At 43.1% G+C, this 57,671-nt stretch carries 55 protein-coding genes, 3 tRNA genes and 1 pseudogene (1 of these 59 running past the window's edge); 11 read left to right on the top strand and 48 right to left on the bottom strand.

Translation table 11 applies throughout. The annotated features are described in order from the left end of the window. On the bottom strand, positions 1-1,026 hold the 5' portion of the coding sequence (locus AB4513_RS23655; protein ID WP_102258004.1) for a glycosyltransferase. 207 nt of this gene lie to the left of the window's left edge; 1,026 of the gene's 1,233 nt are visible here — the first part of the coding sequence; the start codon lies at positions 1,024-1,026; its stop codon lies off the left edge, out of view. Between the two features lie 120 nt (positions 1,027-1,146). Next, entirely contained in the window at positions 1,147-2,244 is a 1,098-nt protein-coding gene (locus AB4513_RS23650) for a ketoacyl-ACP synthase III (protein WP_102258003.1), read from the bottom strand. A gap of 122 nt (positions 2,245-2,366) precedes the next feature. Between AB4513_RS23650 and trxC the strand changes: the two genes are divergently transcribed. Next, the gene (trxC, locus tag AB4513_RS23645; RefSeq protein WP_004731082.1) at positions 2,367-2,801 is read left to right on the top strand and encodes a thioredoxin TrxC; all 435 of its coding nucleotides are present in this window, start codon (positions 2,367-2,369) and stop codon (positions 2,799-2,801) included. A 145-nt stretch (positions 2,802-2,946) separates the two neighbouring features. On the opposite strand, the gene AB4513_RS23640 is transcribed toward trxC, so the two are convergent. Continuing rightward, positions 2,947-4,596: a GMC family oxidoreductase gene (locus tag AB4513_RS23640; protein WP_102258002.1), complete on the bottom strand. Its 1,650-nt coding sequence runs from the start codon at positions 4,594-4,596 to the stop codon at positions 2,947-2,949. A 240-nt stretch (positions 4,597-4,836) separates the two neighbouring features. Continuing rightward, positions 4,837-5,045, bottom strand: a pseudogene (locus AB4513_RS23635) (hypothetical protein). Here AB4513_RS23635 and AB4513_RS23630 point away from each other — a divergent pair. Beyond that, complete coding sequence (locus tag AB4513_RS23630) at positions 5,045-6,196, top strand: MFS transporter (RefSeq protein WP_017097622.1); 1,152 nt, start codon at positions 5,045-5,047, stop codon at positions 6,194-6,196. The pseudogene AB4513_RS23635 and the gene AB4513_RS23630 sit on opposite strands and share 1 nt — an antisense overlap. Before the next feature lie 153 nt (positions 6,197-6,349). Here the strand turns inward: AB4513_RS23630 and AB4513_RS23625 are convergent, their stop codons facing one another. From AB4513_RS23625 to AB4513_RS23615, 3 genes are all read right to left on the bottom strand, one after another. Next, entirely contained in the window at positions 6,350-6,685 is a 336-nt protein-coding gene (locus AB4513_RS23625) for a winged helix-turn-helix domain-containing protein (protein WP_102258000.1), read from the bottom strand. Between the two features lie 171 nt (positions 6,686-6,856). Then, positions 6,857-7,207 carry a winged helix-turn-helix domain-containing protein gene (locus AB4513_RS23620; RefSeq protein ID WP_102257999.1) on the bottom strand — a complete coding sequence of 117 codons (351 nt, stop codon included), beginning with the start codon at positions 7,205-7,207 and terminating at the stop codon, positions 6,857-6,859. Between the two features lie 144 nt (positions 7,208-7,351). Beyond that, positions 7,352-8,245 (bottom strand): helix-turn-helix domain-containing protein, encoded by an 894-nt coding sequence (locus AB4513_RS23615; RefSeq protein WP_017097624.1) that lies wholly within the window; start codon positions 8,243-8,245, stop codon positions 7,352-7,354. A gap of 50 nt (positions 8,246-8,295) precedes the next feature. Here AB4513_RS23615 and AB4513_RS23610 point away from each other — a divergent pair, with 50 nt between their 5' ends. Beyond that, positions 8,296-9,693, top strand: coding sequence for an MATE family efflux transporter (locus AB4513_RS23610; protein WP_102257998.1), 1,398 nt, complete (start codon positions 8,296-8,298; stop codon positions 9,691-9,693). 120 nt (positions 9,694-9,813) lie between these two features. Here the strand turns inward: AB4513_RS23610 and AB4513_RS23605 are convergent, their stop codons facing one another. Next, positions 9,814-10,209 carry a nitrous oxide-stimulated promoter family protein gene (locus AB4513_RS23605; protein ID WP_102257997.1) on the bottom strand — a complete coding sequence of 132 codons (396 nt, stop codon included), beginning with the start codon at positions 10,207-10,209 and terminating at the stop codon, positions 9,814-9,816. A 93-nt stretch (positions 10,210-10,302) separates the two neighbouring features. Between AB4513_RS23605 and AB4513_RS23600 the strand changes: the two genes are divergently transcribed. After that, positions 10,303-10,533, top strand: coding sequence for a DUF2986 domain-containing protein (locus AB4513_RS23600; protein WP_017101886.1), 231 nt, complete (start codon positions 10,303-10,305; stop codon positions 10,531-10,533). A gap of 129 nt (positions 10,534-10,662) precedes the next feature. Here the strand turns inward: AB4513_RS23600 and AB4513_RS23595 are convergent, their stop codons facing one another. The 9 genes from AB4513_RS23595 to AB4513_RS23555 form a co-directional block, all read right to left on the bottom strand. Beyond that, positions 10,663-11,586, bottom strand: a complete 924-nt coding sequence (locus AB4513_RS23595; protein WP_102257996.1) for an ABC transporter substrate-binding protein — start codon at positions 11,584-11,586, stop codon at positions 10,663-10,665. A gap of 2 nt (positions 11,587-11,588) precedes the next feature. Beyond that, the gene (locus AB4513_RS23590) at positions 11,589-12,464 is read right to left on the bottom strand and encodes a metal ABC transporter permease (RefSeq protein ID WP_009845395.1); all 876 of its coding nucleotides are present in this window, start codon (positions 12,462-12,464) and stop codon (positions 11,589-11,591) included. Beyond that, positions 12,464-13,198 (bottom strand): metal ABC transporter ATP-binding protein, encoded by a 735-nt coding sequence (locus tag AB4513_RS23585; protein ID WP_102257995.1) that lies wholly within the window; start codon positions 13,196-13,198, stop codon positions 12,464-12,466. Before AB4513_RS23585 ends, AB4513_RS23590 begins: the two co-directional genes overlap by 1 nt. Then, complete coding sequence (locus AB4513_RS23580) at positions 13,198-14,133, bottom strand: metal ABC transporter solute-binding protein, Zn/Mn family (protein WP_102257994.1); 936 nt, start codon at positions 14,131-14,133, stop codon at positions 13,198-13,200. The genes AB4513_RS23585 and AB4513_RS23580 overlap by 1 nt, the downstream gene beginning before the upstream one ends. 46 nt (positions 14,134-14,179) lie before the next feature. Next, the gene (locus tag AB4513_RS23575; protein WP_102257993.1) at positions 14,180-14,776 is read right to left on the bottom strand and encodes a DUF6162 family protein; all 597 of its coding nucleotides are present in this window, start codon (positions 14,774-14,776) and stop codon (positions 14,180-14,182) included. After that, positions 14,773-15,108: a hypothetical protein gene (locus AB4513_RS23570; protein ID WP_012600589.1), complete on the bottom strand. Its 336-nt coding sequence runs from the start codon at positions 15,106-15,108 to the stop codon at positions 14,773-14,775. The genes AB4513_RS23575 and AB4513_RS23570 overlap by 4 nt, the downstream gene beginning before the upstream one ends. Before the next feature lie 115 nt (positions 15,109-15,223). Next, complete coding sequence (locus AB4513_RS23565; protein WP_017102108.1) at positions 15,224-16,060, bottom strand: DUF4198 domain-containing protein; 837 nt, start codon at positions 16,058-16,060, stop codon at positions 15,224-15,226. A gap of 85 nt (positions 16,061-16,145) precedes the next feature. Next, positions 16,146-16,664, bottom strand: coding sequence for a DUF2271 domain-containing protein (locus AB4513_RS23560; protein ID WP_102257992.1), 519 nt, complete (start codon positions 16,662-16,664; stop codon positions 16,146-16,148). 70 nt (positions 16,665-16,734) lie between these two features. Next, positions 16,735-17,364: a PepSY-associated TM helix domain-containing protein gene (locus AB4513_RS23555; RefSeq protein WP_032555053.1), complete on the bottom strand. Its 630-nt coding sequence runs from the start codon at positions 17,362-17,364 to the stop codon at positions 16,735-16,737. A 178-nt stretch (positions 17,365-17,542) separates the two neighbouring features. Here AB4513_RS23555 and AB4513_RS23550 point away from each other — a divergent pair, with 178 nt between their 5' ends. Then, positions 17,543-18,637 (top strand): hypothetical protein, encoded by a 1,095-nt coding sequence (locus AB4513_RS23550; RefSeq protein ID WP_102257991.1) that lies wholly within the window; start codon positions 17,543-17,545, stop codon positions 18,635-18,637. 165 nt (positions 18,638-18,802) lie between these two features. After that, positions 18,803-19,123, top strand: a complete 321-nt coding sequence (locus AB4513_RS23545) for a hypothetical protein (RefSeq protein WP_102257990.1) — start codon at positions 18,803-18,805, stop codon at positions 19,121-19,123. A gap of 166 nt (positions 19,124-19,289) precedes the next feature. On the opposite strand, the gene AB4513_RS23540 is transcribed toward AB4513_RS23545, so the two are convergent. The 7 genes from AB4513_RS23540 to AB4513_RS23510 all read right to left on the bottom strand — a co-directional run bounded on the left by AB4513_RS23540 (position 19,290) and on the right by AB4513_RS23510 (position 26,517). Next, entirely contained in the window at positions 19,290-20,468 is a 1,179-nt protein-coding gene (locus AB4513_RS23540; protein ID WP_102257989.1) for a hypothetical protein, read from the bottom strand. Beyond that, entirely contained in the window at positions 20,465-21,085 is a 621-nt protein-coding gene (locus AB4513_RS23535) for an energy transducer TonB (protein WP_009845405.1), read from the bottom strand. The genes AB4513_RS23540 and AB4513_RS23535 overlap by 4 nt, the downstream gene beginning before the upstream one ends. Positions 21,086-21,104: 19 nt before the next feature. After that, positions 21,105-21,509 (bottom strand): biopolymer transporter ExbD, encoded by a 405-nt coding sequence (locus tag AB4513_RS23530; RefSeq protein ID WP_004731145.1) that lies wholly within the window; start codon positions 21,507-21,509, stop codon positions 21,105-21,107. Further along, on the bottom strand, positions 21,506-22,066 hold the full coding sequence (locus AB4513_RS23525) for a MotA/TolQ/ExbB proton channel family protein (RefSeq protein WP_009845407.1): 561 nt from the start codon (positions 22,064-22,066) through the stop codon (positions 21,506-21,508). Before AB4513_RS23525 ends, AB4513_RS23530 begins: the two co-directional genes overlap by 4 nt. Continuing rightward, positions 22,066-23,442 (bottom strand): MotA/TolQ/ExbB proton channel family protein, encoded by a 1,377-nt coding sequence (locus AB4513_RS23520; protein WP_102257988.1) that lies wholly within the window; start codon positions 23,440-23,442, stop codon positions 22,066-22,068. The genes AB4513_RS23525 and AB4513_RS23520 overlap by 1 nt, the downstream gene beginning before the upstream one ends. Then, positions 23,442-24,209 carry a DUF3450 domain-containing protein gene (locus AB4513_RS23515; protein WP_102257987.1) on the bottom strand — a complete coding sequence of 256 codons (768 nt, stop codon included), beginning with the start codon at positions 24,207-24,209 and terminating at the stop codon, positions 23,442-23,444. Before AB4513_RS23515 ends, AB4513_RS23520 begins: the two co-directional genes overlap by 1 nt. Positions 24,210-24,387: 178 nt before the next feature. Continuing rightward, entirely contained in the window at positions 24,388-26,517 is a 2,130-nt protein-coding gene (locus AB4513_RS23510; RefSeq protein ID WP_017102101.1) for a TonB-dependent siderophore receptor, read from the bottom strand. A gap of 559 nt (positions 26,518-27,076) precedes the next feature. Between AB4513_RS23510 and AB4513_RS23505 the strand changes: the two genes are divergently transcribed. Then, entirely contained in the window at positions 27,077-28,381 is a 1,305-nt protein-coding gene (locus AB4513_RS23505; protein WP_102249619.1) for a dicarboxylate/amino acid:cation symporter, read from the top strand. 200 nt (positions 28,382-28,581) lie between these two features. Here AB4513_RS23505 and AB4513_RS23500 read toward each other — a convergent pair whose 3' ends face one another. The 3 genes from AB4513_RS23500 to AB4513_RS23490 form a co-directional block, all read right to left on the bottom strand. Continuing rightward, the gene (locus AB4513_RS23500) at positions 28,582-29,967 is read right to left on the bottom strand and encodes a sensor histidine kinase (RefSeq protein ID WP_009845412.1); all 1,386 of its coding nucleotides are present in this window, start codon (positions 29,965-29,967) and stop codon (positions 28,582-28,584) included. Then, positions 29,964-30,629, bottom strand: coding sequence for a response regulator transcription factor (locus AB4513_RS23495; RefSeq protein WP_102257986.1), 666 nt, complete (start codon positions 30,627-30,629; stop codon positions 29,964-29,966). The genes AB4513_RS23500 and AB4513_RS23495 overlap by 4 nt, the downstream gene beginning before the upstream one ends. Positions 30,630-30,709: 80 nt before the next feature. Continuing rightward, positions 30,710-31,183 (bottom strand): NYN domain-containing protein, encoded by a 474-nt coding sequence (locus AB4513_RS23490; RefSeq protein WP_009845414.1) that lies wholly within the window; start codon positions 31,181-31,183, stop codon positions 30,710-30,712. Between the two features lie 190 nt (positions 31,184-31,373). Here AB4513_RS23490 and AB4513_RS23485 point away from each other — a divergent pair, with 190 nt between their 5' ends. After that, positions 31,374-31,970, top strand: a complete 597-nt coding sequence (locus AB4513_RS23485) for a DUF4174 domain-containing protein (RefSeq protein WP_102257985.1) — start codon at positions 31,374-31,376, stop codon at positions 31,968-31,970. Between the two features lie 32 nt (positions 31,971-32,002). Here AB4513_RS23485 and cobA read toward each other — a convergent pair whose 3' ends face one another. From cobA to nirB, 4 genes are all read right to left on the bottom strand, one after another. Then, positions 32,003-32,779: a uroporphyrinogen-III C-methyltransferase gene (gene cobA / locus AB4513_RS23480; RefSeq protein ID WP_017102098.1), complete on the bottom strand. Its 777-nt coding sequence runs from the start codon at positions 32,777-32,779 to the stop codon at positions 32,003-32,005. A gap of 316 nt (positions 32,780-33,095) precedes the next feature. Continuing rightward, complete coding sequence (locus tag AB4513_RS23475; RefSeq protein ID WP_102257984.1) at positions 33,096-33,911, bottom strand: formate/nitrite transporter family protein; 816 nt, start codon at positions 33,909-33,911, stop codon at positions 33,096-33,098. 123 nt (positions 33,912-34,034) lie between these two features. Beyond that, on the bottom strand, positions 34,035-34,358 hold the full coding sequence (nirD, locus tag AB4513_RS23470; protein WP_102257983.1) for a nitrite reductase small subunit NirD: 324 nt from the start codon (positions 34,356-34,358) through the stop codon (positions 34,035-34,037). A gap of 15 nt (positions 34,359-34,373) precedes the next feature. Beyond that, positions 34,374-36,932, bottom strand: coding sequence for a nitrite reductase large subunit NirB (gene nirB / locus AB4513_RS23465; protein WP_102257982.1), 2,559 nt, complete (start codon positions 36,930-36,932; stop codon positions 34,374-34,376). A 566-nt stretch (positions 36,933-37,498) separates the two neighbouring features. On the opposite strand from nirB, the gene AB4513_RS23460 reads away from it, so the two are divergent. Continuing rightward, the gene (locus AB4513_RS23460; protein WP_102257981.1) at positions 37,499-37,954 is read left to right on the top strand and encodes a plastocyanin/azurin family copper-binding protein; all 456 of its coding nucleotides are present in this window, start codon (positions 37,499-37,501) and stop codon (positions 37,952-37,954) included. Positions 37,955-38,144: 190 nt separating this feature from the next. Here AB4513_RS23460 and AB4513_RS23455 read toward each other — a convergent pair whose 3' ends face one another. Genes AB4513_RS23455 through AB4513_RS23435 form a run of 5 tightly spaced genes read right to left on the bottom strand, consistent with a single transcriptional unit; the run spans position 38,145 to position 44,150 of the window. Further along, complete coding sequence (locus AB4513_RS23455; protein WP_102257980.1) at positions 38,145-38,588, bottom strand: CopD family protein; 444 nt, start codon at positions 38,586-38,588, stop codon at positions 38,145-38,147. A gap of 9 nt (positions 38,589-38,597) precedes the next feature. Then, entirely contained in the window at positions 38,598-41,342 is a 2,745-nt protein-coding gene (locus AB4513_RS23450; protein ID WP_170962719.1) for an arsenate reductase (azurin) large subunit, read from the bottom strand. Continuing rightward, positions 41,343-41,927: an arsenate reductase (azurin) small subunit gene (locus tag AB4513_RS23445; RefSeq protein WP_065680018.1), complete on the bottom strand. Its 585-nt coding sequence runs from the start codon at positions 41,925-41,927 to the stop codon at positions 41,343-41,345. Continuing rightward, on the bottom strand, positions 41,924-43,090 hold the full coding sequence (locus AB4513_RS23440) for a cytochrome-c peroxidase (protein WP_102257979.1): 1,167 nt from the start codon (positions 43,088-43,090) through the stop codon (positions 41,924-41,926). The genes AB4513_RS23445 and AB4513_RS23440 overlap by 4 nt, the downstream gene beginning before the upstream one ends. Next, a complete protein-coding gene (locus AB4513_RS23435; RefSeq protein ID WP_102257978.1) occupies positions 43,077-44,150 on the bottom strand; it encodes a cytochrome-c peroxidase in 1,074 nt (357 codons plus the stop codon). The genes AB4513_RS23440 and AB4513_RS23435 overlap by 14 nt, the downstream gene beginning before the upstream one ends. Before the next feature lie 134 nt (positions 44,151-44,284). On the opposite strand from AB4513_RS23435, the gene AB4513_RS23430 reads away from it, so the two are divergent. After that, positions 44,285-46,309, top strand: coding sequence for a hypothetical protein (locus AB4513_RS23430; RefSeq protein WP_240798319.1), 2,025 nt, complete (start codon positions 44,285-44,287; stop codon positions 46,307-46,309). Between the two features lie 206 nt (positions 46,310-46,515). Beyond that, complete coding sequence (locus AB4513_RS23425) at positions 46,516-47,706, top strand: hypothetical protein (protein WP_102257977.1); 1,191 nt, start codon at positions 46,516-46,518, stop codon at positions 47,704-47,706. Between the two features lie 197 nt (positions 47,707-47,903). Here the strand turns inward: AB4513_RS23425 and AB4513_RS23420 are convergent, their stop codons facing one another. The 12 genes from AB4513_RS23420 to AB4513_RS23365 all read right to left on the bottom strand — a co-directional run bounded on the left by AB4513_RS23420 (position 47,904) and on the right by AB4513_RS23365 (position 57,662). Beyond that, complete coding sequence (locus tag AB4513_RS23420) at positions 47,904-48,542, bottom strand: DapH/DapD/GlmU-related protein (RefSeq protein ID WP_017098601.1); 639 nt, start codon at positions 48,540-48,542, stop codon at positions 47,904-47,906. Then, a complete protein-coding gene (locus AB4513_RS23415; protein ID WP_102257976.1) occupies positions 48,535-50,679 on the bottom strand; it encodes a peptidase domain-containing ABC transporter in 2,145 nt (714 codons plus the stop codon). The genes AB4513_RS23420 and AB4513_RS23415 overlap by 8 nt, the downstream gene beginning before the upstream one ends. A 2-nt stretch (positions 50,680-50,681) precedes the next feature. After that, entirely contained in the window at positions 50,682-51,968 is a 1,287-nt protein-coding gene (locus tag AB4513_RS23410) for an HlyD family secretion protein (RefSeq protein WP_017098603.1), read from the bottom strand. Positions 51,969-51,996: 28 nt separating this feature from the next. Further along, complete coding sequence (locus AB4513_RS23405; RefSeq protein WP_102257975.1) at positions 51,997-52,959, bottom strand: radical SAM protein; 963 nt, start codon at positions 52,957-52,959, stop codon at positions 51,997-51,999. A gap of 16 nt (positions 52,960-52,975) precedes the next feature. Continuing rightward, a complete protein-coding gene (locus AB4513_RS23400; RefSeq protein ID WP_017098605.1) occupies positions 52,976-53,314 on the bottom strand; it encodes a hypothetical protein in 339 nt (112 codons plus the stop codon). A gap of 51 nt (positions 53,315-53,365) precedes the next feature. Then, positions 53,366-53,623: a hypothetical protein gene (locus tag AB4513_RS23395; protein ID WP_102257974.1), complete on the bottom strand. Its 258-nt coding sequence runs from the start codon at positions 53,621-53,623 to the stop codon at positions 53,366-53,368. A 51-nt stretch (positions 53,624-53,674) separates the two neighbouring features. Further along, positions 53,675-54,850, bottom strand: a complete 1,176-nt coding sequence (locus tag AB4513_RS23390; RefSeq protein WP_102257973.1) for a glycosyltransferase family 2 protein — start codon at positions 54,848-54,850, stop codon at positions 53,675-53,677. A gap of 11 nt (positions 54,851-54,861) precedes the next feature. Further along, positions 54,862-56,226: a protein adenylyltransferase SelO family protein gene (locus tag AB4513_RS23385; RefSeq protein ID WP_102257972.1), complete on the bottom strand. Its 1,365-nt coding sequence runs from the start codon at positions 56,224-56,226 to the stop codon at positions 54,862-54,864. Further along, positions 56,216-56,716 (bottom strand): toxin-activating lysine-acyltransferase, encoded by a 501-nt coding sequence (locus tag AB4513_RS23380; protein WP_017098612.1) that lies wholly within the window; start codon positions 56,714-56,716, stop codon positions 56,216-56,218. Before AB4513_RS23380 ends, AB4513_RS23385 begins: the two co-directional genes overlap by 11 nt. 565 nt (positions 56,717-57,281) lie before the next feature. Next, positions 57,282-57,355, bottom strand: a tRNA-Cys gene (locus AB4513_RS23375). 64 nt (positions 57,356-57,419) lie between these two features. Continuing rightward, a tRNA-Leu gene (locus AB4513_RS23370) sits at positions 57,420-57,506 on the bottom strand. An 80-nt stretch (positions 57,507-57,586) separates the two neighbouring features. Then, positions 57,587-57,662 (bottom strand) — tRNA-Gly (locus AB4513_RS23365). Between the last annotated feature and the right edge of the window lie 9 nt (positions 57,663-57,671).

Raw genomic sequence — 57,671 nt, 5'->3', positions numbered from 1 at the left:
TTTAAGCCACTTCTCTTCATCTTTGTATAAACCGACAGCTTGTTCAACAAACTCGTCGATATCATCAGCCACTGCGCCCGGCCATTGCAATTCTCCTTGTGGTAACATGCCTTCGCTGCCGATTTCACTCGTCACGTTCGGAGTTTGTAACTTCATCGCATCAAGCAACTTGCCTTTAATGCCCGCGCCAAATCGGAGTGGTGCAACACACACACGAGCTTGCTCCATCACTTCTTGAGCGTCTTTCGCCCAACCTTTGATATGGAAACCGGTTTTAGGGTTGTGCAAAGCCGTTGCTTTCGGCGGCGGATAAGATCCATAAATATGAAGTTCGGATTCAGGTAACTGCTTGCGAATCTTCGGCCAAATCTTCTGTAACTGAAGCACAGCATCCCAGTTCGGTGCGTGTCTAAAGTTACCTATCGTCATGAAATGCTTACGTTCTTCAAAGCTTTTCGTGCTTTCAGGAAGTGTATTAAGATCAACCATGAACGGCAAATGATGAAGCAGTTTTGGATCGATATTGAACTCAGATTGAAGCAGATCCATCTCGTAGCTTGAAATGATCAACGAAAGATCACAGCGTAAGATTGCGGCAATTTCACGTTTCGCTAAGTCACTGTACAAATGCGCTTTGGTCAGTTCAGCCTCTTTCTTAACCGCTTCATGGCGCGCGTTACGTAGGAACTGTAAGTCTTCGGTATCCAGTAATTTAAAGGCATTCGGACATACTTTCTCGACACGCCAACCAAACTGCTCTTCCATCATGAAACGGTCAAACATCACGACATCGGGTTGCAGCTCTTCGATGTACAGGTCAAAGCTATCGCAATTTAACTGTATAGATTGGCTCGTGATGCCCTCTTCAGAGAGATCGATCATGTGCTCGGTTTCTTGAGCTGGCGTTGCAAATTCAACGGACCAACCTTGTCTCTTGAACAGGCGTAAAAGAGACATCATATGGCTGCCAGCCGCCGATGAATTCGGTTCTGGCCAAACGTAGCCAATTGCTAAAACTTTCTTCAAAACACTTCCTAAGAAATAACAAAAGGGACGAGATCAGTCCCTAATTAAACGAGCACTATGGTGGTCGATTTATATCATGGGGCGAATCCGACTTAAAAGGCGAACTCGTACCATACTCCGCTACTCACTTTCTGAGTTAGGACGCGTTTTACAGTGTAAAATGGCTCTTTCTAGAAGCTCCAAAGCAGATTTATCCGCTTCTGGAAGCTTCGCATCCGATTGACCTAACGGTTCAACACGACTGCCCCACTTAATATGGCCAGCACCCCAAGTTAAACCTGCACCAAATGCCGCAAGCAAGATGTTAGAGTTAGGTTTAACGAAGCCTTGCTCTAATGATTCACACAGTGCAATTGGCACAGTAGCTGCCGACGTGTTGCCGTAGTTTTGGATGTTAACAAACGCTTTCTCGCGCTCAATACCCGCCATATCACACAAAGTTTGGATGATTCGGATGTTAGCTTGGTGCGGAATCACAACATCGATATTGTCGGTTGAGATGCCAGTACGGCTTAATACTGTGTGTGCAGCAGCGCCCATGCCTTTCACTGCACGCTTGAAGATTTCTTTACCTACGAAATCAAAGTCCCAGTAACCGTTATCTGCAGCAAAGCGGTCCATAGAAGTACCGAATTTGGGTACCGCTAGAATGTCACGGCCTTCTGCGTCACAACCGATTTGCGCTTCTTGTAAGCCAACCTGCTCTTCAGTGCGAGATAGAACCACAGCACCTGCGCCGTCACCAAATAGAACCGCAGTATCACGCTTGGTCCAGTCGATGAAGAATGACAAGCGTTCTGCACCCACTACGATAGCATTACGGTAGTTGCCTGCTTGAATCAGTCGAGTCGCCGTTTCAACGCCGTAGATGAACCCTGTACACGCTGCGTTAAGGTCGAAAGCCGCTGCGCTCTTGATGCCTAGGTTCTGTTGAACTTTAGACGCAGTATTTGGAATAAGGGAGTCTGGGCTGCACGTCGCGATGATCACGAGGTCGATATCTTCGGCAGTAAGACCAGCACACGCCATTGCGTGTTGAGCAGCAACAGTCGCTAACTCAGAGGTATTTACATGACTGATACGACGGTTTTCGATACCAGTTCGAGTTCTAATCCACTCGTCAGACGTATCAATGAAAGTGCTTAGATCATCATTGGACAACACGGCTGGTGGCAGACACTTTCCCCAGCCCGTAATCTCGGCGTAAAATTTTGTCATCATTTACCTATTTATTGTTTGTTTTTATTTAAGTATCGTATTCTAGTTTTAAACAGTATAAGCGCTCCGTGCGTGATTCGTAAATCGCGTTAGACACGGAGTTACAATAAAAAGAGAAAGTTATGTCTACATTCAACACACGTTGCCCTTCTTGTAATGGCGTAAACCGAGTTCCTTCAGAAAGAATTTCAGAAAGCCCAACCTGCGGTAAATGCAAAACAGCATTGCTCGATGGCGCTCCTATCGAGGGAACGTCACTTAATTTCCAATCTATTTTGAATAGTTCACAGCCAGTGGTTGTCGATTTCTGGGCAACATGGTGTAACCCATGTGTTGGCTTTGCGCCAGTGTTCAGTGACGTTGCTAAAGAGCGTTCGGGAGATGTTCGATTCGTTAAGATTGATACTGAAGCTCAGCAACAGCTTGCCGCGATGTACCAAATCAGAAGTATTCCCACGGTGATGGTGTTTAAAGATGGCAAACGTGTCGATACGATTAACGGTGCGTTACCAAAAGGCCAATTTGATCAGTGGCTTAATCAAGCTCTAACTAAATAACACCATTGTTTAAGCTATTGGTTAAGCGATTAAATTAACTTTTGCTTTATTCTAAGTAAGCACACAAAAATAGGTTAGAGAGTCTTATCAAATCAAGACTATCTAACCTACTGTTTTATTTGTGGTTATCACTTAACTTCTTGAATTAAACCACAGCTTCGCCTTTCGCTCGAATACTAGATTCTTGCTTATCTAGCCCGTATTCCTCTTTGATTTGATCTGCGACTTTTTCAGCAATCATAATGGTTGGCGCGTTGGTGTTTGCCCCAATCAATGTCGGCATCACAGAAGCATCAATGACTCTCAAGTTATTCAACCCATAGACTTTAAGATCGTTATCCACCACGGCTAATGAATCACTGTTAGGGCCCATTTTACAGGTCCCAACTGGGTGATACTGAGTGTCTGCACGGTTGCGAATATCTTGCTCGATAGCCTCGTCATCACTGGCGTCCACTGGGTAGAAAGCATTACCACGGATGTCGTCAAACGCCGAACTCTCTAACATTTGATACTGCTTCTTCCAGCCCTTAATCATTATCTCCATATCTTCAGGATGACTGAAAAACGCAGGATCGATCTTAGGCGGATCATAAGGATCATTACTATTGAGCGTTACGCTGCCGTTGCTTTTCGGACGCAACAAGGTGACATGAGACGTAAAACCATGACTGGTATGGATTTTTCTTGCATGGTCATCGACAACAGCGACCACAAATACAAACTCTAAATCCGGCACCGCGATATGATCTTCGGAACAAAGAAAACCTATCCCCTCTGCAAAATTACTGCTCATCTTGCCACGGCGTTCTTTGTGCCATAGCGGCAGAGCTTTGGTCATTTCAGAGGCCATTTGTAGCGAGATACCAAAAGTTTCACGCTTTTCACTGCACTTGTACGAATGCACCAAGTCGATATGGTCTTGGAGGTTCTTGCCCACTCCAGGCAACTCATGAACCTGCTCGATGTCATGCGCCTCCAAATCGTCTTTAGCACCGACACCAGACAGTAATAACAACTGGGGAGAACCAAATGCACCAGCAGATAGAATCACCTCTTTGTTACATTGGATCTGATAACGCTTGCCATTCGAGCCGTATTCAACACCTACCGCTTTCTTCTCCTCAAACAAGACCTTATGCGTGGTTGCCTTGGTCACGACCGTAAGATTTGGTCTCGAAAGGTTTGGCGTTAAGTAAGCCTTGGCAGCACTGCACCGTTCGCCATTCAACTGGGTTACCTGCGTCGGCATCGCCCCAAACTGAGCAGCACCGTTGATGTCTTCATTACGGGGAACCCCTATCGACTCACACGCCGTTAAGTAACGTTCCAACATCGGACTTGGCGATCGAAGGTTAGTGACGTTCAGAGGGCCACCTTGGCCGTGATACTCATCTTGGTGAACTTCGTTATTTTCGGCTTTCTTAAAGTAAGGCAGACACGATTCATAACTCCAACCTGCATTACCCAAACTTTCCCAAGTGTCGTAGTCGTAACGGTGCCCACGAGCGTACATCATCGCATTGATAGAACTGGACCCACCAAGTGTCTTACCTCTTGGTTGATAACCTTTACGACCATTCAAACCCGGCTGTTCAACGGTCTCAAAGGCCCAGTTGTTTAGCTTAGTTGGCATCATCGCGGCTATACCTACGGGTGTATGAATTAATGGGCTTGTGTCTTTACCACCTGCTTCCAATAGGCAAACCGTGACATTGGGATCTTCAGACAGCCTTGCAGCCATTACACATCCTGCCGAGCCCCCGCCAACAACAATAAAATCATAACTATCCATTTGCCTATCTCCATTGGGTGTAACTCTCGTTTACGCTATTGCCGTCATTGATAACACCATACGAATGAACATTTTACGCGGGTATTTGTAACATCAAGTTGAACACAACACCATTCCTCTCTGGCCTGTTCAATGACGTTGTGTATGTTCATAAAGCACCAATGAGCTTAACTTTCTTCGCTTGAATTATCGTGATGTTCAACAACCATCACGGATGACCTACGCGGATGATTGTATCGCTTACAAAACCATAATGAACATAATCCTAGTGGCTTTTTGACCGCATAAAATCTCGAAAAATCGTAAATTCCGCTATGGTATTTTAGCTCAAGATCTCGATAAATTTCTTTTATCTTAACGACTATTTTTATTCGTTTTACCCAATTCAGTTTCTCCCCCATAGTCGCGGAAAATTCATCGTTTCTTCCACTATTTAGAGGCTCCTGCATTGGACAACATCCAACAAACAACTCGCATAACTGTTCCGGTTATTGCATTGTCTTTTTACGCGATCGCTTCAGGCTATTTAATGAGTTCATTACCATTAATGTTGTCTGAGTATGGCTTAGACAAAAATCTATCGAGTTGGTTGGCGAGTGCATTCTATGCAGGGCTTTTAGCCGGTACGTTATTGATTGAACGTGCGATCGCACGTGTTGGTCACAGAGATGCGTTTGTTATCGCTCTGGCTATTTTTATCGCAACGATCCTTGTGTTACCACTCATCCCACATCAAGCGGTATGGTTATTAGCCCGCTTTGTCGCTGGTGTAGCGGTTGCAGGTATCTTCGTGATTGTAGAGTCTTGGTTAATGAGCGGTGACGAATCTCAGCGCGCGAAACGCTTAGGCGTTTACATGTGTTCGCTATACGGCGGCTCTGCCGTTGGCCAACTCGGCATCGGTTACCTTGGTATTACAGGTGGCGTACCTTTCATCGCAATGTTCACCTTGTTGTTTGGTGCAATCATTGTGTTGATGTACGGACAAGCGACAGCACCACAAATTCACGATGCGCAGTCTTTATCATTAAAGCAAATCAGCAAACTTAGCCACAGCGCTTTGATTGGCTGTATTGTATCTGGATTAACACTTGGATCTATTTACGGACTGATGCCTGTTGAGCTCGCTCAACGCAACATCGCACATCAAGATATTGGCGGTTTGATGGCGTTAGTGATTATGGGTGGTATGGCTGTTCAGCCGATGGTGACATGGTTATCTCACCACATAGGACAAGTGTTATTAATGGCTCTGTTCTGCCTACTAGGGGTTGCAAGCATTGGTGTACTAACGATTAACCATGATTTTTATGTTCTTGGTATGAGCTTGTTTGTGTTAGGTATGGCGACTTTTGCACTTTACCCAATCGCGATTAACTTGGGTTGTCGTAACTTAGACCCAAGCTATCTAGTGTCAGTGACTCAGGTTATGCTGTTGTGTTACAGCATCGGTTCTGTCGCTGGCCCATTGGTTGCAGATAGCTTTATGGATTCACAAGCGGGATTATTCACTTACCTGTTCGCGTCTCTACTCGCTACAACGATCTACATGTTGATTGCTAGCTTAAAACGCTCTCCTCTACAGATTGCAGGCGAGTAAGTTCGAATGGCAACTATCCTCCTCAGGTAGGATAGTTACCTCTAGAGCTCTTAGTTATGACTTTCCGTCTAACGAAGAGCTCTTTTTGTTTGATGACTTCTGAGCAAAAGTCGACAAAAAGCATCAATATTAGAAATAGAGGTGTTCTTCAGGTTAAGGCTGAAATATGTAGCCTTCGCCAGTAATGGTAATGATTAGGCCATCCCCGAATAGTGATCTGATCTCAGATATCGCAACAATCACTGACGAGTTAGTGACTGACCCATTCTCCCAGCCAATCTTCTTCAATTGCCCGACACTGAACAACTTCCCTCGATGTCGATTCATAAACAGAATGATCTTACGATACGCTAAAGGCATGGTAGCCAGGACATAGCCGTTTTCAACATTGCGAATAAGTTTGGTGTCGAGTTCAACTATTTTTCCGTTGAGTTCAAGTATTACGTTGTGTTCAGAGTGGTGAGTATCTATTACAGGATAGGCGTCCATTTTTATACAATTCCCTTACGATATAGCCAGCAACAAAGTTAAATTCAGTCATTTTTGTATAACGTCGCTTATAAGTGGACGTTTAAAATCGAAGATAATGAAAGCAGCGTATACGGTAAAGAGATTAAATTTTTATTATTAATATATGAACAGGATATCAATAAAGGGAAATTAATCCTCCAGTACATAACCTTCGTTAGAAACCGTTTTTATACAACGACAGTCTAAGATCCTTCTTATCTCGTAGATAGCAACCAATACTGAAGCAGATGTCACGGCTTTACCCGACCAACCTACACGCTTCAAAACTCGCTTACTGATTACATGTCCTTTATTTTGATACAAGTAAAAAAGAACCTTACGATGAGGCTCTGAAAGCGTCCCTATTATCGAGCCACACTCCTGCTTTCGGACGATCCTCGTATCAGATTGAAACTCTTTTTTATTTAGAACCCACTTAGACGGAAGTTTAAAATCGTCTACGTGATCCGCTATTTTTTGTATGGATTCCTCACGTTTCATAAGCAGTTGTCTTTTAAGATATTTCCAATATTATCGAATGGTACAAAAATACTAAATTGATAGATCACTTAATACCGTACATTTACTGCAAAATTGATCTTGTGGAATTGTTCTAAGAAACGAATTTTTAGTGGACAACCAGTATTACCCGGTAAGTCGATGGCTTTTACGGTATTGGCTTGGAGATAAACCAAAATGCTTTTTAAAGCGATGTGAGAAGTTATAAGGATCTTTGTAACCCAAGCGGTTGGCAATCATCGACACCGACCAATCTTGGTATTTTAACAAACTGGTCGCTTTATCCATTCTTAGTTGAATCAACTTGCTGCGTGGTGATAGGTCGAAGAGCGTCTTGGTAACTCGATTAAGCTGCTCTTCGCTGATAAACACCCTTTGAGCCATACCAGCTACTGTCCATGGTTGATGCAGACTACTTTCAATTTCATTATAGAGCGCTTGAACACGAGCGGTGGTGCTTGTTGATTTAGGTTCAAAACCCGTCAACGTTCGGACTATTTCACTCAAGAGTAACTTACGGTAACTGGCTCGGCCCCCTATCTCAAAGTAAACCAAGTTCATTAATGACCAGATCTGCTCACACTCTCCAAAAGGCACAATCCCCTGACCTAAACTTGCTATGTGTTGCCACTGCTTAGTATCGGGGGTCAACATCCACGCCATTTTCCAATAGTTATATTGCGGATCGAGTTCAAAACGAAATGGGGTTCCGGCAGGAAGAACCACCAGCGTATACGGTGTAATCGCTTGTACTGATGTCGTGGTTGTTAGAATGCCGCCACCTTCCATAGTGAAAATCAACGTATGAACATTAACGGATTCTCGCTCAACCCAATAACCATCGTATAGTTTTGCCATACCGCCCATATAGACACCAAAGCTTTTCATCTCTGGGATATCTTCAACGGTCAAAAAACGTTCTTTGCAATGTTCCGCGAGAAAAACATCATCTTGCCACGTTGATTTAGGCTCCATGGTGTCAATGACGGATTCGCACAGGTTTTGTTGTTTTTTAAACATGTTGTTACTTCGCTCAAATCACTATAGTTCTGCCATAAATCGGAGAGCTTATGACAACTAACATCAACCCTAACTCATCTATGAATAACAAGCCAGAGAGCATATTACCTCGTATCGTTAAACTTGGTTTACCTGTAGCTTTGCAAAGTGCGCTGGTTGCTATTCTTGCCCTTGCTGACGTCTTGATGGTCAGTGATTTTGGTATGGAAGCAGCAGCCGCTGTGGGAATCGCATCAAAATGGCACTTCGTTGCGATTATGATTATGGCAGGGTTGGCCTCAGCAAACGGTACATTAGTTGCTCAATACTGGGGAAAGAATGACCGAAAAAGTGCACGTACCGTGTCATCTATCGCGATGGTGTTTGGTTTAAAAGTTCTGCTGCCTGTTACAGCAATCATCACTCTTGGTTCTCAGTTTTTAATGATGTTGCAAACTAGCGATCAAACCGTGATTGAGCTTGGAGCGACTTACCTTTGGTATGGGTTCCCTGTTCTACTTCTAACTCACATTGTAGTAGTGGTAGAAGCAAGCATGCGCTCATCAGGTGACACCGTAACTCCACTATTGTTAGGTGGTATTACTATTGCACTCAACATTGCGCTTAACTTCGTTCTAATTAAAGGGGCTTTCGGCATTCCAGCAATGGGCGTTGCAGGTGCTGCATTGGCGACAACCTTAGCGCGATTGATTCAAGTGGGCTTAATGTATAGCTACATGCGTGTGCGTAAACACTGGCTGCTAACCACCCCAAGCTCACCACACCGTCCATCACTGTGGCTTTCTTACCGTCGTATTGCGTTGCCGCTAACGATGAATGCCGTGTTGTGGGCAATGGGCACAATGGCATATCAAATGATCTTTGGTCACATGGGCACGACTGAACTTGCGGTGTTCTCGATGCTCGCACCGTTCGAATCGCTGTGTTACTCAATATTCTTTGGTATTTCGGTGGCGTGTTCAGTATTGCTTGGCCATTCGCTGGGCCGTGATGAATTTGATGATGCTATGAGCATGGGTCTAACATTCATTAAAGCCGTCGTTGGCTTTGGCGCTGTCGTTGGCATGCTACTGTTTATGGGTAAAGAGCATGTTCTATCATGGTTAAACCTTTCTACAGATGCATTGTACCCGCTTGCTTCGCCAGCAATGATGATCATGTGTTTTGCAGTGGTGATTCGTATGCTCAACATGGTGATCATTAACGGTATTATTCGTGCTGGTGGTGATAACGCTTTTTGCCTTCGCATGGATTTCATCGCGATGTGGATGGTGGGCATTCCAGTGTGTGTTTATGGCGCGTTTGTCGCTGGATGGGATTTCAAATACATCTATGGCCTGATGTTGGTAGAAGAAGTGGTGAAACTGGCAATATGCTCGCACCGCTACTTGAGCCGACGCTGGATCAACAATCTCACAGTGACCTACGACGAGCCTCAAGCGGTGTAGCTTTATACATAAAGTATTCTTTCTACAAGACTGCCTTCTGATAATGCAGTTAGCAGAAACACAAAAGGTCTGAGCAATCAGACCTTTTTCGTTTCTTCTGCGACCACTTTAAAGCACTAGTTACTTCTTGTTCATTCGGATATGGCGATTAGACACATTCGGCAGTGGCTTCTCTGGCACTTTATGTTTCTCATGAATCAAATGCCTGATCGCTAAAATCGGATGCTTAAGTAGCATTCTTGGCCCTGCATAGCGCATCACTAAACGCATCTGCTCTTTAGGATCAGGCTTATAACAATGAATCGGACACTTGTTACAGGTCGGCTTTGCTTCGCCATAAGGGCATCTATCAAGTCGTGTCTCTGCATAACGCAACAGTTGCTCACACTCTTCACATAACGCGTTATTCTGACGAACCGCACCGTGGTGATCTTTACAGTAGATGTGCACCATCGCAATAACGGTTTTGTACTCCGTTGCGAGTTCGCCTTGTAGAATGTTGTTATGTTGGAACATGATTAATTACCTAATGAGAGACCGTACAGGTTGAGTTCTAGATCTAAAATGATTATCCTCCACCGCATAAACTAAATACAAGGCTATGCAGCAATGAACCGTAAGAAAAAAATCAATCAAATTCTAAAGAAAAGACAGAAACAGGCGAATTCTAAACTGCATGGTAGCAACAAGCCTCGCTATATTTCTAAAGCTGATCGCGCAAAAATGGAAGCTGAAGAACAAGCGAAAGCCGCTCTAGAGCAAGCTGAGGGTTCAGTAGAGACAGCGGTTGAAGCAGAAGAAGCTGGTATTGAAACTAAAGAAAAAAAAGCTGCAGAGTAAACTTTTGACTCACGAGATACTCTTGCTCAGCGCTCAGATCAGAGCCTGTAGACAAGAACATAAAAAGCAGCCTCTATTTGGGCTGCTTTTTTGATCCTACCGTATTAACCTAGCGACTTAGCTATTCAATTAACCTTTGAATGGTTTAACTTCCCAACGTGCGAACGGCACTTTTGCATTAATCCCTGCTCTTCCCCAGCGGTCTACCGAGTCAACTACAAGAATTCGCTCATTAGGCACCAGCGACTTAATCAAAGTCGTCGGCTTTTTCGCTGTCACTAACCATAGCGCGTCATCTTCAGAAAACATCGCTTTGAGTTTGGCCTTGTCTTGTTCTGTCCATTCCAGTTCAGCTTTGAACATACGTGCTTCAACAAACAGTTGGCTACCAGAAGCAAAATCTTCCAAGCTTTCTGAAAGTAACAATACTGAATCTACGTCGTTATCCAATAATACCGCTTGTTGCTTGTTAATCAGTTCACGCACATCCAACATCACACGTTGTAGGTTGCTATCAATCGTCTCTGCTTGCGCTGGCCACAACAACTTAAAGTCGTCAGCCACGATAGCAGCCATGCGCGTTAGGTTGGTTGGATTTAACCAAGCATACTTAGACACTTCACCACTTGATAGCGTCAACGCGGCAACACCTTGTGCTCGCGGTGTAATAGCTTGAGCGGCATCCACCTCAACCAAGCGGATATTGCCTTGCCTTGCGTATACAAATGTAGGATCCGCTTGCCAAATAGATGACAGCGTTAACGCAACGGTCGCCTTCTCTCCTGACTTAAGCACCTTGCTTTCACCCTTAGTGCCAAACCAGTTAAGTAAGCGATCAATGCCGTAACGTTTTGGTGGTAGGTATTCAGTGGTAATGTCAGTGCCTTTGGTTAGCTCTGTTGCCAATGCATAAGTCACAGGTGTGCTCGTTAAGATATCTTCTGCATTAGCGTTCAGTGACACCACAGATCCAGCCATTAACACACTACCAAGTACACCCACTTGAGCCGCTGTTTTTACTGAGCTTGAAATACGATTCATCAAAGGAGTCATGGTTATGCCTTTCTTATAATTCGGTATAGCGTTGCCGCTAGGAAAAACGTTGCAGAAACGATGATTATTGAAGCGCCTGACGGCACAGGCAGTTTAAGTTCCATCGGTAATACCGTTCCGACTAAACATGCAATAGTTGCCAGCAACGCAGAAAGCAAAACAAAGCTCCCCATGCGTTTAGTCAACAATCGCGCCGTAGCACCCGGAATCAATAATAACGCACCAACCAAAACAGCACCCACGATCTTCACCGCAGCAATCGTCACCAAAGTAATCATCATCACAAACAGGTAGTCATAGAAGCTGGTGTTATAGCCGCGCACCTTGGCAATATCCGGGCTAATACAAGTGAGAAGAATACGGTTGAACGTCGGTATCAAGAGCAAAATGATGAGCGCGCAGCTGCCTGCGAGAATTGCTAAATCTTGGTCTGTTACCGTCAGAATCGAACCAAATAACACGTTCTCAAGCATGTGGATATTGATCTTACGCGCCACGTACATCAGCAATGCCGCACCTACTGCCAATGCTAGCGCTAGAAACACACCAACTAAGGTGTCGTATGGCACGTTGGTTCTGTTTCTTACAAAGTGAAGAAGCAAAGCAAAGATCATACAGAAGCTAAACAGACCAATAATTGGGTTTTCTGGTGGCTCGCCAAGCAAAACACCAATGGCAATACCGGTTAATGCAGCATGACCTACCGCTTCAGAGAAGAATGCCAAGCGTTTAGCAATCACCAAAGTACCAAGGCCACCTAATAACGGGCCAAGTAACAATGCGGCAACCAGTGCATTTACCATAAACGCATACATGAAGCTGTCTGATAACCAACCCGCTTCAACGCCACTAGTGGCAAGTTGTCGTAACCACTCCATTACGCAACCTCCTTCGATTTGGTGATGGCAGATCCACTGCTATAGTGCTGGAACAGACTCTCGATTTTAGTCGGGTGTAGTACTTGTTCATGTGGACCACTATCCACCAAGAATCGATTCACAACATGTACATTCGCTTCAAGACGACGTACTGCGGTTACATCATGGTGAACAGCAAGAATGGTACGCCCTTCATTAACGCATTCACGAACTAGCGATTCTAAATAACGAACGCCTTGTTCATCCATGCCAGTCGTTGGTTCATCCAACACCAACAAACTTGGGTTATCCAATAATGCTTGTGCAAACAACACGCGTTGCTGCTCGCCACCCGACAATTGACCCATACGGCGGTCGCTACGAGTCGCCATTCCCACACGGTCGAGTTGCGCTAATGCAAGATCCAATTGCTTAGACTTACGACGCCAAAACAGCGGAATTCGAGTTTGGTTAAGCAGGACGAAATCCATTACCGTCAGAGGTAAGCTCGATTCGAAGGTCGCTTTTTGAGGAACGTAACCAATGCTTGGCTTTTCTGGCCAATGAATATTGATTTGACCAGAAAAAGGCGTCAAACCGAGAACTGAACGCAGCAAAGAGGTTTTGCCACCGCCGTTTGGCCCCATGATCACATGGCACTCACCCGCTTTAAGCTCTAGCGTGATATCATCAAGAATCACGTTATTGTCGTATTGCAGACCGAGTTGGTTAATTGAAATCGATGGACCTTGCATTACGCCTTCCCACTTTTAGCCTGGTTAGCCGCAGCAAATTTCATGGCTTCGATTAACGTTTCTAAGTTCTTCTTCATCTCAACTTCTACCTTATCGTCTTGATACTCACCGTGCGTCATGTGAGAGAAACGGTAAAGCTGAACGCCTGTTTCTGCTTCAATCGTGTCAACAAAGCGGTTTGGCATGTTTAGCTCGTAGAACAGAACATCAATGCCTGATGCGCGGATTTTCTCGATCGTATCTTGCAGTTGGCTCGCACTTGGTTCAACACCGTGTGCAGGCTCAATCACCGCCGCAACATCCACACCAAACTCTTGAAGGATATAGCCATAAGCATTGTGCGTAGTCGCTACTTTCATACCTGATGTGTCGAGTTCGCCTAGTGACAACATCGCATCGCGCTTCATAAAGCGAAATTGCTTGGCGTATTTACGTGCGTTCTTGCGATAAAACGTAGCGTTGTCTGGGTCGAGCTTAGAAACTTCGCTCGCGATGGTGTAAACCTTTTGGATTGTTGTAGAAAGTCCAACAAACGTATGTGGGTTCACTGCGCCTTGGCCAACAGACTGGCCTAATGCAGGAAGTAGAGGTACTTCTTTGTTCGCTTCAATAACCATTAAATCATCACGTTGCGCAGCTGAAATGACTTTTAATGCGAAGTCATCGTGGCCAATACCGTTTACCACGATTGCATCCATCTGGCTCAATCGCTTCAAGTCATTCGGTTGTGGCAAATAATTATGCGGGTTAAAGCCAGCATCAACCAAAGGAAGGATGTTCACTTTGTCACCTACCACTGCTTTTACGTAGCTATAGTAAGGCTGTAGGGTAATGCCTATCGTCAACTTATCGCTGTCGACTGTGTATTCTTTTGCCAATGCATTGGGTGTCGATAGCACCGCCATTAACGACATCAATAGAGTCATGAATCGCATAGTAAATCTCTTATTAGTGAGCATTTTGTTTTTCGAGAGTCCGGGATTAATGTGAAGAAGCTTCATGCTGATCAGCAACTTCTGACTCATTCACCACCAATTTCCAGCCTGCAGATTCCAATGTATTTTCATCAAATTGAGTAGGTTTGCTTGCGACACCACCAAAGAAAATCCAGATTTCCGGAGAAACACTATTCGCATTCAAAATAAAGGAGTCCGCGAAGCCATGATCGCTTTGTGCAGCATATTCACTTGATGTAGCGTGTTCACTTGGCGTAGAAAAGTAGTAACCACGCTCGTCCAATAACCAAGTATGAGAACCTTTGCGTTTCCAACTCTGGTCTTCAACAAAAGGCGCGACCCATTCATCTTTAAGTGACACAACACTTGGCCAATCGCCGTCTAAGTCCATACGAAGATCTCGAATCTCTTCATGAGCCAAACGGAGTTCTGACAGCATCGCCAAGTTTTCTTGCTCAACATCAGTCACCAAGACTTGGTGATCAAGGGTCACTTCGATATGAGATTCTGCTTGATTAAACGGAATAGCAACCGTCGCAAAACAAAGGATGAATATAATGATTAGGCCAACCCACTTGCCCTCTCTTCCGCCTGTGTCAGCGCGTACACTTTGAATCATCATTTTTCTTTGATCTCTACAACGTCGACTTCAACAGGAAACTCGTGACCTGAATCAAACACGAGGTAAAACTCAGAATTTGGGTTTGGAAATTCGACAATAGAGCGTTTATCCGTCATCTCTTTCGCTATCAAGTTGTCTTCATAGTCGTACATCGCGACTGCGTAATCTATCGCTTTACTACCATCAGAGTAACCTGCCTCACAGGCAACCGTTTTGCCTTCAAACCAACAGCTCATCAATGGAAAGTGTGCTTGCGCAGGTAATGCCGCTAAACCAAGCCCCAGAGCTAAGCACGGAGCAATTATGGTGTTTGCTTTTATTGTTATTTTCATCGTTCGTACCCTCGCCACGTTACAAATTTTCAGTGGTATACTGACCGTTAAAGGGCTCTAATGAGCCCTTGTCTTTTTTATCTAATAATCAGGAGCTTTCTCCCGATAAAACCGACTATTGAAGCAATGCTTCGAATGTCAGGTGCACATTCGTACTTGCTTTGTCTGCCAGTGGGTTGTCAACCAACTCACCTTTGTAGTTCGCTTTCATTACGTAACGACCCGCTACGTCTGGAGTAAACGTGATTTCACCGTTTTCATCGCTCACTACATCAATCTGCTCTTGGTGATTGCGGTAAAGCGTACCTTCACGAGTAATTTCCGCTTTCACGTCTTTCTGGATTTCACCGTTGTAGAAGAATTGGAATGTCACCGGTTCGCCTTCAACGATGTCTGAAGGGTGTGTAACAGGCTTCATTTCAAGAAGCTTGCCTTCAATTTTGAAAACTGAATCCGTTGGCTTGCCTACTGTGATGTAACTTTCTGCGCGAGTGAAACCAACTTGAGTTACCACGTCACGTGATTTTTCAGGTAATAAGGCATCACGCTCAGCTTTAGTCGCTTTAATCCATTTTACTGTGTCACGACGACCCGCTTTGTACTGTGTCCAGTACGTTGGTTCATTGTTGATTGCTACTTTGTGTGTACCTTCTTCCTCAAAATAGAAATCAAACATTGAGCGACGCTTGCCTTTTACAACGAAGTTAGGACGCTCGTTACGGCCATCAGGCATGATAACGAATGCTTTATCACTTCCTGCTGGCTTATCAAAAACAAACGTACCGTGGGATGCCGTCACATCAAATGTTAACCAGTCACCACCTTCTTTAGAAACGGTGAAATGAGAAGGCAAAACCCAACGAGGGTGAGCTTGCGCAGTCGTCGTTGCTGCTAGACCGAACGCCATTACACCTGCAAGAGCAAGCGCCTTTATTTTTGTCTGTTTCATCATGTTCAATTCCATTATTTGTAATCTTTAACCGTGTCGCTCAATGAGCGTCTACGATGGCTACCATTATTTATCGCTTCTTTATCTACTACTTAACGATATAGTTGAGCGTAATCTGACCGGTCTCTTCCGTTGGTTCTAATTGGTAAGAAGCATTTTTGTCAGTGAGTGCTACTTTTTGGCGAAGATAGTTTCGGCCACCATGTTCACGTACAACTTCAATATGAACCGTGTATTCACCTTGCTCTAACGATTGACCGGCATCATTTTTGCCATCCCAAGCAAAACGATATTGACCAACAGGACGTGTTGCGGAAGTCACCGCATCAACGAGTTCGCGGTCGTAACGTCCGACTTTTCGCCACCAACTTCGTAAATCTTTAAGCCATTCATCTTGGCCGACCCAAAGCTCGATCGTTTTCACTGACTTTCTTTCACTGTTCTCTACCCATATCGCTACGTAAGGGCGCTTGTATGGAGAAGCCTCAATTCTTGGTAACTCGAAATGCACATCGAGCTTTGCTGTGTCAGGAAGCACCTCAGCCATGCCTAAGCTTGGTAAAAGAGACAAAGCAAGGAGCGATTTACTCCAATTCATATTTTTCATGTTTAACAACCTTTCAAATCCGTTGCGCCTTTAATTCACCCTCACACCGCCTCATGGAACGGATAGCGGGTTACGGTACGGCGACAAAATAGATAGCAAGTGAAATTGCAGACCCAAATACCGTCCATTTAATAGAGGTATTAAGTGTTTTTTTCTTAGGTAACAGTAAGCACACACCTGTCAGTACAAAGAAGACCATCAATAGCGCAGTAATATCGATGAACCACTTCCACACTTCACCGCTATTACGCCCTTTGTGTAGGTCATTCAACAATGCAATAACGCCATAATTCGTTGTTTCGACTTCCACCATTTCAGAAGTCACATCGACGAACACAGAAGCGTTGTAGCCAGGTCCTTTGAAGTCCATAGACACTTCACCGATGAGCAACTCACCGTCTTCAATCTCTGCGTAGATGTCTAAACCCGAAGGAACGCCAGATAGGTTTGCTTCTTCAAACAAAAACGTTTCAAAAGCAGACTCGTCGGCTTTCAGTCGACCGTCTTGGATCGTAAACAAACTCGTGGGAAGCGTTAGCGTAGAGTGTTGGATATTGGGTTGGCTGGATTCAAATAGCTCAGGGCGATTAAGGGTGATGCCTGTCACTGAAAAGAAAAGAACAACAAACAACAGCGCCATAGAAATATAAACATGAAGTCGACGAGCCCATGATTGAACCGCCCTACTTTTTAACGACATACAAACCAATACCTATAGATTTTATGGCGACAATTTAGTTGATAATCATTCGTATTGGCATTCAATTTACATTATTTACGTTATCCATAATGTAAGTGGCCGAGTTACAAGTTATTACAGAACGCTCCTAAGAATACCGTTAATGTATTAAGCAACATTTGCTTAGATAAGGGTCATCATGAAAAGTTTATTGCTAGGGGTAACCATTCTTCTACTGTCTGCTTGTAATTCAAATTCAAGCTCGAGTTCACCTAAATCCACGACACCGACGGCCGTTGCTAGCGTTGAAAATGTGGCTGACAAAGCGATGATCAAGCAGATCGGAGCATACATGAAATTGAATTACTGGGATGGATATAATTACGCCAAAAGACCCCACTACCTGATTCGTGTCAATGCTAAAGATGAGCCTATAAATGCATTCATTATTAATCCTCAGTCAGTTCTAAAAAGTGCGACCAAGATCAGTTCAGCAGAATCTGGTGGTATGAAAATCTATGAATACAAAAAGGAAATGCATAGTGCCGTAACTAAGATAAACAACGGTTCAAATAACCTGTACACCTTCGACTTACTTATTGATGGTCACAAATACTACGCACAAAAATACACGGATGCAGTCGCTAACAATCAACACCCATTTACCAATGACCTTTTATTTGCGCCTCATGAGGTATTCCACATCTATCAAACCTCTTGGGCGAACAAAAGCAATTGGCGACAGGACGTTGACAATTACCCTACAACCAAAAGCATTATCCAAGACGAGTTAATACTCACCGAGCTGTTTGATGGACTACCTAGAAAATTGACTAAGGTGGAAGCTCGTGAGCTGTTGAAACAATATGTGGCAATTAGGCAACGACAAATGCTTAACGACAATACATCGTTGGTTGAGAACATGGCCCTAGCACAAGAACGCATAGAAGGCTCGGCAGAATACATCACCGTCTTAACAGCCAGAAAAGTATATAAAAACAATAGCTTGAGCTTCGATAAAGGAAGAAGTTTTAGCTTGAATCTAAAAAATAAAAAAGACGTAAAGTGGCACTTTGGATTCTACGTTTTTTATAACAGTGGCGCCTCTGTCATTTATCTTTTAGACCAACTTGGTTACAAAATAGAACAACTGGAAAAAGCAATGTCGCCTTACGACGCTGCATTATCTGTTGTCGGGCATGATGTTGATGCATATCAACGAGCACTAAAATCAGTAGGCTCTAAAGTCGCTCAATTTGAAAAGGACGCAATAAAATACTCTTCACTGAGATAACTCAGTATGTCCACTCCGGTTCGTCGGTATGTCACGTTTTCAGACAAAGGTTGGGGGTTAATCATGGCTAAGATAGAGATACTGCAATGGCGTGTTTACTAATTTAAATAACGCTGTTGTATATTTAGATATATGAATAATCATACTCACTAAAAAGGATTTTTAATGCGTATCTATATTCCCATTGCTATGATTTTTATCAGCGCTTGTACTAGCCAGATTGTTAGTACTGACGAACATATCGAGAGTTACATCGGTTCCAATATTACCGATGCGCAAGCTTTGTATTTAACGCCCCACTCTCAAGCCGTTACATTTTGGGAGTCACGCACATTTGCTTGGGTGGAAACTCAAACCTCACTCGAGAATGGTGAAATACAACATTCTTTCAAAAACCCCTATCGTGACTGCACCATTAACTGGATTGTAGACCAAAGCGGAGTGATCATTGCGGGATCACACAGTGGCGAGATGTGCAGCCCTTAACTTTGCCTTTGCTCATACCTCGATCAAACAGCAAGGCCTAATGAAGCACTAAGGCTCAATTTTATTCAATATATAAAAAAGGGTGTCATTTGAACAATCAAATGACACCCTTTTGCTTTTCTTGTTTCTAATATGCTGTTTCTTGTCTTCTGTTTGCTATGAGCGGTTAGACGTTTCCGTTATCACTGACTGTTCGTAGCTGAGTAAGATATTTGATCCACCCTTTAGCCTCAGGAGACGGTTCAATGTTGTTCGCGCGCTTAGCTTGAGCGAGAGCATTATCTAAGTTCTTCAACTTATACCATGAACGTACTTTCGCTAATGCAACGTCAGCTTGCTTGTTCTTGTCTTTCACTTTGTCTAAAACAACCAGAGCTCGCTTGTAGTAACCTTGCTGAACCAATAATTGAGCAACATTCCAATGGTATCGAGTGTTCATATTCGACGCTAACGTCCACACTTCAATAGCATTGTCCCACTCTTTCGCTAGCTGCCAGTAGGTTGCTTGCTCAGCCAGAAGTTGAACATCGCTGTTTGCGTCATCTAACTTGCTAATTTCTTGCGCAGCGCGCTCAGGGATGCCTCGTTTCGCGTACAGTTGAGCAAGTAGCCTACGGTCTGAATTATTCAGTTCAACACCTTGTAGCTCAGCAAGCGCTAAGGTATTCAACGCATCTCGGCTACGCTCTAGCCTTAACTGAATCCCGACCAGTTGACGCCACCAGTTGTCTTTTTCGGGTTGAAGTTCAACTAAACTTTCTAACGTAGGAATTGATTGCTTCCATTGTTTTAACTGTAGTTGAGCACCCAGCTTTAACGAGAGAGGCGACAACTGTGGTTTTGAATTGAACTTGTCGCGATTACCAATGGCCACCAGTACTTTCGTCCAGTTTTCAATTTGGTATTCAGCTTGAGCAATTCGCATCCATAGCGTGTCTTTCTTTTCAGTTTCCGGTGCTGTTTTAACGAGCTCATAATAGTGTGGTAATGCCGCTTTAAAATCCTGCTCGCTAAGCAGTAAATCAGCTAACATACGTTTCGTTACCCAAGCTTGTTCATCGACCAATAAGCCACTATCCACTGCATAAGTAAGCTGCTTGATTGCCGTCTCTGTTTTACCATCTTGCCAGTAAAACACACCAAGCATGCGAGCGACATAGGCTTTGTCATAGCCTTTAGATAACTCCAAACTAGCCAAAACCTCAATCGCCTGTTTAACCTGCTCCTCTTGAGCAAGTTTATTCGCCTTTTGAACACGAATAACGGTGTATTGGGTAAGCTCTTTTGCCTGTACTGTAAGGGGCATTATCAACAAGCCCACTAATATCCATATCTGTTTCATCATTTTGCCAACTTAAACTCTAGTTTCACGGTTTGACCAACCTGCGCTACCGCTTTTCCATCGACGACTTTTGGTTGATACTTCCATTTTTTAAGTGCTCTTATCGCTTCACGTTCAAACATACGACGTGGATTTGCATCCGTAACTTGAATATCAACAGAACGTCCTGTTTCATCGATTGTAAAAGACAAAATGACATACCCTTCTGCGCCACGCTTTAGCGCTTTTGCTGGATATCGAGGTTCAACTCGATAAAGCGGCATTACCTGTTGATTTGACCCAAAATCAGAAAATGTTGGAGCGTTAATCGCTAGGCCTTCAATTGAAGTATTCAAATCCAGTGAAGACAGTGAAGACATTGAATTCAGAGGCGTTACTTCAGCTTGCGACTGAGACGTTTGCGCTTGCGGTGGCGGCTCTGGCATTTCGGGTTGTTCCGGGACTGCACGTTGTCTTCTCTGTACTTCTTGTTCTTGTTCAACCATCACCATGTTGAAACTTAACGTCTCACTGTTGTCTGGCGAACGTTGGTGTCCATTATCGACCATCCAAGCCATGAAAGAAAATAGTGCTAAACCCAACGCTCCCGCTAAAGGTAATGCAAGAAATAGGCGAATCATTGATTAAGATCCTCCAAGATCATCGCTTTTCAGCTGCAAGCGCAATATTTTTAACACCCGCACCTTTGGCAGCGTCCATCACTTTAACAACCGTACCGTTATAAGCATGCTCGTCCGCCTGAATAACCAAAGAAGCATCAGGTTGTTCTAGCAACAAGTGTTCTAACGTCGCTTGAACACGTTCAACATCCACAACACGTTTATCTATGAAAATGTCATTCGCAGAAGTAATCGCGACAAAGATACCTGCATCTTTTTGGCTCACTACATTTGAAGCTTGCGGGCGATTGACTTCAACACCAGATTCACGAACAAATGAACTCGTCACAATGAAGAAAATAAGCATGATGAATACGATATCAAGCATCGAAGTAAGGTCTATTTGAGCCTCTTCGTTTTTAGAATGACGTCGACCGAGTCTCATCGTTGACTCCTTAAAGATTTTTCTAATTTCAATTCTAAGCGGTTACAGACTTTCGCTAAACGAGCATGAACAAACATGCCCGCTAATGCAGCAACCATACCCGCCATCGTTGGTAAAGTTGCCAACGAGATACCTGAGGCCATCAATTTAGGATCACTGCTTCCTTGAGTCGCCATGACATCAAAAACGGAGATCATACCGGTTACGGTACCGAGCAAACCCAACATCGGACAAATAGCAACTAACAGCTTAATAAAGTTCAAGTTTTGGTTAAGCAAGATACTCGCTTGCCCCAACCAACCTTCACGAATGGCTTTAGCATGCCAAGAAGAGTGATCTTCTCTTTCATGCCACTTTGTAATCCAAGCTTGGCGTTGCTTTGGAAAATAGAACGCGAGATAAAGCACACGTTCTACCACAAGTACCCAAAAAACGAGGACGACAGCCGCTAGCCACCACAGGACGAAACCGCCCTGATCCATAAAGTTTGATAAAGACAGCAGCCAGTTACTCGTTAACCAACTCGCTGGTAATAGAGAACCCGACAAAATATCCATTACGCGGCAGTCCCAACTTGTGAAACAACAGCGCTTGGTTCAATAGACTTCTCTGCCTGCTCAGCAACAAGGCCAATGCCCTGTTTCTCCAAAATATTACGAATGTTCTCTGACTGAGTACTCAGAATGTTGTGTGCCAATAGCAGTGGCATTGCAGCAACAAGGCCAAGTACCGTTGTAACAAGTGCCATCGAAATGCCGCCCGCCATTACTTTAGGGTCACCATTACCAAACTGTGTGATCACTTGGAATGTTTCTATCATGCCGGTTACGGTACCTAGCAAGCCAAGCATTGGTGCTAGAGCAGCTAGAAGCTTCAGCATTGATAAACCTTTCTCTAGGTGAGTTTGTTCATCCACTACCGCTTCTAAAAGTCGCAGTTCTAATGCTTCTACTGTTTGATTTTTCTCTTTGCTGTAAACCGCAAGAACACGACCCAGAGGGTTGTCTCCCGCTTGTTCAGGTTTTTTAAGTTGAGCGCGAATCTTCTGACGAGCGATAGCCAAAGAAATACCACGAACCAATGCGATGATTAAGCCAATTGCCAACAAGCCAAGAATAACTTTACCTACTAGGCCACCGGCTTGCAGACGATCAGCTAGGCTTGGTTCCAAAGCTAATTGTTCTAGCATGAATCCACGAGAAGGATCGACGACCACGTTAGACACTTCGCCATTAGCTAAAGTAGAAAGCGACGCCAGTGTTGGACCTTGTGAAGGCTGCTTCAAGTAAACTATTGCATCTTGATGTCTAGCATCCCACCATACGTAACCTGACTCAGCAACTAAGCCAATAGAACCCAGTCGATAAGCTTCTGCCTTTTCAGTGACCCCTTCACTATTAACTAGTGAAACTGTCGACTTGCTTATCTCTGAACTTGCTTGAATTTGCTCCATCATGCTCAACCAAAGACCTGTTAACTGGGGCATTGACGGTAATGATTTTGCGTCCACGATTTGATAAACAGTTTCTGTATACGCTGCGCGATCTACGTTAGTTACTGTATCCGTAAGCTCATGTTCAAGGTCTTTTGCATTTTGTCTTACAACGCCAAACAACTCACCTAAGCTACCTGTTTCTAAACGCAGTTTCTCTTCTAAACGAGCAAGCTTGTTTTCGTTATCACTGAATGTCTGAGTCAGAACATCGGTCGCACCTTGAATAGAGCTACGTTTAGCTTCAAGCTGTGCTTTGATCGCTTTGAGTTGTTGTTCTGTCTTTTTAAAGTCAGCTTCACGAATTACGTTATGAGACGCTTGCGTGCGACTCTCTGATTTTGCTTTGTTAACAAGCTGAGCTGTCGTGTCTGATGCAGAGAAAGCAGAAAATGAAATTGACGTAATGCAAAGCAATGCTGCTAATGGCTTTAAGTTCATTACTTAACCTCCGCAACAGTTAAAGAAACAGGTAAAGTAATTAAGCTTGGAGACGCTTGCTTATTAGCAATATCGTACGCTTTGTCCAACTCAGATTTCATCGAAGAATCCAACTCTTGCCATTGATCGCTATTTTGGTCCCAAGACCAATATTGGGTACCATTTAAGTTACGAGCGACCAGTGAAATGCGGCCAAGATGCAAAATATCAACTTCAAGCACTTTATCTTGACTTAACTCGACACGGCTTGAATAAGAACTTAGCTTAATACCGTAATCCACTTCAATTTGGTACGCCTCTAAAATACGGCGATATTTTTCAGCATCACTGACATCAGCACGAGTCATCATCGCTTTCAGCTTTTCAACGCGACGCAGACGGCTATTTGTCTTGAAAGGTAGATCGCTTTCAATAACTTCCCGGAGACCATCGATCATCTTGTACATTAAAGGCACAACACCTTGACGTGTTAGTTTGATTTCGTCGATCTGCCCTTCAATACTCTGCGCTTCTTGATCTTGGCTCTTAACCAATGCGGCAAGATGATCGTGATAGATTTCTAAATTTTTCACTTCTTCTTGCAGACGCTCAACCTCAGCTTGCAACAATAATGTTGCTTGTGAGCTTTTATCAATAACCTTTTGGCTCGAAGCCGACGCGTTATTGGTCTTGTTTTGAATTGATTGAGCTTGATCCAAGCTGTTTGCCATCGATGACGTTGCAACCAAACTGATGGCAAGTGCTAGGCTAGTTTTTAAAAGATTCATAATTGTAGTCATTTACTTTAGAAGAAGAACAAATGAGTTTTATTGATAAGCAGTCTCATTATCATTAAAAACCACTCGCATTGCTAGGGGTATTTTTACTAAATAGCAGAATCAAGAAAGGGGAAAGTCGAAACCTTCCCCTTAATATTTAAGCTGCCAATAGTACCCTACTAACAAATTAGTATTTTACCTGTAACGTAGCCATGTAGTTACGACCTTCGCCAACAACAACGCCGCGAGTGCTGCCACCTTCTAGGTAATCTGTATCGAATAAGTTCTCTACATTAAAGCGTGCAACAAAGTCTAAGTTTTCATCGTACTTAATCGTATGTGCAACACCAGCATCTACACGAGTGTAAGCGTCTTTCTTAAACGTGTTAGCACTTTCAGTGTAACGCTCACCTACGTGATACACACCTAGGTTTACATCAGTACCGTTGTTGAATGCGTAAGTAGACCAGATGCTTGCAGTAAATTCAGGAACGTCTGCTGGTGTTTTACCATTAAGAGCAGGGTCATTCTTATATTCAGCATCTAAGAACATTGTTGATGCACTTACAGAGAACGCATCCGTCACGTAGCCCGTCGCAGCTAGCTCCACACCAGTGTGAACTTGCTCACCCACCTGTGTAGTACGAGTATCTTTTGCATGAGATGCAGGAAGGTCTTCTGTAACTTGCATGTTCGTTTGTGTGATCTGGAATACTGCTCCTGATACGAATAAACGCTCATCAAACAGTTCCCACTTTGAGCCTAGCTCATAAAGTGTACCTTTCTTCGCATCTTGAGACTGGCCGAAGTTCACATCATCTTTATCAGAAATCTCACTTACAGGTTCAAAACTTTCAGAGTAAACCGCGTAAATAGAACCGTTTGGCGCCGGAGAGTAAATCGCACCGAACTTAGGTAGGATGTTATTGTAGCTCTCTTCTTTACCAGAACTGCTCGTTGTATCATCGTAAGCGAAACGAACACCAGCAAGTGCTTGCCACTGTTCATTGAACGTCACTAAATCTTGAAGATATAGACCGTAGTGTTGGCTCTTCGAGTGTGATACTGAATCATCGTTGTTATAGTGAATGTCTGCAGGCATATCAAAGCCTTTGCCACACTCTTTCATTGTGTCTGCTTCAGAAGCGTTAAAACAAGCATAGTCTGATACGTACAGGCGCTTGTAATCGTAGTGCAACCCATTTGCACCCACCAACAGACGGTGATTCACACCAAATGCATCAACATCACCAGTAAAATCCACGTAAGCCGTATCAAACGTCCACTCATCATGACGGTCTGACACTTTGTAACCATAACCTAGTGTTTTCTTGGTTTTTCTGTCTTTCTTTGAATCAATAACGTTATCTGATTCAGTACGGCGACGTTCGTAAAACTGACGACTGATACCCGATTTAACTGCCCATGTATCGCTCAAGTTTGCTGTAACAGCCACACCGTAGTTTGCTACGTCGTTGTCTGTTTGTGCGAAGCGTTGGTCATTAACCGTATTTGGGGTAATCGCTTTACCTGTTTTCGTATCAATCTTTGAGCCGTTATCTAGATCACCCAACTCTTGAGTACGGTCGTAATGCGCAGATAGCATCACATCTTCGTTGATATCGTAATCAACAAATAGGCCACCAACAAAGCGGTCAGTCTCTACATCTGTGCCGTCAAAACGTGTGCGGTAAGAGTCTTGGTTTTCTTGTGAAACAATAAGACGAGCACGTAGAGTTTGATCATCGTTCAATGAACCGCTTACATCAGCGGTAGTACGTGTGTAGCTGTCAGAACCAATGTCTTGGCTTACGCTAACTTGAGTTTCATACGTAGGCTTCTTAGCAACCATGTTAACAAGGCCACCAGGTGCTGATTTACCGTAGAGCAAACCTGCAGGACCTTTTAGTACTTCAACACGTTCTAGTAGTTCTACCGGTTGACGGTAATGAGACCAGTGTTGAACGCCATCGCGCAAGTAACCAGAACTGCTTCCTAGAGAGAAACCACGTAGGTTGAAGCGCTCACGGTTTGTTGATTTAGAACCCGCTGAAATTGACGCATCATTTTTTAATACTTCGCCAAGCGTGCTTGCGCGTTGCTCATCAATGATTTGTTCACTGATAATCGTAACTTGTCCTGGAGTCTCTAATTGAGTCGCCTCCATGCGCATTGCTGTTGTATTCGTGTCGGCTTTATAACCGTAATCACGACCTTCAACAACCATATGCTCGTCAGTTTTTACTGCTTCTGCCAATACTGCTGGTGAAGCTAATACTGCGCCGATCACTAAAGCCAATGGCTTTTTTGAAAACATGTCCTTTTCTCCACTTTTATTCTTTTAGACGAACACTTTGTTATTTATTCGATGTGTCCGTTAGACCGTTTCCGGTACCACTGAATTATTTCGAGGGGGAATATAAGTGATAACTATTACTATTTGCATTAAATTTACATTCTTTGCATTCGTAAAGTTTTGTAAAGACGAGCTGACGAGTCGTTAACCTGCAGTTAAAAGAAACCAATTCAATACAGTCATTTAACGAGCACTTGAATTAAAAATCGGTTCTATGCGCCAAACTTTTTGAAACACCGCCATTTGCGCAGTCAATGTAATAAGCAAACATCTATAACAAAATCCTCTTATCTTATTTATTACCTTCAGAACGACGATTTTTTGTATAAAACACTCGATAAATGTAAATGACTGGTGAATTATTTTGTTTTAATTTGTTTTATTTGAACGATTATCAGTGATTATGATCACATCTGTAATTCCAAACTCATTTTTTGTTTTTCGATTTAAACAACCGACTGCTAATCTCCTGCTCACTTTGGAAAGGTATCAAAGTTATAAATAATAAGGAGTGTTCTAAATGAATACCAAGAAACCTATGTCTCTAACTGGTCGAGTTATCCTCGGCATGGTCGTGGGCATATTAACGGGATTTGCCATTCAATCCCTTTTTGCAGACAGCGGATTTGTTAACAACTACATCGTTAACGGACTCTTTGAAGTAGGCGGACAGATCTTTGTCGCCAGTTTAAAAATGCTTGTTGTACCACTCGTCTTCGTTTCACTCGTGTGCGGTACAAGCTCTCTTAAAGATTTATCAACTCTTGGCCGTATGGGTGGCAAAACACTTGCTCTTTATATCGGTACTACTGCTGTTGCTATCACTCTAGCACTGACTATCGGTAATTTGTTCCAACCTGGAGCGGGTGCGGATCTTACTGCTGCGAGCTCTTTCAAATCAGCTGATGCTCCTTCTTTGGGCCAAGTCATCATCGACATGTTCCCGACCAACCCTATTCAGGCGATGGCTGAGGGCAAAACGCTACAAGTTATCGTATTTGCTGTATTGTTTGGTATTGCAATCAGTGCAGCGGGTAAACCTGGCGAGCGTATCGCCGCGGTTTTCTCCGACTTGAACGAAGTGATCATGAAGCTTGTCGCTCTTCTGATGAACCTTGCGCCTTACGGTGTGTTCTTCTTGATGGCTAAACTGTTCTCAGGCCTTGGCTTGGGCGCGATTTGGAACCTAGCGGAATACTTCTTAGTGTTAGCTGGTACTCTACTGTTACACGGTTTAGTAACTTACAGTGCGATGCTTAAAGGGTTTACAGGCCTTAGCCCAATTACGTTCCTACGTAAGATGGAAGATGCAATCATGTTTGCATTCTCAACAGCATCTTCAAACGCAACGATTCCAGTGACAATGGAAACGGCTAAAAACCGCATGGGCGTAGACAACAAAGTCGCTTCGTTCACAGTTCCACTAGGCGCAACTGTCAACATGGACGGTACTGCTATCATGCAGGGTGTTGCAACGGCGTTTATCGCACAAGCGTACAACATCGACCTGACTATGGGTGATTACCTAATGGTGATCCTAACAGCGACACTGGCTTCTGTTGGTACTGCAGGTGTTCCTGGTGTTGGTCTTGTTATGTTGGCGATGGTATTGAACCAAGTTGGACTGCCGCTCGAAGGTATCGCATTAATCATGGGTGTTGACCGTCTTCTTGACATGATCCGTACTGCCGTAAACATCACTGGTGATAGTGCCGTAACTATCATTGTGGCTAAATCTGAAGGATCTTTTGACGAAGCTCGCTTCAATGACCCAGCAGCCGGTGAGAAAGAAGAAGAAGTAAAGCTAGCACGCCAACAGGCATAATCTAGCTTCTCTGGTGCTCTTACTTTCAAGCCAAGGCGCAATTAATGGCTGTGCCTTAGCCTGATAATGAAAAGCGTGTATACAAAAACGCCACTGCTGATACAGTGGCGTTTTTTATTGGGTTCACTTTGAGCCGAAACGATTCAACTCTCATCTATTTTCTCATTACAGGGGCTGAGCGTGAATGCTGAGCCTAAAGCTTAATCTACGATAGGAAACATAAGGTTCACTCTAAGTCCCCCACCTTCTCTGTTCTCAGCGGTAACATGCCCATTCATCACTCCCATAGCTTCCTTAACGATCGCGAGTCCAAGACCGTAACCACCAGACTGTTTATCTCTGGCTGACTCGATGCGGGTAAACGGGTCAAAGATATCTGCAATCTTGTTATCTGGAATACCTTCACCATCATCCTCCACAGAAATGACACTGTAACGCTTATCATTAACCTGCCCGTAGGTCTTAACGACAATATCCGCATTGCCCCCTGCGTATTTGATCGCATTTCCTACAAGGTTACTGATCACCCTCAAAAGTAGCCTCTCATCAACATTAACCATTGATGTTGCTGTTTCCAAATCACCAGTCAAAGTTTGATTAGGTTTCAAGTCATTTTGCATCTGTACAATGAGCATTGAGCAATACTGCTCAAGATGCATTGGAGTTAACTTAGAATCATAACGAGAGGTTTCTAGGCGGCTGAACTCAAGAATTTCACCCACCAGCTTATTCATCTCTTCCGTTTCGCTTTCCATCCGTTCGAGTAAACCCATACTTTTTTCATCGACCTTACTACGTAGTAAATGTAATGCGAGATTCTGCCTTGCTAACGGTGTCCTCAACTCATGTGATACATCACGAATCAAACGACGCTGCTTTTCAGCCAGAGACTTAATCTCAAAGGTCATATGGTCAAAATCATTGGCAAGCTCATTGAATTCACGTGTAGTTGAATCCAACTCAGACACGACACTCACTGAAAAGTCTCCTTGTGCGAGCCTTCGACTGGCCTCCCTTAAACGATCGAGTGGCTGCTGCAGACTTTTCGCCATAATAATGGAAAAGAGCGATAACACGATCAAAGCAATCACAGCTTTCAGCGCATAGGAATACGGAGCAAAGGATTTTGCTGGATGAAACTGCCCTGGCAGTTGGATCACGAGTGTATTGCCGTTATCAAGTGGCAAGCCGAAGATAGGCTTACTCACACGATCACTGAGTTGATGGTCTAATGTACGCAGGTACTTCAACTTAAATTCAAAATGCGGATGCATGTGTCGGTGGGTAATAGGTCGGTTGTTTTCATCGATAATGAATAAATAATAACGTTGGGCATTGCCCCAGTCGGCAAGCTCATCCATGTCCCCTTCTTCGATCAGTACATTAGCTTGATAAGCCAAATCCAACATTTCAGCTTTGACAGGTTCAGGTACCTTCAACAAGGCTTTCATCAGCGCTCGTTCTGCGACACCTTGAAGGATGAGGATACTGACTAAAATCACGGTCAGGCAACTGAACAGCTGAAACGTTAAGCCATCCTTACGCTTGATAACGAAATCAGGGCACCGTAGAAACCAGTTACTCATGCTCCTACCGACTCTAGGTAGCTGTAGCCTTGACCGCGCACAGTTTTAATATGTTGCTTTGATAAGCCAGCCTGCACCAATTTTCGACGTATGTTGCTGATATGCATATCTAAGTTACGGTCGAATGGACACAGTTCTTTCTTCAATACATGTACTTGCAAGTCAGATTTTGATACAACGATTCCATTATTTTTGATCAGATAATCGAGCAACTCTTTTTCAGTGCCGGTTAAAGGTAAACGGGTAAGTTGCTCGCACAAACCTTGATTAGATGAAGCCATTGATTGTCTTTGTCGCTCAAACCCAACTCGGCGTAAGATCACCTTAATCCGGGTCAAAAGCTCAGGAACATTGAAAGGCTTAGCGATGTATTGATCTGCCCCGGCTTGATAGCCATCTAGCATGGAGGCATCATCATTAAGCGCAGTTAGCATAAGGATAGGAGTAGCAAAACGCTGACAAATACGTCTTGCGACTTGAATACCACTTAAATTAGGGAGCATCACATCGAGTAAGACTAAATCAACAGGATTTGATTGAATAAACTCTAGAGCTGATTCACCGCAATGAACGGTATCAACGTGATACCCTTCATTTTCCAACACTTCACCCAGTAACTCACACAACTGAATATCATCATCAACAACTAAAACACGAGACATTTCACACACCGATAAATAAGAACTGTTTGCATTCTAATTATCGTTATTATTGATTTCAATTATAAAGTGCGTGATTTCCTCTATAGAAGAAAATCTTTTTCAATCGGTACAAATTTTGAGGCAGAATCGATAAGATTTTGAGCTGTTAACCCAGGAACGCCATACACTTCAACAGGCTTTCCAAAACGCTCTTTGATTCGCTCTACCAAGATTTCAAAATCACCGTCTCCTGATACCAAAACAATCGTATCAACCGTCTCCGCAAGCTCTATCGCGTCTAACGCGATACCGACATCCCAATCCCCTTTGGCGCTACCATCACGACGCTGAATAAACGGTTTTAGCTTCACATTAAAACCAACACCACGAAGGATATGGTGGAATTGGCGCTGTTTAGGATCTTGGCTTGAGATTGCGTAAGCATTGGCTTCGACAACGTTACGTCCTTCCGTGGCAACATACCAAAACTGGTTATAGTCGAAGTTAGAACGGTATTTATCGCGTGTTGTATAGTAAACGTTCTGAACGTCGACCAAAATTGCTATGTTTTCCATAAATTCATACCTTTAGATTTTCCGTATACCCTATTCTATTCACTTCTAAAATGCGAGTCGCTTTATTTAATAAAAATGAACTCATTGGCTATGCTTAACGTACTTATTATTGGCTTAGCGTAGCTATTGCTAGCTTAACGTAGTTGCCATTAACTTAGAGCTTGTTTGAGTTTACCGAGGAAGGTGGAACATGCAGTACCGACAAATAATCAGATCATGCCTTGGCAGCGACACCTTTGACTCAGTATTGACACGTTGCTGCGCGGCAATAACTAACGCTGCCATAACTAAGGCAGCGATAACTAAGGCATCGGGAACAAACGTAATTTCCAAACCACTGAACGCTCTAATAACAAGCACGGTTATGTTTATGATTCTGTCGGTCAACTCGTTACACGCCTACCCAGCCTACTCTCATTCCAAGGCTCTGCCACACCGCAGTGTTATTTATTTCGCTCCAACAGAAGATTCGATCGTAAAAGAGTTTCTCAATGAAGTCTTGATTAACAATTGTCAATTGGACGAGCGAGATGTAGTTATCATGGTCATCGCCGAAAGCGGCTACACCGTTCCTGCATGGTTAGTTGAAGAGTTTAATTTGGATGCAGTGACTAACAGTTATGGAATACCCAAAGGTTCACACACTGCCGTGTTGATTGGCAAAGACGGGAAAGAGAAACACAGGTGGAGTGGTAAAACCGACTGGAGTTTAATCACCAATATTATTGACGAAATGCCCATGCGCCAACAAGAAATGCAGCGACAGAGTAGCCGCTGCAGTATTTGATTCTTAGTCAGCTAAGCTTGATCATCAATCACTTAAGCTGGCTTGTTAAACCAAGCCAGTTTTTCATGGAGCTGAGCAACACTTCCAACCACAATCAGTGCTGGGCTCTTTGCAACGCCAGCAAGATCAGCTAGGTCACGTAGCCCACCTCTAAACACTTTCTGTTCTTGGCGAGTGCCATTTTCGATAATCGCAACTGGCATGTCTTCTCGCATACCGTTATCGAGTAAATTCTTCTGAATATTCGGACTCTCTTTCAAGCCCATGTAAAACACGATCGTGTGATTGTGTTGAGCAAGAGAACGCCAGTCAATATCTTCGCCATCTTTCTTCAAATGACCCGTAATAAACTGTACGCTTTGCGCGTGGTCACGGTGAGTCAATGGAATTCCCGCATATGCGGTCGCTCCTGCGGCTGCAGTAATGCCAGGAATCACTTCAAATCTCACGTCATTCTCAGCTAACGTTTCGCACTCTTCGCCACCACGGCCAAAGATAAACGAATCACCACCTTTTAGACGCACAACGTGCTTGTTTTCTTGTGCTTTGGTCACCAATAGTTGGTTGATCTGATCTTGTGGTACGCAGTGGTGATCGAGCTTCTTACCCACATACAACATTTCAGCTTCTGGATTAGCCATCGCTAAGATATCTTTTGATACCAAGCGGTCATAAACCAAAACGTCTGCTTGTTGAATCACTCGTGCGGCTTTTAGTGTAAGTAGGTCTGGGTCGCCCGGACCTGCACCTACCAATGAAACAAATCCATTGCTTACTTCTTTAACATTCGATGACGATACTTCTGACATTCTGCGCTCCGAAGGTTTGCTTGTTTTATCTCAAGCTTCAATCTATGTGATAAGTCACTGTATTCATGATGACTTATCAAAATCCTTAACTCTTAGACTATCAGGTGTTGAAATAAATATTCAGTCTAAATACTAACGAAGATAGAAATAATTATAACAAAACAATCTATTGCGGATGTTTTGCTCAATAGCAAACAACGCATCTATGATAACTAAGGTGTTTTCTGCCCGAGAATACATTGACAGCTTTCAAACTAAAAAAGCCCCAAACACGTTGTTGGGGCTTTCAATCTCATACTAACTTACGTTTACCGTATTACTTCGCGCCTAGAGAAGGAGCTGTTTTAGCATGAGTCAGGTATAGAGGAACACACGTTAACAGTAGGCCACCAACGATGTTACCTAAGATTGTTGGGATAAGGTTGAAGTTCAACCATGTCGCGATACCGAAGTCAGCGCCAAGAATCATACCCAGTGGGAATAGGAACATGTTTACCACTGTGTGCTCAAATACTAGTGCGAAGAAGATGAAGATTGGGAACCACATCATTGCTACACGACCAGACACAGTACGTGCTGTCATGTTACCAATCACGCCTAGACATACCATTAGGTTACAGAAGATACCGCGTACGAAACACGTGATCCATCCGTCCATACCCATGTTTTCAAAACCTAAGCTACGAGCTGTAGAAACCGCAATGAACTTTTGTGCTACTGCGTTTGGATCTAAAGAGAAGTTACCTGTAAGTGAAATTGCCACTAACACTGCAACAATTAAAGAACCGATAAGGTTACCAAGACCAACAATACCCCAACAACGTAGAACACGGCCCCAAGTCACACCTGGGCGGTTATCGAATTTCGCTAAAGGAGCAAGGCCAAATACACCCGTTACTAGGTCGTAGCCCATAACACTTAGAATGACGAAGCCCACTGGGAATACTAGAGCGCCAACAATACCAATGCCTGTTTGCACGATAGTCGTAATTGCCACAACAACAGCAAGAGAAAGAATGATGCCTGCCATTGTGCTTCGAATAAGAAGATCGCGAGTACTTGTTTTCGTTTTCGCTTCACCCACATCGATCATCGTTTGAACGAATTCAGCTGGTTTAAAATCAGGAGACATAAGGTTGTCCTTAAAAAGTTAAAATTAAAAGTTAAAATTGGATGGGAAAAGGCTCTAGCTGCCGAACTAAGGCAATGTCGGGAACTAGAACCCTTGATCTATCAAATCTTGTTACGTATTCGATTATGCTGAGATTTCAACAGCACCTTTGGTAATACGAACTTTATACGCTTTCACGCTGAAGCTCTCGTCTTCCATGCACACACCTGTTGCTAGGTTAAAGCGTTGCTTCTTAAGTGGGCTTGCCACCCAAAGCTCACCTTTGTGCTCAACCGTTAAACCGCGAGATAAAACGTTTGATTGAAAAAACGGGTCAGTGTTACTAATAGCGAACACTTCTTCGGCTTTAGTTGGGCGGAAAATAGCAACTTGCTCACCACCAACCAACGCACAAACACCGGTACCTGGAATAATGTCTTCGATCTTACAAACTTTGGTAAATGCCATGATGTCGTCTCCCAATTAAACCAGTTCAACGTGAAGGATATCGCCCTTCGCTTCTGGGTGTTTTTCTGTGAATGTTGCTGGGCGGTGTTGTTCACGGCCATCGTCAACAAAAACAACGTTTTCATCACGGTCATCAGCATTGATGAAGTGTGAGAAGCGCTTAAGTTGAGCTTCGTCGTTGATAGTGTCAGTCCACTCACAAGCGAAGTTACCCACTAGGCCAGCCACGTCAGCTTCAAGCTGGTCGTTGATGCCAAGTTTGTTATCAACAATCACTTCACGTAGGTAGTCAACGCCACCTTCTAGGTTGTCCATCCATACCGAAGTACGTTGTAGTGGCGCAGCCGTGCGGATGTAGAACATCATGAAACGGTCGATGTATTTCAACAGTGTTTCTTGGTCTAGGTCGCTTGCCAGTAGGTCTGCGTGACGAGGCTTCATACCACCGTTACCACACACGTACATGTTCCAACCCGCGTCAGTCGAGATAATACCTAAATCTTTACCTTGAGCTTCAGCACACTCACGAGTACAGCCCGACACACCAAACTTCATCTTATGAGGAGTACGGATGCCTTTGTAACGGTTCTCGATCATCACGCCTAGGCCAACTGAATCTTGAACGCCGTAACGACACCAAGTTGAACCTACACATGTCTTAGCCATGCGAAGTGCTTTTGCGTAAGCTTGGCCCGTTTCGTAACCCGCAGCAATTAACTTCTTCCAGATTGCTGGTAAGTCATCTTTCTGAGCACCAAACAGACCGATACGTTGTGCACCCGTGATTTTGGTGTACAGGTTGTATTCAGCCGCCACATCCGCAAGAACACTAAGTGCTTGAGGTGTTACTTCACCACCAGCCATACGAGGGATAACCGAGTAAGTGCCGTCTTTTTGAATGTTACCTAGGAAGTTATCGTTGGTATCGTGCAGTTTCACTAGTTCAGGCTTAAGGATGTGTTCACCCCAGCAAGAAGCAAGAATAGAACCCGCTAGAGGTTTACATACTTCACAGCCGTAGCCTTTACCGTATTTCTCTAGTAGCTCATCGAATGTTTTGATTTCTTCGATGCGAATTAGGTGGAAAAGCTCTTGGCGAGAGTAAGCAAAGTGCTCACAAACGTCGTTCTTCACTTCCACACCGGCTTTAGCAAGTTCAGCGTTTAGCACTGAAGTCACAAGTGGAATACAACCACCACAACCAGTACCTGCGCCAGTGACTGCTTTGATATCACCAATGGTGTGGTGACCTTCAGCAACCGCTTGAGCGATCTTGCCTTTCGTTACATCGAAACAAGAACAGATAACGGCAGTTTCTGGTAAAGAATCCGCGCCAAGTGTTGGTTTTTCTGCACCCGCGTGAGCAGGCAGAATCAATGCATCTGGGTGTTCTGGTAGCTCGATTTCATTCAGCATTAGCTGTAGAAGATCGCCATAATCAGATGTGTCACCGACCATTACGGCACCAAGCAGTTTCTTGTTATCTTCAGAAACGATGATGCGTTTGTAAACTTCAGACTCTTCGTTTTGGTAAACGTAGCTCTTACAACCCGGTGTACGACCGTTTGCATCACCGATAGAACCTACTTTTACGCCAAGAAGCTTTAGCTTCGCTGACATGTCGGCACCTTCAAATGTGCTTTCGTTACCAACAACGTGGTCAACAGCAACGGTCGCCATTTTGTAACCAGGAGCAACAAGGCCGTAGAACGTTTGGTTCCAAGACGCACACTCACCGATTGCATAAACATCTTTGTCTGTCGTTTGACAGTGATCATTAATCTCGATGCCGCCACGAGGTGCAATACCTAGGCCCATTTGACGAGCAAGTTTGTCTTGTGGGCGAATACCAGCAGAGAATACGATGAAATCAGTTTCTAGCTCAGTTCCGTCTGCAAAACGCATCACGTTACGAGCTTCAGTGCCTTCAGGAGCAATTTCTAGCGTGTTTTTGCTTGTATGAACGTTTACGCCCATACGTTCGATTTTTTGACGAAGTTGGTTACCGCCCGCTTGGTCAAGTTGCTCAGCCATTAGCTTAGGAGCGAACTCAACAACGTGTGTGGTTACGCCAAGTGCTTTCAGTGCGCCCGCCGCTTCAAGGCCAAGTAAGCCACCACCGACAACAACACCAGACTTTGAGTTCTTCGCGGTTGCTTCAATCGCTTTCAAATCTTCGATTGTACGGTAAACGAAACAGTCTTTACCTTCGTGACCTTTGATTGGCGGAACGAATGGGAAAGAACCAGTTGCAAGAACAAGTTTGTCGTATTGAATTTCACGACCTGTGCTTGAGTAAACAGTCTTTTTCTCACGGTTAACGTTAATTGCACGTTCGCCGATCAGCATGTTGATGCCGTGTTTCTCGTAGAAGCCTTCTTTAACTAAAGAAAGTTCGTCCGCAGTATGGTGTGAAAAATAAGAAGAAAGGTGTACACGGTCATAGGCTACGCGAGGCTCTTCACAGAACACCGTGATGTCCATGTTAGCGACATCTGTCTTCTCGACTAAATCTTCGATATAGCGATGGCCTACCATCCCGTTACCGATTACGACTAGCTTCATCTTGCTCATAAGAATTCCTGAAGGTTATATATTTCTTAACTACACGAATAATGAATTATGAAAGAAAATGAAAATATGATGTAAATCAATTACGAAATCGAACTACCCAAAAGGGGTAGAACAAAAGAGGTAGAACTGCTTAATTATCAGTCAAAGCAAACGAATAACCGTAGGTTTGGTAGGGTTTAGCGGGGTTTTATATACACTTCAACGCATTAAGAAGTAGGTTGTAAACTTTCACAACAGGTTACCAACAACGTAAGTAAATGACAATCATTTTCATTTAGCTTCTTATAAATATATATAGAAGCCTATAAATACATGTAGAACACCGTTTGCGTGAAAAACTATGTGTAATTGTGAAAACCACTCCTACCTATTCGTAATGTAAACAAAGCTGTTCGCCCTTTAATGTCGAGATGAACTCAGTTTATAACTTGGGTCATCGGTTTGTTTGCTTGATCTAACACAAGAACCCTTTTGATTCACATGTGTGATGTAAAAATCAACTTCCAACCAAACCCTGAATAAATTAGCATTGTTGAAAATAATTCTTATTTAACAGAGTGAATACGATGCGCCTAATTTTACTAATCCTATCTATTATTGCAGCCCCTGCGTTTGCTGAAACAAAGGTCATCAAACAAGTGATGGACATGAATTCTGAAAACATCGACAAGATGTACCAATTCATTCCTGATTACGTAGAAATCGAACCTGGTGACAAGGTGCTTTTTAAAGGAACCGTTGGCTCTCATACTGCTCATAGCATTCAAGGGATGCTTCCTGACGGTGCTAAACCTCTTATGATATCCGGGTCAAACGCTCAGGAAGTCACTTTTGATAAGCCCGGAGTTTATGGCATAAAATGTAAAGTACATCACCGACACGGAATGGTGGCACTTGTGGTTGTTGGTGATCCTAGTGTTAACTTAGAAGAAGCTCGCACCGCGGCCAAAAAACGTGTGAGTCGCAGAGCTCAGAAAAAGATGCAAGGCTTGCTCGATCAAGCAGAGCAAAAAATTCAATAACCTTTGTCCCTGTCTTGAAGCATCAGCTCTCTGTTGATGTGTGATAGGAATGCTAGCCTGAAGACAGGCAAGGGGTCAGTAACAAGAAGAAACAGCGCCGAATTGGCGCTGTTTCTTCTAACTTATCTAACTTATCTAACTTATCTAACTTAGATATTGTCAAATATTCCGCACTAAACGTAAAAGCAGATCAAACTAGCCAACCCGTTCTAAATGAAACTCCGACAACCACAAACAAAATTGAAATAATGGTCACTGGCACAATGTGCAGCGCCATATCAACCAAGTTGTCCTTCGATAGTTTTGGAACCACACGAAAGCGTGCGTCTAGGGCTAGCAATACCGTCAGAGACAGCAACGTCAATTTAGCGGCAATGCCATGAGCCAGTGGAATAGACATATCAAACCATAAGTTAACGTCCGGCAATATGTGATAAGCGAGCATCAACCCAGTCACCACTTGAACTACCAAAGCAGGTATTCCCACCTTTTCGTACCCTTGCTCAAATTCCAATAACATTTCTGGAGAACGGTGTTTCAAGACTTTAGGAAGGATAACGACGCTGAGAATAATGTGCCCTCCCGTCCAAATGGTGGCAGCCAATACATGCAAAACCAATAATACGCCAAACATAAACTTCCCTTACACAATGTTACGTGGTGCAAAGGAGAACCCTTCAAACTCACGCTTATATTTTGATTCGCCAATTTTCTTTATTTTGGCGACGCCCATTTTGTAGTTGTAGTTACCACTGATTTGGTCAACTACCCTTGTTGTTAAAGCATTCGCTGGGTTCTTCATGTCCATCATATTGCAATACAACACACCTTTTTTCGTGGCTGAGGTGACAATCGCAACGGCTTTAATCTCCGCGTAATCCAGTTGAATGTGACCATTTTTCATTAGGTTACTAAACTGAAAATCGTCTGACTCGATACCCAGAATCGTATCTTTAAAATTGGCCACCCGCTCCGAGTACACCAGTACTTCATCTCCGGCTTCTATGCCCCGTTTGTCCGCATCTTCCGGGTGTACTTCAATCCAGTTTTCAGGCCAACGATGAGTGATGTAAGGCCTGCGTTCGGTATCATCAAACCCTGACTGCCAAATCTCGTTAATACGACCATTCGAAAACCATAACTCGTCCTGTTTTGGGGTAAGCCAACGATGAAAATCACTAAACAGATCCCAAGGATGTTTTTGAAGATTGACCTTCCCCGTCTGACTATTAAATTGAGTGAGCTGTTTACGCATAATATTGGCGCCTTGAGGGCCATCTTGCAGCCCTTTATCGACCAGATCATCCCAACTCATTTCAGTGTCATGTAGGCGCTTAGTGCCAATCAGCTTTTTGGTGTCATAGTTATAAAAAACAGGCCCTTGGATCCCTTCGGTACCAAATTCAGCGAGCTTTTGATGAAGAGTTTTTCCTTCAGCATGTGCTGCGACTTTAATCATATTGAAATCTTTACGGCTACCACGGCTAAATCGTGATGACTCTTCAGCTACATCATTTGAGTTTTGCCAATCAAACCCATCGTACCCCATTCGCGAAGCCATTTGAGCAACAATCCACCAGTCTGGCTTAGCCTGACCCGGCGCATCAGCGAACTTTTGGTAAAGGCGTAGACGACGCTCACCATTAGCGCGCATGAAATCCTCTTCCCCCCAAGTCGCGGCCGGAAAGATGATATCAGCGAATTGTTTACCAATAGGATCACGTAAATAAATATCTTGATTGATGACGACCATTCCACCGGAATCTGCACGCTTTTTGAGTGTATCTATAATGTGCTGTTTATCACGTCGCATCGCTTGGTGAGGATTACGTGTTGTTAAGTCGGTGAATTTCTCTTTCAACCCATAACTACTACACATAGCTTGAATCCATGTTGTACCAATGACATGGGCCATACGGGTATGCCCGGAATAGAGATATCTATCGGTGTCTATTGAGCGCCTGCGCCTACCTGCGACTTTTTCAGGTGACTTATTCCTTGGTAGTTTCCCACCGGCTAGTCCACCACGTTGATGCCCACCAAATCGACCAATCACACGCCCTTCTCGGCCACCAGTACCGATTATCGTTGCAAGGGAGGCGATGGCGTTGGTATTCCCGGTATTATTCGACCAATAAAAGCCCTTCTCTATACCAATTGAGGCTTTAACTCGTTGACCGTTGACTGGCATTGCCAACATCTCAGCGGCTTTGTGGATCTTCTCCACATCAATACCCGCGATCGATGCGGCATACTCAGGTGCGTACTCTTTCTGCTCCAAATTCCATTGCTTATAATCATCAAAGCCATTCGTTTGGAATTTGCCCCAAGTGGTTCTCCATTGCCATGGCGTATTACGAGTACCCTGACCAAAACCTGAGCTCGATTCCCATTTATTATTGACCCAGTTTTCAATCCACTCATTGTCTTGCCAGCCTTGCTCTAAGATCACTCGAGCAATTGCACCAATCACAAGATTATCGCTACCGGGATTAATATCGAGGTGCAATCCACCTTGAGCTTTAAGCCACGCTATTCCAGCGGTTTCACGAGGGTTCAAAATCACGGTTTTCATCCCACGATGCACCGCCGGCATAATAAACTGCGTAAAGATGATGGTTTTTGTCTCATACGGATCTGTTCCGCAGATCATCAAAGTATCTGCCGCGCCCCAATCATCATAACTTGGAGCAAAATTATCAAAACCCGCATCTCGAAATCCTGGGGTTGCGGTGACATCTGACGGCGTATCATGAAACGAAAAATTCGCGGTATTGACATGACGCAATGCATACTTTGTTATCGCGTAGGTGTTTTCAATATACTGATAAGAATAGGTTTTCACGCAGTAACTGTTTGAACCGTGCATATCAATCACATGACGGCCGACTTGGGCTGCTATATCCAATGCGAAATCCCACTCAACTGGTTGCAACTGTCCATTAATTCGAACAAGCGGTTGCTTCAATCGATCTTTGGTTGGTGTTTCTGGGTTATAGAGCTTTCTTGCGAGCAGTCCACCACGAACCGAAGAATCACCGCCTTTATTGACGACTTGTATGTCTTTATCCGCTACCACCACCACATGGTGTGGTTTGCCATTATGCGAAATAATATTGTGTTGCTGTGGCGAAACCCAAGCTTGCAAAGCATGAACCGGGAAATCGACACCAAATGCATTTTCACTTGCAGCAGGGCCACCGGAAGGGCTACTCACAGGCCAACGATAGACTTTGTAACCACACGCAACAATACAATAGTCACACGCTGTTGTGATGACTTCCGCACTAGCAGGTGGCAGTAATGTACTGGTCGGTTGCAGATACTGGCTGTTTAAAGCTGATTGATCGTTTACAGCCAATTTATCGTTAAAAGAAAATTGAGTCATCTAGCTAACCTCCACATCGATCAGATTTTCCATTCGACCAAAGATCAATCCCATAACCCCGACCGCATAGATATCATCACCTTCTAGCTCCAGCAGTACTTGAGGTAAGCTCTCAAAGGCTTGACCCGATACCATAATGCCATGGCGACGTAAATCAAATGTAGACAGGTGGAATGGACACTGCCCGACAATGCGATGCTCCCCTGTTGCTTTATAAGCACCGGTTAAAGGCCCACCTTGATGAGTACACGTCATCGAGTACGCCACAATATCGCGCTGTAACCCTATCCCACCGCCACATTCGATGTCGGATTTAACCAGCATCGCAATCGAGTTTTTTCCTTCATCTGGATATTGAAAGTGAACCGGAATGTGGTTACTGAGTTGACTTAACTTTGCGATTTTCTTACGCGGGTAACCAACAATACGACCTTCAACCTGAGTTTCAGAATCCGTTCCTGCAAATAAGGTAAGAGGAACCATAGAGACGGCAGTCGCCGCGCCGGAATAGAGTAAAAAATCACGTCGTGACATCATGCATTTGTTGTGTCGTTTACTCGAATTTTGCTCTGAGTTGGCGATCATTTTTCTGCTCCAGCAAGTTCGTCTTTAGTAAATAACGGTTGGTATTCTGGAATTGTCGGCTCTTCAATAAAAATCTGTTCACCTGAAAATGCTTCGATAAAGCTCAGTAAGTTCTTTTTATCTTGCTCCGTTAAACCGAGAGGTTGAATTAAAGCAGATTTTGTCTGAGGGTAACCAGTAGTACGTCCGTCATCCGCCACACCACCTCGGTCGTAGAAATCAATCACCGCTTCTAAAGTTGGAATAGTGCCATTGTGCATGTAGGGCGCAGTGTATTTTGTATAACGTAGGCTTGGCGTGCGAAACTTACCTAACATCTCTTTACGTTTTGCACGAAAGTAAGCACCGGGATCAGCCTTTGTAGTGCGGTACATCTCTTCGGTGACACCTTTAGAATAAAGCTCAAATCGAAACGTTATCTGTGCCAGTCCATCATCATTCCACCAAGGGCTTGGCGGCACGCCAATGTTGTAGAATTTCTGGTCAGAAGCCAAAGCCCCGTTGTGACAAGCTATGCAATTCGCTTTTCCCTCAAACAGTGCTTTACCCTTCAATTGGGACTCAGACAAAGCGGTTTTGTCACCGAGTAAATAGTTGTCTATTGGTATGTCGCGTTGAATCATCGTACGTTCAAACGCGGCTATAGCACGCCAAGCGTTGTGTATTTTCGGAGTATCATCACCAAACACTCGCTTAAAACGTTCAACATACTCAGGTACTAACGCTAAACGCGCTTCCATGATGTCATCTTCACCATTACCCGCGACCGCGCCCTTCGCAGCATCTTTGGCTTGCGCTTCCAATGACATAGCGCTGCCCGCCCAGAAAAATTTGTCATAATAAGCCGCATTAATAATCGTTTGGCTATTACGCCAATGTACCGTACCCGGATATCCCATGGATAGGTCATCAGGAAAACCCCAGCCCTGAGATTGAATATGGCAACCAGCACATGGGCTAGTCGTATCGCCACTTAGCCGACCGTCATAAAATAAGATCTTTCCCAACTCAATTTTTTCTGGTGTTTGTTTATTATCCGCAGGCACAGGCACCTCCCCTAGAGGCTCAAGCTGTACCTTTGCATTAACAACATTGGGAAGCCCCGTCATCCCAATAAGAATAAAGAGTGCTGCCTTTAATACAGAGCGTTTAGTTACGAGCATTTGACCAATCCTCCGTGTATTCGTAGCCGAAGTCATAGTCTAACCATTCGTATTCTTCGCCTATAAGGGCATCTCCAGATAACGATTCCAAAAAAGCCACCAGCGCCTTTTTTTCATAGTCCGTTAGGGAAAGCGTGGTGAGTCGAGAGTCTTTGTTTGAGTCTTCGCCACCACCTTGATTATAAAATTCAACCACATCTTCAAGCGTGGTAAGCATGCCATTGTGCATATACGGCGCAGTTTGAGTGAGCTCTCGCAGCGTTGGCGTTATGAACTTACCGCGATCGCTACCATCCGCTTTATGAGTTTGAACATGCGCACCAACATCGCGCTTTAACGTTAAGTAATCTTGCACACCCATAAACATGTTGTAGGCAAGAAAAGATTGATGTCGCATTGGGTCTAAAAATATCTCATGATTTTCTGGCACTCCGGTATTGTGTGCCTTTCCGTCCGAAAACAGAGCACCACGATGGCATTGGCTGCACCCCGCTTTGCCTGTGAACAGCTTTTCTCCCTGGCTGGCTAAGTCGCTAAGCTCACCCTTGTCAAAAGGGACGTTTTTCGAAGTCAATGTTTTTAGGTATTCAGGCAGAGCTTTGCGTACTCCGCCATTTGACGGTTCTCCAAGATTGGCCGCTTTAAACATCTCAACGTATATTGGATCTTGTTTGAGGCGTTCCTGCATCAAACGCATGTCCATATTCATCAGCCAGTCTTCAGTGATATTCTCCCGCACCACATCGTTTAGGTTGGTGCCAATACGACCATCGTGAAACCACACCTCTTTATAGGCTGTATTAATAAGTGTTGGAGCATTGCGAAATCCATCACTCCCCGTATAGGCAGGGCTCAACGGTTCAGGGTAAGAAAAACCATTAGATGGAATGTGGCAACTGGAGCACGATATCGAGTCGTCCCCGGACAAGCGCGTATCAAAAAACAGTCGTTTACCGAGTTCTGCCTTCGCCGTATTTATACTCATAGGGGGCAGAGCGGCGTATAGAGTTGCAGAGAAAAGGGCACACACTCCTACCAAGCTTTTTAGTGCGATGCTCATCGACATTCCTTCGGGGTTACTATCATCCACCCCTATTATTAACACATGAAACATTAAAGATATGATTAGGATCATACAATTAGAAATGATAAGAGTTATTATTCAAACTTGTTAATTCAGTGGTGCTTGAATATATGTCTCTAGATAAATTACTTCACAAAGTTAAACACATCTACTTGACTGGAAACCTATCCGAACAGGTATTGGCAGCACAAATATTAAGCCGTTTTCAAAACACTAAATATCTGATTATAGAAAGGTTAGAGTCCCAGAATCCTGACCTTGTTCTCACGAGTCTTGAATGCCTCGCTTTAGATAATGCAGCGCCTATTGAGCCCATCCTCAACTGCTATCAATACTGGGACGACAGCGAAATTAAATTGGCATCGTTAATGGCTATTGAGAACAACCAACACTCTCTACTCGCTGTTCCTGTATTATTAGAAGCAGTATGCGACGAAAATGACTACTGGGATGGGGGTTGGAATGACGGAGATGACATCAGCTTGATTGCTGCGCGGATTTTAGACAATCACAAACACCAACTAGATCACGAACAGTCTCTGCGTTTACTACACCGACTTCAGAATGACCCCGAGCCAGATCTAAAAGGCAAACTCATTGCTTTACTTTCGCGTCACTCCCCTACTCTGCTAAATGAAAACAACGTACTCAAAAGCACCGCTGATACTCGGATTTTTTTGAGAAACACTCAAGACAAAATAGTCTTGTACAAAGCCACACAACACCCTGATATTAGCTGCCAAAAAGTCGCATTTCAGCGTCTATCTGAAATGGATTGTCGTGAATATCTGCAGGTATTTTTAAACGGCCTGTCTCATTCAGACCCATCCATCAGAGAGAGCTCTGTACATCAATTAACGAAATGGAATTACCTAGTAGATATAAAGCACCTTAATTTTGAATTGCTGCTATCTGGTATGCTGCTCAACTCACTCATAGGGCTACTGAGTAACAAAGATAAACTGCATGTCATTGACCAACTTCAAAATAAACCGAATCTAGCCAATGCAACCGCAGCGGTTATTTTACTGATTTCAAATTTGGAAACTCAGCATAAACAGTTGCAACTAGCCCGTTTTATACCCCATTTCTATCAAGTGTTTTCAAAGTTGGAAGAGTCAGAACAACTCGACAGCCTAAACAGCCTATTAACTGAAACTTCCGAACAATTTAGCGTTGCCTTTATTCAGCAACAACTTCAGCAGGAAGCTTGTAGTAACTCTATCAAGCGACTGTTAATTGAACACCTTTCGAAAAACCCAAAAACTAGCCACCAAAGCTATTTAAAAGAACTCACTTTAGGGACATCAGGTATCATAGTTGCGGATTCTTCATTAAAACCTAGAACAACAACGAGCATCGCCCCTATAGATGAAATGAATAACACGGTAATCAATGGCACCAATGAACAGTCAGCACTTATTACATCAACACTTGATGCATTAAAACAAGCTCACTCACCTGCTATCTCTAACGCTGACTCTACCGTCGCATCTACTTCTACTTCAGTAAAGAAGCGTTCTAACAGATCTGCAAAGATAGAGGCTCTAGAAAATCAAGCGATCGCTCTAGAGTTTTGCTCAAACAAAACATGGCTGTGCGGCCTTTGCTCTGACGACAAAATAAGTCATCTAACCAAAGCGGCATTTCACGCCTTGATTCATGCCTTATGTAGACACAATATAAGCTTTTCCGATGTACAATCATCACGCTTTAATCAGCTCACGTTAGAACTCTTGCTAGATGAGCAATCCGAAAATATCGGCGACATCCTCGACTGGCTTGGCGATGATTGGATACAACAGAACCGTTTGTCACTGATGTCATCACCCTGCCTATCTTTAAGAGTCGGCTTAATAAAACACATCAATGACGAGCAACAATTATTAGAATTGATCAAACATTCGTATATCGGCATTCAGCACGCAGCGCTCAATCAACTTGCGCTTAACGGTGTTTGTCCCCAGAAGAAACTGATCGGGTTGCTTTTGGAAGAGCCGTTGCTTTATCCACAGTTGGCAAACTTTGAAGCACATACGGTTTATGAAATACTTGAAAGTGAATTAGATCACCGATCCTCAACGACTCTTCAAGCCACTCTCACGTATCTTGAAACGACAAGTCATCCCCCCTAACAAAGAACTCAAATTTGGTAGCAAAATCAAGCCCATTGATTTGAGGCTTTCATTTTTACTTCACTCGCAGCCGGTAAAGTTAGTAGCAACGAATTAAGCCTCGATTTGTAAGGTATTGTATGGGTTTGTCTAACAGCAACTTCTGTCACTAAACAACGCACTGCAGTTCCGTATATTGATACTTCGTATGAATAATAAGGTGTGTCATGAAAACTCTATCTTTAGCTACCTTAGCGACAGCTATCTTTCTCATTGGATGCGGTTCAAATCAAAATAAATCGCTATTCAATCAGGCAAACGCAGCACCGTCAGTTGTACATGGGGTCACGATTGAAGCCGTTCCCTCTCAATTCGTTGAATACTCTCAAGCAGGCTACAACCGATATGTAGCGGTCAATGCCCCGAATGGCAAATCTATCCATATTTTGATTATGGATCGCCTGAGCGATTATCAAATAGTCAAAGCCGTCAATGTTCTCAACCACTATCTAACCCCTGTTGATGGCACTAAGTATGGGAGCACTGACTCAAAACGCGAGATTGCAAACGCGATGGCCAACAATGGCGCAATACTAAAGCTAATGAATTATTACGATGAGCCACGATACAACGATGACTTGCCCGGGCAGCCCTTGTTCGAAGAAGAGATTCAGGTTGAAGGCGGTGAATGGTATGTCCAACAAGATTATGAAGAGCATCGTGACGCCTCTTATGAGGAAATACTGCATTTAGTCCATGACTATGGCATCGGGGTTTTTAACGCGCCTGAAGATGCAGTAACCGCATTACCAGAATTTCAAAAAGAATTTAATGCGATACAGAGACAAGCATTACACCATGCTTACACGCCACCCCGTGATATTTTAGAAGAGTGGCAAGAAGAAGTCAGCGTTGATCAAGAGTACTTTGCCGCTGTAATTGACTGCTACTACGGGCTTTGGGGAGCATACAACGGCAAAGGTATGTGGGGGTTATACCAAGTTAAAACCCGCGACGATTTCTCAAAAGAAGACCCCGATGCACAAGCGATAGTGAAGCAGATTTTCTCTCCAACATTGACTTACGATGCATACCTTGCCGATACATTCACCGGAACATTTAAAATGAGGTATGACCCAGCGACGTCCTATACTCATCACTCTAAATATCTTACTAAACTAACGCTATCAGGTAACAATGATGCGAATATTGAGATCAACGAGCATGACAACCGCGTAACCGGAAACGCGGGGGTAAATACAGTGATCGCCCATGGCCCTAAAAGTGAATACCAGATCCATGAACTGGGGAATGGTAAAATTCAACTTAATGATACCGTTGTTTCACGTGATGGCTTGAACGTGCTATCCAGTATCGAAAAAGTACAGTTCACTGATCAGCTTTTGTCTTTTAGGTAATATTGACCAGTTTACAATTTAGTCAAAACGAACCAACAGTGACATTACACAATATTGTAGAGTTTGATGTAAACGGAGTGCCTCCTAGCTCAATTGACCGCTACAAGTCATTCGGGAAAATTAAGTGACAGGAAGCACTATCAAAATAGGTGGTTTAGGGAAAACTTGTATGTGTATGTTGCCAGCTCAACTTTCGATTAACTTAATTCCTTTTTCTTTACAGTACACGGGTTACCCGCAGCCATACAATTAGCCGGTATATCCTTTGTGACAACACTACCTGCCCCTATAACTGCTCCATCGCCAATATTAACGCCAGGTAAAACAATACACCCATAACCTATCCAAACATCATTGCCTATTGTTATGGGCTCAGCTGTTAGACGATCAAGCTCATCTGGATGACCTCTATTAGTAAGAGCATGACCACTACAATCCATAACCACTGTATTTGGACCAAACATAACATTGTTTCCTATAGATACTTTTTCATAAGCACAAATAGTAGTTCCTTGAAGCACACAACCTTGCCCGATCACTATTTTTCCAAAAGGCCTGTCGTTAACTGAAACGCTGGTCAGCTTTGTGATGCCGGAAGGGAAAGCAGGAAGGTTAGACGACTCGATGTAACAACCAGAATCGATAGTAATAGCCTCATCCCCTTCTGGAAAATTTTCGAAGCCTTTAACTCCTACTTTAGTCAAGGTAACAGCCGGGCATCCAGAGAACGTAACCCAATCGTCTCCACCAAAAAATTGGTTGTATTGCTCCATCAATGCAGCACCAGATAATTCAGAATGATTATCTGGGCAGAGTATTCTTTCAGATTTATACATCTTGAGCTTCCTGCTTAAAATTATTGGGAATTTCCTGAACCAAACCTCCCTCCATAAGTAATACTCTGTCAGCCGAAGCAATGGTTTCTGGGCGGTGAGCAATCATCAATATAGGAGTATTGATTTCCTTAAACATCTGGCAGACAAACGACTCCGTATAGATATCTAAGCTACTTGTCGCTTCGTCCAATACGAGAAACTTGGGTTTTTTATACAAAGCTCGCGCGATGAGAATCCTTTGTTTTTGACCTCCTGAGAGACTAGAGCCCATCTCACCAACCAACGTGTGGTACCCCATATTTAGGCTTTCGATATCATCGTGAACACCCGCCCTACGAGCACACTCCACAAGCCAGTCTTCATCTAAATCGCCAGCGAAGAATGTAATATTCTCGATAATCGAACCACTAAACAACTGGTCTTCTTGCAACACCGCGCCAACCTGAGCTCTAAGAGATTTGGAGGCAGGCGATTTATTACCGAAATAATTAATGCTACCTGATGTGACTGAATAAATACCCAATAGCAGTTTAGAAATGGTTGACTTACCACAACCAGACGGCCCAACTAACGCTACAATCTCATTACTTTTTACACTAAAACTTGCACCGTTAAGAATAGGAGGTTGGTCTTTTCCATAAGAGAAGTATACCTCGTCAAACTCGATAACATTATCGCCCTGATTATTTATTGCAACGGGTAACCCTATGACATCAGGCTCGTTATCCGTTTCTTTTTCGGTTAAGACAATATCTGCTAAACGCTCGTTGTACACAGATAGCATCTTAAACTCGAAATACTTATCGATTAGTGAACTAATGCTGGCAGAAAAACGCCCTTGATACGAAAGAAACGCCATCAACATACCGATAGTAAATAGTCCATCCAAAACCAAATTTGCACCAAACCAGAGAACAGTCGCAGACACAATGCTAACAATGGTCACATTAATTGTGTTATAGATCATCCCGAGCTTTTGCTCATGTAGCTGCGCATTTCTTCTATTAATATTGAGGTTTCGCCAAGACGACTCCCTCCAAGGTAACGCCCCATTGACTCGCAAACTTAATACACCGCGAACTGTCTCTATGAAATAACTGTCTTCTTGAGTGCTGGCTTCCCAGGTATTTTCTTCGGCGCGTTTAAACGCGCCAAACCACGCAAACCGAAGAGCGATGTAACCTAACGCAGCAGCGATGGCAATGAATGAGAGTTCAGGGCTGTAAACCAACATAACCGACAGAGTGCCAACAACTAATACTAAGTCGAGTAGAGCTTGAATTGCACTGGTTGTTAACGTCTGCTGAATGACATCCACAGCGGAAAATTTAGCACTAATACTCCCTATATCCCTTTTTTCAAACCAATCTATCGGTAACCGGAACAAGTGATGGAAAACGTTCGCAGCCCACTGCATATTAAAGTTCACTGACAGCTTGATTGTCGCCCATTGCTGGGCAAGACCAATTAGAGTTTGCGTCGCAGTTACTATCAGAATGGCTCCAATGACGAGTACAAGAAGGTTTTTGTCATATCCAACCAATACTTCATCAATCACGATTTGGTTGAAAATGGGCAAGGTAAGCGCTAATAGCTCTAGTACCAATGCGAAAACAAAAATCCGTCCTAACGCCTCTTTTAAGCCAACGGTTTTACCAATGAGAGTCGATAACCGAACGGCTTTACTTCCCACTTTTTCTTCGAAGTCATGAGTTGGTGTTAGCTCTAGAGCTATGCCTGTGAAATGTTGGTTTACCTCATCATAACTTAGTGTCAACGATCCACTTGCAGGATCATGAATGTCAATCTTCTTCCCACGCACTCTCTTTAACACAACAAAGTGATTTAGATTCCAGTGTAAAATACAGGGTGTGGCTAATTGCTCCAATTCCTGTAGTTCTAAGCGAACCGCCCGCCCCGAAAGCTTGAGAAGTGCACCACACTCAATAAGCCGAGCAAACGACATCCCATGCTGAGTAATACCGCATTTTGCCCTTAGTGAGCGTAGGTCGGCTTTATAACCATGCCAATCGGCAACCATAGCTAAACAAGCGATACCACATTCCGCCTTTTCTGTCTGTCGGATCAAAGAGAGTTTCCTCCCCCACCCCCAATCTATAAGCCCTTCTGTATGCATGGTTATATTCGCCCTTTAATCGTGTACAAAGGCTCTAACAGCCACTCGTAGACCTTGCGTGTATCAAGTTCAATGTCTGCGGTTAATGTCATTCCTGGAACAAACGTTTGCTCGTCCCCATAAACAGTAATGGTTGGCTTCTCTAATGTGACTCTCACTTGATACAACCCAACACCACCATACGTACGAGAAATCTGACTTTGGATCAGCGGGCTATTTGGTAACATATCCGCGGAGACTGCAGATTTTGATATGGAGTCGACAACACCTTGCTGAACACCAAACTTTTCATAGGGAAACGCATCAAACCGTAAACGAACATTCTGACCTTCTTTAATAAAACCTATACTGCGACTGGGCGCATAAAGCTCAACAACGACAGGCTCTTCACCCTCAGGAATAACAACGAGTAGAGGTTGACCTTTATTAACTGAGTGACCTTCCTTGACGAAAATTGACGCAACCACACCGTTAATCGGTGATACAACCTGAGTATCTGTTTGATAAAAGTATTCGATTTTACTTTGAGCGATTTGTTGAAGCTGGCGGTCTATTTCCTGGAGGGTAATGTCAAGTTCTAACTGTAACGTATCTTTCGTATCTTCCAACTTGGCCTTTTCTCTGACCAATCTCTGTAAACTAAGGTGCTGTGTTTGTACCTTAGCTTCTAGTGTTATTAACTCGAGTCTTTGTCTTTGAAGTTCAATAGAAGAAATGAACTGCTTGTTGACCAATACTTGTTGTTTATCAACCAAACTTTGAGCAAGGCTTAGCTCTTGTTCAGATAAATCAACGACAACTTCCAGTATGCCGGCCTCTTCTGACAAACGAACTAAGTCATCATCAATGACTTTTAGTTGATGCCGAGATTTCTCTATTTCTTTATCTCGACGTTCGTTTAGCAAAGTAATTTGACTTTCAATGGTAGCAACAATGCGTTTTTTCACGCCCTGCCCAAACTCATCATAACGCTCTGTTTTTATCTCATATAGAGGTTCTCCAGAGAACACTGTCTGGCCTTCAGTGACAAATACACTTTCAGCATACCCTTCATCATTAGCCTGTACCTTCACAATACCGCCAGTCGGACTTACCACTCCGTTCAGTGTATCTCTGCGTGTATATTCGGCAAAAACAACGAAAAAAATAATAGTCATCAGAACAAATATTGATGCAGCTAAAAACATATGCTGATTCAACGAAGCGTCAATTAAAATTGAGCCTTGATTGTCTGATTTCTGCGCCTCAAAATACTCTGGTCTATATAAATGCTTAGCTCTTGTTACCACGGGTAATCCTTTCCCTTAACAAACGATGCTAAAGCTGTATAACAGCAATTTCTTGTTGCTTGTTTGAAATCAACTTTGTATTCACTTTTTTCGCCGACAAATCGACACCGCATTGACAAATTTTAGTTCTACACTTGGTTGGATTGGTAGGAAGCTCAACATTTTCATCATAAATAGAGCCAATGGGGCCATCTTGCATACACCAAGAACGATAAATATCACCACTAAACGTAACGACTAAGCTATCAATACCTGCATAACAATCCCAACCAACAAAATTAGTTTGATCATTGGCAATTAAATCAAAAGTGGATAGATTCTCGGTTTTGCCATCTGCATAGTTTACTTCTAACTCAGCCATTGCTGGAGGAAGCTTTTTGATCTCTGGTCGCCCTCTGAAGTCTTTCATTATTTGCTCTTGTTTGGTCGTATATGAGTACTTATTAGTAATCCCACCATGTCCAAAGCCTTCAAAAAGTGGCTGCAAAGCTATAGAGCAACGAACTTCTTGTTTTAGCCGGTTTGCAAACTCTAAACAGTCATCAAACCGCTCAGGAATCATCATTATATTGACGTGAAAGCGAGTGGCTTGAGACGCCTCAAGAACCTTTGATATGTCAATAAAATGAGACTCGCTCTTGATATCTGTTAAATGGTAGCTCAAGCTTACACCATTTAAAAATTTACCGTTTTCACTCCACCACTTCAAAGATTTCGAACCATTTGAAACAATGCTGACTAACCCAGTATTTTTATGGATATATTTGATTAGGTCACTAAAATATCTAAGTATAGTCACTTCACCGCCACCAAATTCAAAATATGGTTTCAGTCCCAACTTTCTGGAATATTTAAATATTTCATCTATAAACTGAACTACAAATTCATACGATGGAGCTTTAATCGAGCCACTATGCAGATCTGAGTGACAGTAGCTACACTTGTAGTTGCAGTTATTCGTCAATGCCCAATTTATTACAAAAAATTTCATTTTACATTCCATATCTCTAATTATCATGTAAATTACCATAACATGTGTAAATTCTTGTTTTAATATAAAGAATGCGAAATTCGGTAATAACAATAGATAATGATTGAACGATCACCCCTAAAATCAACGCTACATAAAATAATGGCATATCAAGTCGAACTACAAAGAACATCAACAAAATAGAAAATACCATTAAGACCAAAGAAATAGATTTGATTTCAGATGAAGAACAAACAATATATCCTTCTTCATTCTGCTTAATTCTAACCCCACCGAATATTGAACCATTAAAAACAATAATTGAGCCATTTAATACTCTGCATTGTTCGTTAGGGAAAAGATGTTTAACATCCATAAATTTCTCCTATATTATACAGCCCTTGATTTAAGGGCTGTAGCTTATTAGTTAGTTGGTATTTCCCGCGCCTCCAGTTCCAGCGGCTGCTGCTGTTGCAGCTGCTGCACAGCCGATAGCACCAAGTCCACCAGTTGCAGCCATACATCCAGCAAATGCGCCAGCCCATGCCGCAGCAGAAGCAGCTGTTGCAGCTCCTTTGGTCTGAGACATTGGTCTATTTGATCCTGGAGATGCTGGATAATCACTAGCGTTCCCATCACCACCACCATCAACCATTGAAATTTCTTCAACATTTAAGTTATACATAAGTTATTTCCTTATATTAAATTACAGTAAAGAGTACTGCGCTCATAGAAACTATCTTGTTAACCAGCCTTTTTTCTTGCCCAAAATCTCATCTGAATAACCAAGTAAATTTGGAAGCCATGTTATAGACTCTAGCAATGCTGAATATATTGGTGCTTTAAACATTTGCCGATTTGACAAATCACTAGATAAATCAAAATCTTTTATATAGGACTGCACTAGTAAAAAGTAAATCATTATATTGGCAGCGCCGATTACAATGGGAATCCAAATTCCCAATGCAATCATAAAGCCAAATAAAATAATGCTAGATGGAAATATGTACTGTACCGCAGTCAATAGAAACCAAGGGGATGCGCATAGACCTGCTACCCAATGCGTCTTCCACGCTTCTGTATAAGCTTCAACTCGGCCACGAGCCCAGCGCCTCCGTTGATTAAATAATCCTTTTGCGTCCGTTGGACATTGCGTTGTTGCCTTTGCTTTAGGTGCATAGCCCGTGCGATAGCCGTTTGATATTGCTTTCCAGCACCACGCTATATCTTCGACTAACCACTCGCTCCAGCCCCCTAACTTCTTCACCACTGAAGCTCGATGAGCAACGAATGCACCCGCTAGTACTGGTACACAACCCAACTTATCTTGCGCTGCTCTTATCGCTCCATAAAAGCTGATATGTTCATAATGTTGCAATTTACCTATAAAACTATCTTCATGATTCTCTGGTGTAATATATCCACAAACCGCGGCGTATTTTTCATCAGACCAAAGCTTGGTTACCAACTCATAGATCCCATTGGGCTCGATATAAGTATCACTATCTACCACAACATAAACATCACCAGTGGCTACACCAAGGTCGAGTACATGATCTAAAGCGAAGCCTTTTCTACCACCATTTACTGACCTTTCTATTATTTGGAAGTCATGGTTCATCTCTGTATTATCAATCCACCCTTTAACTCTACTGATTGCGTTGTTTGTGGAGCCATCATCAATAATAATTACCTGTATTTTACTTGGATAATTTTGATCGTTTAGCTTATTTAGTGCGCAAACTAGGTGTTCTTCGTTTTCATTATAGAAAGGTAAAAAGGCCGAAACTTTCGGATCATTATTATTTTTAGACTTAGATTTTTTCAGTTTATAAAACCCAAATAAAACTAAGGTTGTAATAAACGAGAACAAAGATGTTGCGATTAAAATCACTTCAATTACATCAACCATAACTATCTCACTTACGCTAAGTAACAATTAACAAGGCGACTAACAGTTTGATAGTCGTACTTAGTATTCAAGTGGCCTTGAAGCAGGGAAAATGCTGAATATTTAGCATCTCGTAAAGGGAACTCAACAGACTTAACATCAAGACCAAGTTTCTTTGCTTCTATTAAAACGCTCTCTCGAAATTCTTGATCATTAAAACGAGTAATCACCTTACGATCCTCATTTTTTAGTCGCTCTTTCAAACGACCCGCTTGTTGTAAATTAGAACCTGAATGTTCTTTAATCCCTAGCTCAATTAACAAAAACTTGTTCTCATATTCATCAAGTAACCTTGTAAACCCAAACGAGTGCTCTCGAACTTGAGTTGGAGTCAAGTCGCCCTCCGAGTAATGATTAAGAGTATCAATGAAGTTAACGAGCCATGATTCGATGAGCGCATGGTCATCCCATACAGCCCCGACACCATTTGCCAGTACATAGTTACCGAAATCGGGTACAGCTGTTATAGTGCCAAAGTCCAAAAATCGACCGTCAACCGATATATTCGAGCTCGTTAAAGAGCCATGTGGAATACCTTTAACTCTCGATGCTGCAATCTGGCAGGCCAGTCGATCAATCATTTTATTGAAAGCATCACTAAGTGACGCACCCTCAACCCCACCTAACAGAAACTTGGATAGGTAAGGTAAAGCCTTCCTCACACGATTAGCATCATTATCACGAAGATAACTATAATTCACCGCTGGCCAGAAAAATGTGCATCGCTCAAAGTGTGCGGGACGTACTGAAACTTCCCTTATTGCTAAAGCACAGTGTTTGTAAGGGGCTTCATCTAAATATCCAAATTTATGCTTTGTATTGGTTTTGATAATGGCTAACGTTCGTATTGCTCCGTAAGGTAAATGCTTATGACAAATCTCGCCCCAAATCGCTTCACTAATAGCCTCATCAATAAATAATTTGCCATGTGAGTGACTTTCAGATATATTCGTAGCGACTAAAGGGTTGGGCCCAATACCTTTAATTTGAAAATGTCCGTTTAATCCACATCTAGCGCTACCACCGTTGCACACCTCATGTCGAGAACCATATTGATCTGCCATGAACTGTTTTTTATCATTAATTTCCATTCTTTGTTTCTTAGCATATCCTTTGGATACGTAGCTAAAATTGTCAATCAACTCTCCTTTAAGAAAATTTTCATCAAACGCTATGTTGTATTCTTCAATTAGATTTCTATTAATCCAAACAACTTCAGTTTCGTTTAATTTATAAGCATAAAATGAAACAAAGGACTCTTCTGGCAAGTCATTGCCTACACTCGGAGTGTTATGCGTTCCAACTAGCTTATATGTTTTCAGTAGTTCAATACCCATACAGACTCCGTTTGTTTGTTTTAATTATATTTCCTTGAGTATCCCGAATACAAATATTCACTTCACCAAGAGTAAGATTCGTAGATGATAAGAAAAACTTGTACAGTTCTTTTAGCTGACTGATCTTATTTTTCTCTACAAACCAGTCCACAACTATTAAGTTGCTCCCTTCATTCCAATTCATTGGCTTCAGTGAGAACCTAGGTCGAGTCATATAATTTGATAACGTTAATTCATCAACCCATGCCCAAATAACGTACCCTGTAAATTCGACATCGCTAGGTAATTTTAAAAACTTATATTGCCTATGAATTACCGCTGGTTTTATCCAGTGTAAAAACGAAGCTATGTTCAGATCACTGCGTTGATTACATTTAGACATTACCTCTACAAACCGCCCTAATTCGTGAGTAACTTCTAACTTTGATAAAGGACCATAGCGTAGGCCGGATATTTTACCGTTAAGAATAGATACAGGATTACTTTTCATTACAACCTACATAGTTACGGTTATTTAGTACTTTCGATATTAAATACTAAAGTTTAAATAAAGCGCTTACTACCTGTTATTATTTGGATTCACAACGCTAGTTTTATTATTAATAAACATAATTATTACAACATTTTGCGAGGGAGACTTCGTGTAATTAGGCGACTCTGTCTTTAGACTTAATTACGTATTAAAGCCCTTGTTTGCTAACATATGAGTAATGTGGATGTAACTTATAGTAGCTCCCTGGTGGTACCAGGTATGGTATTTACACTTATTGAGGTTCGCTGTAACGGCTTAATATTATGCTGGCTCTTTCTTCAGTAAGTATATGATCAACTGTTATGCTGGCTTGAAAATAAAGAAATCTAAAATGAGAATGGATTGGATATTTTCAATGTAGAGGAAAGTGCAACATGTTGGGAAGAACCGTGCCACTCACCAACTGTCTACATTGAATGTCTAAAAATTTGTTATTCCGATGGCGACATCCTATAACAGCATAATTTGGCAAACTATAGAGATGAAAAAAGCCCGACCATTTCTGATCGGGCTTTCTAAATGATGGAGGCGCCTCCCGGAGTCGAACCGAGGTCCACGGATTTGCAATCCGCTGCATAGCCACTCTGCCAAGGCGCCTTCAGTCGTGTTTTAAGAGAACGACTCTGTTGATTACTACCCAACAAGGTAACAATCAAATAGATGGTGCCCCGGGCCGGACTTGAACCGGCACAGCGCGAACGCCGAGGGATTTTAAATCCCTTGTGTCTACCAATTCCACCACCAGGGCACGCAATTCTTTATTGCGATGCCGATTACTGAAAAGTAAAACACCATCTTAATGTCAAAATGAATCAACATTACAAAATTTGGAGCGATACATCGGGTTCGAACCGATGACCTCAACCTTGGCAAGGTTGCGCTCTACCAACTGAGCTAGTATCGCATTTTCATT

The organism is Vibrio sp. 10N.222.54.E6 (assembly GCF_041473955.1).
Lineage (GTDB): Bacteria > Pseudomonadota > Gammaproteobacteria > Enterobacterales > Vibrionaceae > Vibrio > Vibrio tasmaniensis_A.
Note: the sequence above shows the minus strand (reverse complement) of the source record. Positions and strands in the feature narration are given on the sequence as shown.

Excerpts from the sequence above, each read along its gene's own strand:
- AB4513_RS23650 (WP_102258003.1), bottom strand. The coding sequence starts at position 2,244 with ATGACAAAATTTTACGCCGAGATTACGGGCTGGGGAAAGTGTCTGCCA.
- trxC (WP_004731082.1), top strand. The coding sequence starts at position 2,367 with ATGTCTACATTCAACACACGTTGCCCTTCTTGTAATGGCGTAAACCGA.
- AB4513_RS23640 (WP_102258002.1), bottom strand. The coding sequence starts at position 4,596 with ATGGATAGTTATGATTTTATTGTTGTTGGCGGGGGCTCGGCAGGATGT.
- AB4513_RS23625 (WP_102258000.1), bottom strand. The coding sequence starts at position 6,685 with ATGGACGCCTATCCTGTAATAGATACTCACCACTCTGAACACAACGTA.
- AB4513_RS23620 (WP_102257999.1), bottom strand. The coding sequence starts at position 7,207 with ATGAAACGTGAGGAATCCATACAAAAAATAGCGGATCACGTAGACGAT.
- AB4513_RS23615 (WP_017097624.1), bottom strand. The coding sequence starts at position 8,245 with ATGTTTAAAAAACAACAAAACCTGTGCGAATCCGTCATTGACACCATG.
- AB4513_RS23610 (WP_102257998.1), top strand. The coding sequence starts at position 8,296 with ATGACAACTAACATCAACCCTAACTCATCTATGAATAACAAGCCAGAG.
- AB4513_RS23605 (WP_102257997.1), bottom strand. The coding sequence starts at position 10,209 with ATGTTCCAACATAACAACATTCTACAAGGCGAACTCGCAACGGAGTAC.
- AB4513_RS23600 (WP_017101886.1), top strand. The coding sequence starts at position 10,303 with ATGAACCGTAAGAAAAAAATCAATCAAATTCTAAAGAAAAGACAGAAA.
- AB4513_RS23595 (WP_102257996.1), bottom strand. The coding sequence starts at position 11,586 with ATGACTCCTTTGATGAATCGTATTTCAAGCTCAGTAAAAACAGCGGCT.
- AB4513_RS23590 (WP_009845395.1), bottom strand. The coding sequence starts at position 12,464 with ATGGAGTGGTTACGACAACTTGCCACTAGTGGCGTTGAAGCGGGTTGG.
- AB4513_RS23585 (WP_102257995.1), bottom strand. The coding sequence starts at position 13,198 with ATGCAAGGTCCATCGATTTCAATTAACCAACTCGGTCTGCAATACGAC.
- AB4513_RS23580 (WP_102257994.1), bottom strand. The coding sequence starts at position 14,133 with ATGCGATTCATGACTCTATTGATGTCGTTAATGGCGGTGCTATCGACA.
- AB4513_RS23575 (WP_102257993.1), bottom strand. The coding sequence starts at position 14,776 with ATGATGATTCAAAGTGTACGCGCTGACACAGGCGGAAGAGAGGGCAAG.
- AB4513_RS23570 (WP_012600589.1), bottom strand. The coding sequence starts at position 15,108 with ATGAAAATAACAATAAAAGCAAACACCATAATTGCTCCGTGCTTAGCT.
- AB4513_RS23565 (WP_017102108.1), bottom strand. The coding sequence starts at position 16,060 with ATGATGAAACAGACAAAAATAAAGGCGCTTGCTCTTGCAGGTGTAATG.
- AB4513_RS23560 (WP_102257992.1), bottom strand. The coding sequence starts at position 16,664 with ATGAAAAATATGAATTGGAGTAAATCGCTCCTTGCTTTGTCTCTTTTA.
- AB4513_RS23555 (WP_032555053.1), bottom strand. The coding sequence starts at position 17,364 with ATGTCGTTAAAAAGTAGGGCGGTTCAATCATGGGCTCGTCGACTTCAT.
- AB4513_RS23550 (WP_102257991.1), top strand. The coding sequence starts at position 17,543 with ATGAAAAGTTTATTGCTAGGGGTAACCATTCTTCTACTGTCTGCTTGT.
- AB4513_RS23545 (WP_102257990.1), top strand. The coding sequence starts at position 18,803 with ATGCGTATCTATATTCCCATTGCTATGATTTTTATCAGCGCTTGTACT.
- AB4513_RS23540 (WP_102257989.1), bottom strand. The coding sequence starts at position 20,468 with ATGATGAAACAGATATGGATATTAGTGGGCTTGTTGATAATGCCCCTT.
- AB4513_RS23535 (WP_009845405.1), bottom strand. The coding sequence starts at position 21,085 with ATGATTCGCCTATTTCTTGCATTACCTTTAGCGGGAGCGTTGGGTTTA.
- AB4513_RS23530 (WP_004731145.1), bottom strand. The coding sequence starts at position 21,509 with ATGAGACTCGGTCGACGTCATTCTAAAAACGAAGAGGCTCAAATAGAC.
- AB4513_RS23525 (WP_009845407.1), bottom strand. The coding sequence starts at position 22,066 with ATGGATATTTTGTCGGGTTCTCTATTACCAGCGAGTTGGTTAACGAGT.
- AB4513_RS23520 (WP_102257988.1), bottom strand. The coding sequence starts at position 23,442 with ATGAACTTAAAGCCATTAGCAGCATTGCTTTGCATTACGTCAATTTCA.
- AB4513_RS23515 (WP_102257987.1), bottom strand. The coding sequence starts at position 24,209 with ATGAATCTTTTAAAAACTAGCCTAGCACTTGCCATCAGTTTGGTTGCA.
- AB4513_RS23510 (WP_017102101.1), bottom strand. The coding sequence starts at position 26,517 with ATGTTTTCAAAAAAGCCATTGGCTTTAGTGATCGGCGCAGTATTAGCT.
- AB4513_RS23505 (WP_102249619.1), top strand. The coding sequence starts at position 27,077 with ATGAATACCAAGAAACCTATGTCTCTAACTGGTCGAGTTATCCTCGGC.
- AB4513_RS23500 (WP_009845412.1), bottom strand. The coding sequence starts at position 29,967 with ATGAGTAACTGGTTTCTACGGTGCCCTGATTTCGTTATCAAGCGTAAG.
- AB4513_RS23495 (WP_102257986.1), bottom strand. The coding sequence starts at position 30,629 with ATGTCTCGTGTTTTAGTTGTTGATGATGATATTCAGTTGTGTGAGTTA.
- AB4513_RS23490 (WP_009845414.1), bottom strand. The coding sequence starts at position 31,183 with ATGGAAAACATAGCAATTTTGGTCGACGTTCAGAACGTTTACTATACA.
- AB4513_RS23485 (WP_102257985.1), top strand. The coding sequence starts at position 31,374 with ATGCAGTACCGACAAATAATCAGATCATGCCTTGGCAGCGACACCTTT.
- cobA (WP_017102098.1), bottom strand. The coding sequence starts at position 32,779 with ATGTCAGAAGTATCGTCATCGAATGTTAAAGAAGTAAGCAATGGATTT.
- AB4513_RS23475 (WP_102257984.1), bottom strand. The coding sequence starts at position 33,911 with ATGTCTCCTGATTTTAAACCAGCTGAATTCGTTCAAACGATGATCGAT.
- nirD (WP_102257983.1), bottom strand. The coding sequence starts at position 34,358 with ATGGCATTTACCAAAGTTTGTAAGATCGAAGACATTATTCCAGGTACC.
- nirB (WP_102257982.1), bottom strand. The coding sequence starts at position 36,932 with ATGAGCAAGATGAAGCTAGTCGTAATCGGTAACGGGATGGTAGGCCAT.
- AB4513_RS23460 (WP_102257981.1), top strand. The coding sequence starts at position 37,499 with ATGCGCCTAATTTTACTAATCCTATCTATTATTGCAGCCCCTGCGTTT.
- AB4513_RS23455 (WP_102257980.1), bottom strand. The coding sequence starts at position 38,588 with ATGTTTGGCGTATTATTGGTTTTGCATGTATTGGCTGCCACCATTTGG.
- AB4513_RS23450 (WP_170962719.1), bottom strand. The coding sequence starts at position 41,342 with ATGACTCAATTTTCTTTTAACGATAAATTGGCTGTAAACGATCAATCA.
- AB4513_RS23445 (WP_065680018.1), bottom strand. The coding sequence starts at position 41,927 with ATGATCGCCAACTCAGAGCAAAATTCGAGTAAACGACACAACAAATGC.
- AB4513_RS23440 (WP_102257979.1), bottom strand. The coding sequence starts at position 43,090 with ATGCTCGTAACTAAACGCTCTGTATTAAAGGCAGCACTCTTTATTCTT.
- AB4513_RS23435 (WP_102257978.1), bottom strand. The coding sequence starts at position 44,150 with ATGAGCATCGCACTAAAAAGCTTGGTAGGAGTGTGTGCCCTTTTCTCT.
- AB4513_RS23430 (WP_240798319.1), top strand. The coding sequence starts at position 44,285 with ATGTCTCTAGATAAATTACTTCACAAAGTTAAACACATCTACTTGACT.
- AB4513_RS23425 (WP_102257977.1), top strand. The coding sequence starts at position 46,516 with ATGAAAACTCTATCTTTAGCTACCTTAGCGACAGCTATCTTTCTCATT.
- AB4513_RS23420 (WP_017098601.1), bottom strand. The coding sequence starts at position 48,542 with ATGTATAAATCTGAAAGAATACTCTGCCCAGATAATCATTCTGAATTA.
- AB4513_RS23415 (WP_102257976.1), bottom strand. The coding sequence starts at position 50,679 with ATGCATACAGAAGGGCTTATAGATTGGGGGTGGGGGAGGAAACTCTCT.
- AB4513_RS23405 (WP_102257975.1), bottom strand. The coding sequence starts at position 52,959 with ATGAAATTTTTTGTAATAAATTGGGCATTGACGAATAACTGCAACTAC.
- AB4513_RS23400 (WP_017098605.1), bottom strand. The coding sequence starts at position 53,314 with ATGGATGTTAAACATCTTTTCCCTAACGAACAATGCAGAGTATTAAAT.
- AB4513_RS23395 (WP_102257974.1), bottom strand. The coding sequence starts at position 53,623 with ATGTATAACTTAAATGTTGAAGAAATTTCAATGGTTGATGGTGGTGGT.
- AB4513_RS23390 (WP_102257973.1), bottom strand. The coding sequence starts at position 54,850 with ATGGTTGATGTAATTGAAGTGATTTTAATCGCAACATCTTTGTTCTCG.
- AB4513_RS23385 (WP_102257972.1), bottom strand. The coding sequence starts at position 56,226 with ATGGGTATTGAACTACTGAAAACATATAAGCTAGTTGGAACGCATAAC.
- AB4513_RS23380 (WP_017098612.1), bottom strand. The coding sequence starts at position 56,716 with ATGAAAAGTAATCCTGTATCTATTCTTAACGGTAAAATATCCGGCCTA.